Here is a 56,368-nt window from a genome sequence, read left to right as displayed (position 1 = left end):
GCGGCGTTGCAGGGCGTTCCAGCGTTTGAACGAGCGGAACCGGGCGCGTGCGCTGCGCACGGCGGCCACGCCCACGGGCAGCACGGACAGCAGGAGGAGCGGGAGGAGGGCGGGGTGGAGGACTCCGAGCACACCTGCGGTCCCGAGGAGTCCGAGGGCCGCGGCGGCGAGGGAGACGACCTGTCCGACGATCATGCGGGCGTAGAAGAGCCCGCGGTCGTTGGCGCGGTGGACCTCGTCGTGCCAGTCGGCGTCCTCGACGGCTTCGAGGCGCACGTGCGCGGTGAGGTGGAGGAACTCGCATTCCAGCGCGGTGCGGATCTTGGGGGTGACGCGGGCCTGGGCCACGGCCACGGCGGCTTCCAGCAGGGCCCGGGCGGCGAGGAAGCCGGCCACGAGGAGGATCTCGGGGACGGCGGCGCGGACCCGGTCGGGGGTCGGGCCCTCGGCGAACAGGTGCTGGAGGACCCGGACGGAGGCCATCAGGCCGAAGGCCGTCATGGCCGCGGAGGCCAGCTGGCAGACGACGGCGGCGAGGGTGGCCCGGCGGTCCGCCTGCCAGGCGAGCCGGCCGATGAGGGCGGTGATGCGGGGGAGGCGGACGAGCACCTGGCGCACGGTGGCGCTCGCGGCGGCGCCGTCGTGGACGGACCAGTACGCCTCTTCCAGCCCGTCGGTGACGTCGCCGCCCTCCGGCTCGGCGGGCACCGCGGCGGGGGGCGGGGGCAGGGACGGCGCGGCGGATCGCTGGCCGGGGACGGCGGGGGCGGGGGCCGCCGCTTCGGTGGGCTCGCTCATGCGGTCCACCTCGTGTCCGGTCGTACGGCGCGGTGCGCGCGGATGCCGGACGGCTGCGGCTGCTGCTGTGCGGGGCGGGCGGCGGGGGAGGTCCGCCGCCGATGTTCGAATCCGAGGCGACAGGGGGCGGGTGCGGGTTCGGGATGCACGGTGTCCTCCATCTGGGCGGCCGGTTGGCACTGGTGCTCCAAGAACGCCCCGGTTGCACGCCCGTAACGGCCCCGGAAGGGCGAATCCCTCGAACGCGAATACGGCCCCGGCGGGCGGGCCAGCAGCCGCCTGCCCGCCCGCCTTCGAACCCACACGTTCGAGTGGTCGGCGCCGCCCGGCACCCGATCAGGGGCTTGCGCGGCCCCTATCGCACTGCGGGGAGCGCGGAGGCCGGCGGTACGCGGGTGGGGGGCGGCGTCGGAACCGGCCCTCGGGTCGGCACGGACGTGGACGGGCTCGCCGTCGGACCGGGCGTGGCGGTCGGGGCCGAGGTGCACGTGGGGCTCGGCGACGGGGCCGGCGGGGAGGCCGGTACGGACGTCGGAGTCGGCGTCGGCACGGGGGTGGGGACCGCCGTGGAGGCCGGCGTCGGGGCGTACGTCGCAACGGCCGTGGACGTCGGAGCAGGGCTCGGGGCGGACGTCGGAACGGGTGTGGGCGCCGCGGTGAGGTCCGGCGCCGCAACCGCGGTCGGAGTCGGCTCGTACGACGGGACCGGCGTGCGCGTCGGAGCAGAGGTCGGGGCCCACGTCGGGACCGGCCCGAGGCTCGGAGGCGGGGTCGGGGCCGGTGACGCGCAGGTGGTGCTCGGGCTCGGTATCGGATCCGGCGTCGTGGGATCGGCGGCCCGGGCCATGCCGGTCGCGAGCGCGCCCCCGGCGACGACGCCGGACGCCGCGACCGCGACCGCGGTCATACGGACTCGGACTCGGAGATTGCGCATGCGATGGTTCCCCCCTGGTCAACACGCCGGCGCGGTCGCCGACCATGATCCAAAGCCAACACGCCCCGCCGCCGCCCCGCAACGGTGAATCCTGACCGGCCCTCACGGCCGGGAGGCCGCGGTACGGGTCCGGTTGGGTACACCAGAGCCGGTGCGGCCCGCTCAGGTGCGGGCCGGGGAGTGGGCGAGGGTGCGCTCGGTGGGGGTGAGGGGCGGGCCGGTCAGGGGTGGGCGGAGGGGGCCGCGCAGGGCGCCCAGGAGGACGCGCGGCCTGACCAGGGTGGTGAGGGGGGCCTGGAGGGAGGTGACGTCGAAGAAGTCCCTGGTCATGGTGGGGCTGCCGCAGCAGGTCTTCAGCAGGCGGTAGGTGTAGCCGGACACCAGCTTGTCCTTGAGCGTCGGGGTGCGGTGGGCGCTGCCCTGGACCCCCGGGTAGAAGACGTCGTGGCCGAGTGCCAGGTCCCAGGCCGCCGCGACCGGTCTGGCGACGGCCTTCTGGACCCGCCGCGCGAGCCGGGGAGCGTCGATTCCGTGGGCGGAGACGAGGTCGCGGAGCACGAGCGCGGCCTGGGCGGCCACGGACATGGCGTGCCCGTAGATGGGGTTGAACGCCGCCAGGGCGTCGCCGAGCACGACGTAGCGCTCCGGCCAGTTCCTGACGTTCTCGAAGTAGCGGCGGACGTTTCGGGTGCTGCGGCTGACCGTGACGCCGGTCAGCGGCTCCAGCCCGGAGATCATCCCGCCGATGAGGGGGTGGCGCAGCCCGCGGGCGAAGGGCTCGAAGTCCGCGCTGCTCGCGGTGGGTTCGCCTCCTCTGGTTCCGGCCGTGGTGACGATCCACTGGCCGTCCTCGATGGGGAGGATGCTGGCGCTCTGCCCGGGGCGTGCCGTGCGGGGGTCGGACTGCACGACGACGAGGGGGAAGCCGGTCGTTCCCTCGGGTGCGCGGAAGATCCGGCTGGCGTACGTGAGGCCGAGGTCCAGGGAACGCTCGGGTGCGGGTCTGACGCCCAGGTCCTCCAGGTGCCGCGGGGCCCTGGATCCCCGTCCGCTCGCGTCGACGACGAAGTCGGCTTCCAGGACCGCCTCCCGCCCGTCCGCCCCGCGGATGCGGACACCGGTGACGCGGTCGGCGGTGCCGGTGAGGGCGTCGGCCCGGGTGCGGTGGAGGACGGTCACCGCGGGGTCGGCCAGCAGGAGTTCGCGTACGGCGTGGTCCAGCACGCCGCGGCTGCAGGCGATGAGGAAGGCGGTCTCGGCGCTCCAGCGGCGGAGCCAGCCCTCGGGGGTGAAGGCGACCATGCCGGTGGGGATGGGGATGCGGTTCGCGCCGGCGGACATCCACCGGTCGGTGACGCCGGGCAGGAGGGCTTCGGTGGCGTGCACTCCGGTGCTCCAGAACATGTGGGCGTGGCTCGCCTGGGGAAGGCCCCTGCGCGGGCCCGGCCCGGTCGGCAGTTCGTCGTTCTCGAGGATGAGGATTTCGTCCACCGCCTCACGCAACGCGGCGGCTGCCAGGGTTCCGGCCAGGCTGCCGCCGATAACGATGGCCCGGCGCCGTACCGGGCGCGCGGGTGTGCGGGTGAGGTGGGGCATCTGGCTGCTCTCTCGTGTGCCGCCGCCGGCGGGCGGGGACGGGGGACGTGGGGTCGGCACGGGCCGGGGGCCGTGCGGGTGCGGGGAGGGCCGGTCAGTCAGGCATCCGCGCGGCCCAGTGGCGCCGGCGGAGTGTCGCGGTGCGGTCCGACCAGGTCGGAACCGTTCCGCGAGGGGGACGGCCGCCCGCATTCCCGGGTGGAGGTCTCGTCGAGTACGGCGAGGACGCGCAGCACGTCCGAGAGCCGGACCAGTTCTTCGTCGTCGATCGAGAGCATGTCCTCGGCGCCGCTTCCCGCCCGGCCGGGCGGGGTGCCGCGCAGGGCGTCGAACGCCGCGACCAGCATGGCGACATGGCGTTCCGCGTCCGTTCGGGGCCCGCCGGAGGGGGTGTGCGGCTGTTCCCCGGCCGGTGCCGGGTGGCCCAGGCGCGGCGCGAGAAGCCGGAGTCCGTCGCGGATGTCGCAGGTCCGGCGGAGCTGGCGTTTGCCTAGCGAGGACCACCAGGGGATGCGCACCGGTTCGTAGGGGGTCACCGCGCGCATGACCAGCCACAGCGGGCGCAGCCGCCGGTACTGGGACCACCGTCGCCACAGGCCCGCCGCCGCCTGGCTCGCCGAGGGCAGGGCGAGGCCGACGCACTGGAGGAGCGAGGCCAGGGAGGACACCGTCGGGGCGAGGGTGGTGCTGATGCCGTCCCAGTCGTGGCCGGCCCATCGCGCGCCGATGGCCAGCAGCTTGCAGGCGACGTACACGAGGCTCAGGGACGAGCCGGTCACGATGAGGAGCAGTCCGCTGCGCAGGAGGCCCGGGATCTCACGGGACCAGCGCCAGCACAGACGGGCCAGGACCAGGTTCGCCAGCCCGTACGAGAGCACGCAGAGGACGACCATTTCCCGGAGGTAGGGGGTGGTGGCGTAGTAGGTGTCGAAGTCCAGGCGGCGTTCCACGGGTGCCTCGCCGTAGGCGAACAGGGTGAACTGGGTGGCGATCACCGCTCCGTAGATGCCGACGCACCAGCGGGTGGCGGCCCGGCGCCGTTCCTCCGGGCCGCCGCGCCAGATGATGGTGAGGTTGATCAGTGCGGCGCTGGCGGCGGTGACGATGCCGTAGACGAGCGGGACCGAGAAGTTGGGGATGCCCGTGAGCGCGTTCACCTGGGAGATCGTCGGCGGCGCCGCGAAGAAGAAGACGGCGGCGCCCAGCGGCAGGAGCAGGGACACCGAGCGGACGAGGGGATCGCGCCAGTGCCTGACGAGTCTGGGGACCCTCAGTGCGAAGGCCGCGGAGAGGACGCCGACGAGGAGGTAGAAGTACAGGGTGGTCATGCGTGCACCCCCTCCGGGGCGGGGCTGCGCGGTTCCCTGGGGAGAAGACGCTCCAGCGCGAGCGAGAGCCGTACGAGGTCGCTCCTTCCGGCGGGTTGCGGCCGGAGCTCCTTGAAGGAGGCGACGACGCGGCCCTCGGGGTCGGCGCGCCGCGCGTCGACCGCGGCGATGACCATGAGCGCGTCCGCTTCGGCGGCGGCGTCCTCGTCGGTGGCGCCGCCGGCCAGCGCGTCGGCGAGTGCGCGGGCCCTCAGGTCGAAGTCGAAGTAGGGGTTGAGGGTGAGCAGTCCGTCGTGGATGCCCGCTTCGCGGTGCAGTCGGCGTACGCCCACGGTGGCGAGCAAGGGCATCCGCACCACTGCCGCGGCCGACGTCAGCCCGTGGAGCAGGCGTGAGAGGGTGCCCAGCCTCCGGTACCGGGTCCAGTCCCTCCAGGGTTCCTCGAAGCGCTGCACGATGAGGGGGACGCCGAATCCGAGGAGGATGGAGCAGAAGGAGGCCGCGGCGAAGGGCGGTGCCGCCTTCGTGCTCAGGACGTCCCAGTCCGCTCCGGCCCATCGGGCGCCCAGGGCCGCGAACTTGCACAGGTCGAAGCCGAGGGCGAGGGTGCAGCCGGCGATCATGAGGCCCAGGCCCGCGCGGAGCTCCCGGGACACGGCGCTCAGCCAGCGCCGGCCCAGGGAGGCCATGAGCACCGCCGCGGCGGAGTGGCCCACCAGGTAGAGCACGATCATCTCGCGCATGTACGGCGTGTTGGCGTAGTAGGTGTCCAGGTCCTGGAGCCGTTCGACGGGCGCCTCGCCGAGGGCGAAGAGCACGTACATCGCGGCGGCCAGGCCCGCGTACGTCGCCGCGCACCAGCGTGTGGCCCGGCGGATGCGGGCCGGCGGGCCCCCGCGCCAGTTGATGATCAGGATGATGCCGGATCCGCAGCAGGCCATCAGGATCGAGTAGAGGAGGGGCGCGGCGAAGTTCGGCACGCCCGTCGTCTCGTTGACCTTAACGATCATGGAGGGCGCCCCGAAGTACAGGACGCCCGTGGCCGTCAGCAGGTACGCCGCCACGGACCGCAGGAGGGGGTCGCGGGCGTTCCTGCGCAGGCTGGGGAGCCTTACGAGCACGGCCAGGGTGCCCAGTACGGCGGGGATGAGGAAGGCGGGATCGGACACGGGTCAGCCCCGTGCGCCGGGCCGGCCCAGCGCGGCCGCGATCCGGCCGGACGGGGTGCCGCGGTCGTGAGCGGGAGCGCCGGGAGCCGTCAGCAGGTGCCGGACGGCGTGGGCCAGTTCCAGGCCGTACCGCTCCGCGGCCCGCTCCTGTTCCTCGTGCTGCCTGGTGGCCTCGGGATCCTCCTCCGGGAGGTCGGGACCGTGGCGTCCGGCGACGGCGAGGGCCGACTCCACGACCTGTCGTAAGTCGGCGTCGTGGCCCAGCAGCCGGGCCGCCGCGGAGTCCTCGGACGTGTGGTCGTGGCAGTGGCCCAGTTCCAGGTGGCGCAGCTCGTGCCCGGTGATGACGATCTGGTGCTCGGCCACGGTCTTCTGTTCCACGATGACGAGGTCCCGGTCCCCGATGTTCAGGGCGAGACCGCTGACCGTGCCCGGCGGGAAGGGCATGGTCTGAAACTCGATCTTCCGCTTTCGGCGCTCCCCCATGGCGTCGCACAGCGCGCGGCAGACCACCTCTGCCGGGACCGGGGACTTCAGATGGCCGATCCCGTCGACGAGGGCACCGATGGACTGCCGCATCTCCCGCTGCCTGAACACGTGTTTCTCCCCTGACCCTGTTCCGCGGGGGGCGGGAGTTCGCGCCCCGGCGGATTCCGTGCGACCTGCCGGCACCGCCCCCGCACAGCGGCCGGTCGCCTCACCTGCCCGTCGCGCCACGACCGGTGCGGGGCAGTGCCCCCCGAGTCCCCTGGCGCGTACGGAACAGCACGTCTCAGTACGCATCGCCGGCCGGCTCCTGCCGTCCCGCCGAATCTCCTTCGGCCGCGCGCTCCTCCATGTAGTTGTCGAGCCATTCGAGCAGCTTGGTGCGCCCCTGGTCGGGCAGCAGGGCGGCGCGCAGGGCGATGCCGTCGACGCCGTGGCGCTCGTACAGACTCGGGCGGCGGCCGGCGTCGGCCGGGGCCGCCGCGAGCGCGCCGCGCTCGCTGTGTTCCTGGTACTCCTGGAGCAGCGACTTCTCCACGACGGCGAGCGCGCAGCTCAGGGCCTCGGTGTCCTCGGACTGGAGGAAGCCCGCCGGGCGCCCGAAGAAGCGTTCCAGGCGTGCGCAGTGGTCCATGGTCGGCCGGCGGTCGCCGCCGAGCAGCGCCTGCACCTGCTGCCGGGAGATGCCGCTCTGCCGGGCGATCTCGCCGTGCGAGAACTTCCGGCCGTTCTCCTTGCGGTACGTCTCGTGGAGGAGGTCGAGGCGCTGCCGGAACCTCTTGTGGATGTCCGGCTCACCGGCTGGGCGGCCCTGGAGGAGTGCCCGTACGACGTCGAGGGGAACCCCGCAGGCGCGGTGCAGTTCCTCCGGGACCAGTACCTCGTCCCGGCTCCGGCCGAGCTTGGCCCCCAGGTCGGCGATACGTCCCACGGCTTCGGCCAACTGCGGGACGGTCGCCGCCGATACGGAGAAGGCTGTCACCGGCTGGTCTCCCGAAGTCGCGCAGGACGGACCATCCCGGGGTGCCGGGGTGGCAGGGCCGTTGGAGTGGCAGCCGCAACGCCGATGCTGCCACAGCAGTGGCAGGTGTTCCATAGAACTCCGGCCAATCTGCCACAGCCGTGGCAGGAAGCCGGTCTCTCACCCGAGGCGGGAGGAAGGATCCTGGCTGGGCGCGGCGGCGGCCTTGCGTTCGGCGTCGGTCAGCGGGGGTGCCTGGAGGTGCGGCTTCCGCGGGCCGAAGAGCATCGGGACCAGCACGTCGGGGGAGAACAGCCGGGTCGCGGGCTTCTCCAGGCTCATGACGTCCAACAGGGCGCCGAGCGCCCGGGGGCTGCGGGCGGCCGTCTCGACGGCGCGGTCGACGAACCGGGTGAGGAGCCGCTCGACGGCCCTGGGCGGTGTGGCGCCGGCATCGGGGTAGCAGGCGTCCTGGCCCACGGCCAGGTCCCATGCGGCGGAGACGGGCCGCGCCGCCGCGCGCTGCACGCGGCGGGCCGCGCCGGGGGCGGTGGGACCGGCGTCGGCCAGTACGGCCCTGAGGGCGAGGGCGGACTGGGCGGCCACGGTGAGGCCGTGCCCGTAGACGGGGTTGTAGCCGGCGACGGCGTCGCCCAGGACGACGAACCCGTCGGGCCAGTCCTTCATCTTCTCGTAGTAGCGGCGCTGGTTGGCGGTGCTGCGCGTGGTCACGACGTCGCCGAGGGGTTCGGCGTCCTTGATGAGCTCGCCGATGACGGGGTCGCCCAGGCCCAGGGCGAAGGAGGCGAAGGCGTCGGGGTCCTTGGTGGGTTCGCCGCCGCGCGAGCCGGAGAGGGTGACGATCCACCGGCCGTCCTCGACGGGGAGGATGATCCCGCCCTGGCCGGGGGCCTTGGCCGGGCTGGCCTGCACGTTGACCAGCGGGAAGCCCTCGCCGGTCGTCCCGGGGGCCCGGAAGGTGCGGGTGGCGTAGGCGACTCCCGCGTCGACCTGCCGCTCGGTGACGGCGGGCAGGCCGAGGGCCTGGAGCCAGGCCGGGGCGCGTGATCCGCGCCCGGAGGCGTCGACGACCAGGTCGGCGGTCAGGGTCCGCGTCCCGGTGCCGATCCGGGCGGTGACGCCCGTGACGCGGGTCGCTGTGCCTTCGAGGCGCTCGACGACGGAGTCCTCGTGGACGGTGATGCGGCCGGTGCCGGGGGCGCGCTGGACGTGGTCGCGCAGGACGTGCTCGCGCAGGACGTGGTCGCGCAGGACGTGGTCGAGGAGGTTGCGGGAGCACACGAGGATGCGGTGGGGGGTGGTGCCACTGCCGTCGCCGCTGCCCGTGCCACGGCCACCGAAGCGACGGAACCAGACCTCGTTCGGGGCCCGGGAGACCATGTCACCCATGATGGGGACCAGTCGGCCGCCCTCGGCGACGACGCCGTCGACGAAGCCGGGAAGGAGTTCCTCGAAGGCCCGCACGCCGCCGCTCCAGACGAGGTGCGCGTGGCGGGCCTGCGGCACCCCCTTGCGGTCCTCGGGGCCGGAGGGCAGCGTGTCGCGCTCTATGAGCGTGACGTCGGCGAACTCGGCGAGGACGGAGGCGGCGAAGAGGCCGGCGGCACTGCCGCCGATCACGAGGGCGGTGGGCCGACCTGAGTTGGCTGTGTGTGACATGTGACGCTTTCTGTCGTGGCCGCCTGCCGGCGGATCCTCGCGGCGGTCCGGGTGCGGCGGAACGCGCGCGAGGGCTCGTGGGTGGGGTGGTGCCGTCCCGGCGCAGGCTGCCGCCCGGCGGGGACTCCTCAGGTGCGTCAGCAGGACCGAGCGCTCCCCCAGCGCCCGGGTACGCGTGCGAACGGTGCTGCGATCACCGAGTTACGTGTAGTCACCATACTTGCCGCAGGCACCTTTTGGGCCGGCGTCGATCCGGTTCCATGCGGTCCCCGCTCGGTCCCGTTCAATCCAGTTCGGTCACGTTCGGTCCCGTTCTTCGGGCGGGCAAGGGCGTTCGGCTGACGCTCCCCGGGTCGGGCCGTCACCATGGCCCCATGACCGTCCCCAGCCCCGCCCAGCGGCTCGCCGACCACGTCCAGCACCTCCTCGGTGAAGGGCCGTTCCCGCCGCCCGGCGGATGGACGCACATGGGTGCCGTCATCTGCGACGTCAGCTTCCAGCCCCGCTGCAACTACGAGGCCACGCTGCGGCCGCGCCTCCTGCGGCTCCAGGAGAGCTGGCCGGACGCGAGCACGGTCAGCGGGTTCCGCCGCCGTCTGGCCACGGAGGACCTCGCCGTCGCCATGAGCTTCCACCACGCCCGCAAGGTCGCGACGGCCCGCACCCTCACCGACCTCCTGGCCGGCCACGGCGTCGACACCCGCCACGACCTCCGCGCCTGGCTCGACCACCCGTCCAACCGTGCCGCCCTGCGCACGGTGAAGGGGGTCGGGCCGAAGAGCGTCGACTACATCGGCAACCTCGTCGGCCGCTCGCAGGTGGCCGTCGACGTCCATCTGCGCGCCTTCGCCGCGGACGCCGGCGTCACCGGCCTCCCCTACGAGCGGCTGCGCGCGGCGTACGAGGAAGCCGCCGCGCTCCTCGGGCACGACGCGGCCGGACTGGAGCACGCCGTGTGGCGGCGGGGGCTGTGCCGGGGACCGGGACGGCGTGACCGGCGCCGTGTGAGGATCGGCCATGGACACCCGCCCGGACGCCCCCGATCCGCACGCCCCCACCCTCACGGAACGCCGCCCGCCCTGGGTCGTCTTCACCCGCCGCGACGACCCCTGGGTCACGGCCGGGACGGCCGCGCTCCGGGAACGGGGCGGGCGCGTCTTCCGGCTGGACGGCCGGGAGATGCGGGAACCGGCCTCGCTGTTCGCCGCCTTCGCGCGGGCCCTGTCGTTCCCCGGCTACTTCGGCCGGAACTGGCCCGCCCTGGTGGACTGCCTGCACGACTGGCACGGCCACGGGGGCGACAGCAGGGACGCCGCCGTCCTGATCGACCACGCCGACGCCCTGCTCGACGCCGACTTCACGGGCCTCTTCGTGTCCGTGCTCTGCGAGGCGGCCTGGAAGGCCAACCTCCAGCTGGACGCCGACGGCATCCCGCACGAGGACCAGCCGCCGTTCACGCTCCACTTCGTCTTCCTCCTCGAACGCGTCCCGCCCGCCGCCTTCGCCCCGGCCGCCCGGCGGGGCGCGGACGTCGGCGTGGCCATGGAGGACGGCCGGCTCACGGCAACCCTCACCGGCGACGACTGGCCGGAGCAGTCGGCCCCTGCGAAAGCTGACCCGTCCCGCTGACCCGTCCGCTGACCCGTCCCGCGTACGCCGCTGTCAGTGGCGGCTGACAGCATCCCCGAGCACCCCACCTCAAGGAGCTCCATGGGTACCTGGGACGTCGGCCTCTTCGACAACGACACCGCCGCCGACTTCGGCGGCACCCTCGACGATGCCGCCGAGGCCGAGCGGCCCGGCCTCGTACGGGACGCGCTCGTCCGCGTCCTCGACGCCGAGGACCCCCTCGACCAACACCTGGCCGTCGAAGCGGTGGCGGCAGCGGCGCTCGTCGCCGCACAGGGCCCCGGAGGGCGGCCCGTCACCAGCCCGTACGGGCCGGACCTGCCCGTCCCCGAGCTTCCGGCCGGCCTGCGGGACCTCGCCGTACGCGCCCTGGACCGCGTCGCGGCCGAGCCGTCCGAGCTGCGCGAACTCTGGGCCGAGACCGTCGAGTACCCGCGCTGGCTCCGCGGCCTGGACCGCCTGCGCAGGGTCCTGGCCTTCCCCGCCCCGCAGCCGGTGGCCCGTTCCTGGGCCCGGATCGACGCCTGGACGCGCCGGCACGCCCCCGCCTCGTACGCCCTGCTCGCGCCGCCGGCCGACCCCGTCGAAGTCGAGGCGGCACAGGACGCGATGGGGGTCCGCTTCCCCGCCGACCTGCTGGAATCACTGGCCTGCCACGACGGGATCACCCAGTGGGCGAACCTGCTGCCCGGCCAACCGCCCATGTCCGTCGCGGGGATGCTCGCCCACTGGCGGATGTGCGTCGAGATCGCCGGTGACGACCCCGACCTGACGCAGCCCCACGGCGACGGTGAGGACGACGAACCCTGGTGGCACCCGCAGTGGATCCCCTGGGCGCAGAGCGACGGCGACTCCCAGGTCATCGACATGCGCGAGGGGCCCGGCCGGGGCCGCCTGGGCACTGCGTCACACGACGAAACCGGCCACTTCGGCGACGGCTGGCCCTCCCTGGCCGTGTACCTGACCGCGGTGGCCGACGCGCTCGACCAGGGCACAGAAGCGGATGAAATGACTCCGTACCTCACCCCGCAGGGGGAGCTGTGGTGGGACTCCCCGGGCGAGACCGAGCTGAACGGCGAGCCGCTCACCCCCGCCCCCGCGGCGGGCGGCGCTTCCGGCCGGGGCTAGGGCGTCTCGGGTTCCGGGCGGGGTGACGGGTTCCAGAGGCGGTCGGCCTCGCCGCGGGCGATGTGCTCCTCGTAGATCCGCACCTTGTGCCGCATCACGTCCAGGGCCTCCCCCAACTCCCGGATCCGCGCCTCCACCTGGCGCTCGTGCCGGCGCAGCAGTTCCAGCCGCTCGTGTTCGTTGCCCGGGCCCTGGCGGGCCAGTTCGACGTACTGCCGGATCACCGGCAGCGGCATGCCGGAGGAGCGCAGCTTGGTGCAGACCGCCAGCCACTGCACGTCCGCCTCGTGGTAGACGCGGCGGCCGTTGGACAGGCGGCGCACCGGGTTGGCGAACAGCCCCTCCCGCTCGTAGAAGCGGAGCGCGTGCACGCTCAGCCCGCTGCGCCGCGCCACCTCGCCGATGCTCAAGTCCACGAGTGACCCCCGTCACAGAGTTGTTGATCTAGACCCGACTCTAGCTTCTAGCCTCGGACCATCAGCCAGTCAGTCAGCCAGATGATCGGATTGTGGGAGAACATGGGCGTTTGGTTTGTCACCGGGGCATCGCGCGGACTCGGCGCGGAGATCACCCGTGAGGCGCTGCGCCGGGGGCACGGCGTGATCGCCACGGCGAGGAACGCGTCGGCGCTGCTCGAGGCGTTCCCGGAGAAGCCGGACGGCCTGCTGGCGGTGGACGCCGACGTGACCGAGCCGGAGCAGCTGGAGGCCGCGGTGGCGGCCGGTCTGGCGGAGTTCGGCCGGATCGACGTCGTCGTCAACAACGCCGGCTACGGACTCGTGGGCGCGATCGAGGAGACCTCCGACCGGGCCGCCCGGGACCTCTTCGACGTCAACGTCTTCGGCGTCCTCAACACCCTGCGGGCGACCCTGCCGACGCTGCGCGCCCAGCGGTCGGGACACGTCCTGAACATCGGCTCCGTGGGCGGCTTCGCCACCGCCCCGGCGGTCGGGCTGTACGGCGCGTCGAAGTTCGCCCTGGAGGGCATCACCGAGGCGCTGCACGGGGAGCTCGCCCCGCTGGGCGTCCGCGTCACGATCATCGAGCCGGGCGGCTTCCGCACCGACTTCCTCAGCGGCTCCAGCATCCGCGTCGAACCGGCGGCCATCGCCGACTACGCCGCCGGCGCGGGGCCGGTGCGCGAGGCGATGGCCGCGAACGACGGGCTCCAGCCGGGCGACCCCGTCAAGGCGGCCAAGGCCGTCGTCGACGTCACCGAGGCCGCCGAGCCGCCGCTGCGCCTCCAGCTGGGCGCGGACGCGGTGGAGCGCGTCGAGGCGAAGCTGGACCTGGTACGGCGTGAGCTCGACCAGTGGCGCCGGACCTCCCTCTCCACTGCCATCTGAGCCCCCCTCCCCCGGATCGCCGCGCGGGAATAGGGAGCGCCGGGCGGCGGGTTGCCCGAACTGCAAGATCGACATGCGGTTCGGGAGGGGTGGGGCGGGCATGGCAGTCCACGGCACGGTGGTCGCCGGTTTCGAAGGGGTACGGGCGGAGTTCGGCGCCTTCCTCGCGGGTGAGGAGCACGCGCCCGGCGCGCAGCTGGTGGTGTACCGGGGCGGCGAGCGGGTGGTCGACCTGTGGTCGCAGGGGGTGGGCGCCGAGTCCCTGCTCGGCGTGTTCTCGTCGACCAAGGGTGCGGCGTACCTGGTGACGGCGCTGCTGGTGCAGGACGGCCTGCTGGACCTGGACCGGACCGTCGCCTCGTACTGGCCGGACTTCGCCGCGGAAGGCAAGGGCGGGGTCACGCTGCGCGAGTTGCTGGCCCACCGGGCCGGGGTGATCGGCGTGGACGCCGGGTTCTCGATGGAGGAGCTGGCCGACGACCGGGCCATCGCGGCCCGGCTGGCGGGGCAGCGCCCGTTCTGGCAGCCGGGGCGGTTCTTCGGCTACCACGCCCTCGTGATCGGCGCCCTGGTCGGCGAGGTGGTGTTCCGGGCCACCGGGCGCACGCTCCAGGACTGGTACGAGGAGCGGGTCCGGGCCCCGTACGGGCTGGACCTGTGGCTGGGGCTGCCGGAGTCGGAGGAACCGCGCGTCCTGAGCACGCTGCCGATGCTGCCGACACCGGAGCAGGCGGCCGAGATCGAGGCGGGCGCCGCGAGCCCGTACGGGCTGGGCGGGATCGCCTTCAACAAGCACGCCCCGGGCAACGTCGACCTGTACGCCTTCCCCAACTCGCGCGCCGTGCGGGCCGGGGGCCAGGCGTCGGCGGGCGGGCTCGGCTCGGCGCGCGGCCTGGCGGGCATGTACGCGGCCGCCGCCTTCGGGCTGGAGGGGCAGGGGCCCCTGCTGAAGCCGGACACGGCCGCCGAGTTCGCCCGGATCCACTCCGAGGGCAAGGACCTCGTCAGCGGCGTGGCCAAGGCGTTCGGCCTCGGCTTCCAGAGCTACGGCCCCCACTTCCCCGTGCTCGGCGCGGGCGCCTTCGGCCACAGCGGCGCCGCGGGCTCCCTCGCCCTGGCCGACCCCCGCCAGGGCTTCGCGTACGCCTACACCCGCCGCCGCTACGCCTTCCCGGGCGGCGCGGCCCCGGAGAACGACCGCCTGCTGCGCTCGGTGGTCCGCGCCCTCGCCGCCTGAGGGGCCGGGGTGCGGGTGCGTACGCCCGGCCTGCCCGCTGGGCGGTACACCCCGCGGTCGGCCGTAGCCGGCGGGGCCGCCGTCGCCCGTCGTGAGGAGCCGCGCCGCGCTTGTCGAGGTGTTCGGGACGATCAGCTTCCCGGGGCTGTTCGACGATGCCTTGGTTCGGCTCGGCTACGCCGAACACGCCGGCTCCACACTGCGTGTCCTACGAGGGCAAGGGCGACAACGCATGCTGCGACCCGAGTCACGTTCCAGGTGACAGCGAAAACCGTCCCCTGCGAGGCCGCCTCCACGCGCAATCGCTGGGTCGCCTCGAAGAATGCGATGAACGGAACGAGCAGACGGAACAAGACGCTGGCGAATCCGGGCGTTCGCGCTACGTTCCCCATCAGCCCCAGGGGTGCACCGAACACGAAGGCCGCCAACCCCCAGACCACGATCTGCCCTTGGCCGGAATTTCCGGATCCGATCTCCATTCCAGCCGGAACAGAGGTGGCGGCTTCCATCCCAACCGGGATAGTGGGGTTCATCTCCTTGAATACGTAGTACACGACCACGCCGATGGCCAACCCCAGGGACGCCAGCAACATCGACTCGATTTTGGATCGGCGAAAAGAGCCCACCAAGAACGCGTAGCATGCCCACGGCCAGCCACTGGAGAAAACAATACCGAAGGCGGCGCAAACAGGGTTGTCTGTTTTCCCCGCCAGGGGGCCCGCCAGGCCGACCAGCAGACCCGCCCCGAGAGACACGAGCACCGGAACAATGCGGGCCCATACAAAGGGTGCGATTTTCCTTCCCCCGTTCAGTGAGTGAGTACGAGGTGGAGGCGCGGCCGCTCCGAGGCTGGCACGGGCGACCGTGCAGCCTCGGAGCGGCTTGCCAACCTACCGCACCTTCCGCTGAGTTACTTCTTGGTGCGGGCGATCAGAAGCTAGTCGACGCTGTAGTAGCTGGAGCAGGTGTAGGCGAGACCCGCAGTCAGGTTCGCGTTGGACGTACCACCGGCCGGAGCCCAAACCCGACGTGTGTCGCCCGCGAGCTTCACCGTGGAGGAGTGCCCCTTTGACCCGTGAAGGTAGTTCGAGTAGCAGTACTTGTTGATCACGCCGGGGCTGACTTCCCTCGCCGACCAGCCATAACACCAGGTACCACCGCTGGACGGGCTGAGGCACGCCTGCGACTGCGGACCGAAGGATGCGGCCGCCGTATCCACCTTGAACGTCACCACACCCCATTCAGAGGGGTCGCCCAGACTCGCAGGCGGCTGAGTGCCGTCACCACGGTGGTGGACGGTGACGATGGCTCCGGAGGCACTGGCGGCCACGGACGCATCTGCGGCGGCCGGCGCGGCGAGGCTTACAGCCGCGATGGCCGCACTCGCGATGGAGAGAGCGATGGTTCTACCGGAAATCTTCACAAGATCCCCTCCCTTGATTCCCCCTGTTGGGAACGAGGGGAGATGCTTCACTGACCCACACCCACCAGCAACGGAAAATTGGATCCACTGACCCGAAAGCATTCTGTCCAATTTATGCATAAATAAGTGGATATCCAGCGATTCTATTCGCTAGTTCTGCGACGATTAGTCACTGAAGATCCCAGGTTCCATACTTCGATCGCCCATCGGCTCCAGGGCTGATCGATGGCCGACGTGTAAGCGTTTGCACCGCGCCCGGATGAGGCCTGGAAGATCCTCCGTGACCGCAAGCTCAAGGGCGGCGGTGTCCACCGCGCCAGGCTCGGCATTGCACGAATACGCAGCCTCGTCCGCGCCGGATAGGCAGGTCGGCCGCGCGCGGGTTCGCCACGCCCAGGCGACGAGAAGGGCATCAGGGGTCTGCCCTTAGTCTCGTCTCTCGGAAGTCGGATGGGGTGGGTGGGGGATGGAGCAGGCGGTCTTCGAGTCCGTGGAGTACACGGACGGATGCCAGGCTTGTGGTGGCCGGGCCCAGTGGTGGGGGGTCCAGGTCCTGATGAACGGGCGGCTGCGCTGGGACACGGAATGCAGTTGCCCGGCCTGCGGGTCCGGGATGGCCGTGTGCGGGGGTGAGCTGCCCGCCGGGCTGCGGAGCCGGATGCTCGCCGAGCAGGGGCCGGCCCGGCTGCGGGTGGGGCCGTCGGCGCGGAACGCGGTGGTCATGCGGGTGCTGCGGGCCGAACTCGGCGTCGGGCTGGGGGAGGTCAGGGCCGTTCTGAGCGGGGTCCTGGCGGGGACCCACTCGGGCACGCTGCCCGAGATGGAGCTGCTGGCCCGCAGGCTGCGGGCGTCGGGCATCGATGCCGTCGCCGAGCGGGTGCGGCCGTCCTAGGGGGCCGGCCGGTCCGCGTCGCCGCGCAGTCTCGTCCAGGCGGCCAGGCCGAGCATCAGCCCCCACAGGACGAACAGCCCGTACCAGAACAGGCCCCAGGCGACCTGGGGGTGGGCGTCCTTGGCGGCGAAGGCGGGGGCGGAGACGACCCGGCCCGCGGCGAGCAGGTACTGCATCGCGAAGTAGGTGAAGCCCCACAGGGTCATGCCGGCCGAGGCGGTGAGGGACAGGGCGCAGAGCGTACGGCGCGGAAGCCGGCGGCCCCAGGGCGTGACCAGGGCGAGCGCGACGACGGCTCCCGCCACGGCGACGGCACCCATCCCCCAGTACCCGACGGCGGCCTCCCATGTGCCGTGCGGCGCGGAGGCGAAGTCCCCGGGGAACGTCGCGCCGACTCCGGCGCCCCACCAGAAGTGCGGAGCCGCGTACGCCAGGGCCGCACCCGCGGCCACGTAGCCCGCCCAGGGCCGCCGTACCGCCGTCGTGGTCGTCTCGGCCGTCGTGGTCGTCTCGGCCGTTGTGGTCGTCGTGGTCGTCGTGGTCGTCTTCATGGCTTTCCCCCGAGGTCTGGTTCTGGATTCTCGTCCGGCACGCCACCGCGTCCCGTCTGGGAAGACTCTGCCTGCCGGGCCCCCTGGAGCACGTCGGCCGCCGGGACCGTGACGTCTCCCCCGCACGGGGGAGACGTCACGGTCCGATCAAATGATGATCACAAGAGGCGACCGAATGGTGACGTGTTGTCAGCGGCGTCTGCTTTCATGGGTCAGTTGCGCGGGGAGGCGCGACGCGACCACCGAGGGGGATACGGCTGTGCCCTGGATCAACGCGTACGTGAAGTCGGACGGCACCAAGGTCAGCAGTCATTTCCGGTTGCCGCCGGGTGCCCGGCGGGAGACCGCCGTGCTGGGCCTGATCGTGGCCGGCGTCTTCATATTCGGCAACGGGCCCACAACGGCCGGGGCCGGAGCCGGGGCCGGGACGGACGCAGGACAGGGCTTACCCCAGAACCAGAACCAGAACCAGCCGGTCCCGGCCTCGACCTCGGTCTATCCGATCCGGTGGCCCGCGTGGGAGAACCAGCCGGCCCCCCGGCCGGAGCCGACGGTCTCGTACCCGATCGTCTTCCCCAGCCCGGTGAGCGGCCGGTGACCCGGCGTCGGCCCGTGAGGCGACGCGGGGCCCGCGGGCGCGGCAGGCGCGGTGGGTCGGAGGAGCTGTGGGTGCTCGGGCTGGCGGCGGCGGTGGCCTTCGCCCTGGTCGCGGCGCTGCTGTCGTGGCTGGCCGCGCATCCCTGGATCCTGGTCCTGCTCTCGGCCGCCGGGGCCGGTGCCGGCTGGGTGTGGTGGGTGCGGCGGCGGGAAGCGGCGCGGTGGGAGCGGGTCCGGGCCCAGGGGCTGCGGTACGCCGTCGAGCAGCTCGACGGACTCCACTACAACGACTTCGAGTTCGCCGTACGGGACCTCATGCACCGCGACGGCTGCTCCGACGCGCAGAAGGTGGGCGGCCGGGGCGACAACGGCGCGGACGTGAAGGCCACCGACCCCTACGGCCGCCGCTGGGTGATCCAGTGCAAGCACCGCAGGGCCGGCTGGTCCGGGTCCGCGGTCGGCACCCCCGACCTCCAGGTCCTGAACGGCACCGGCCGACAGGTCCACGGCGGGGACGTCCTGGTGATGCTCACCAACGGGCGGTTCTCGGGCCCCGCCCGGGAGTTCGCCAAGTCCCAGCGGCTCCACCTCGTCGACCGCCACCTGCTCGCCCAGTGGGCCGGCGGGTCCCGCCCCCTGTGGGAACTCCTGCGTGCCGTCCCGCCGCCGCCCCGCAAGCCCACGCCCCTCTCGTAGCGGCGACGAGGAGTAGGCGTCGGCTAGGCCGTGTCTTCCGGATCTTGCCGGTTAAGCCCGCGTCGTCCGGTGCCGTGCCTCGGCGCGTTGGCGGGGCGCCCTTGTACTGGACGTACTCGGGTGCACCGCCAACGCGGCGAGGTGCGGTGCCGGGCGGCGCGGGTCAGGCAAGATCCGGAAGACACGGCCTAGCGCTTCAGTCGGCTGCGGACGGCCAGGACGGCGAGGCCGAGGAGGGCCGGCTCGGTGAGGCGGGACGCCATCTCGGTGTAGGTGCCGGCGGTGGTCAGGTTCTGGCCGGAGGAGCGGAAGACCACCGAGTTGACGACCACCCGCAGGGACTTCTCGAACCGGTCGGTCGTCAGCCGCTCGCGGTAGGGGCCGTCCGGGTTGGCCGGGCCGGGGAGGTCGGTGGTCATCGTGATGCTGCGGCCGGCGACCGTGCCGGTGGTCCTCGGCTTCGGGTCGTTCCGCGGCAGGCCCCACAGCATCATCGCCAGCACGGTGACGGTCATGGCCGCCAGGAGCCAGCCCAGGGCGCGCGAAGCCCGCTGCCCGTAGCCGGACAGCGCCCAGTACGCGGTGAGCAGGCTTCGCTCGGCCCGGGGGATGTCGTCGGCGTGGCGGCGCATCTCCATCTCGCCGTAGTAGAAGTCGGCGGCACCCGGTTCGTGCTTGCCGTCCTCGAAGGCCTTGCGCAGCTGCCGGTACACCGGGGCCAGTACCGCCGGCTCCAGCACCTCCTCCCCCGCCGGCGCGGGCGTCCAGCCGTCGGCCGCCCGGCCGCGGGTGGCCCGCCAGTGGTGCTCCTCGGCCAGCGTCCGGCGCGGGGTCCAGCGCACGGGCCGTATCCCGCGTCGGCGCAGGCCGGCGGGGGCGGCGGCGAAGGCGTACGTCCCTTCGAGCCGGAGCTGGTCGAGGTGGACGGTTCCGGCGAGCAGGCACGCGGTGAGGTCCACGCCGGTCAGCACCAGGTGCGCGGCGTCCACTCCCCGTAACGACATGATCCGCACGCCGTCGTCCGGGCGGCCGGGCCCGCCCGAGAGGCCCGCTTCGTCCGGTTCCCCGCCGTCCACGGCGAACGGCCGGGGCCGGGCGCTGATGCTCAGCGGGCTCTCGACGACCGCGTCGCAGAGGTCCACGGCCGCGTACCGCAGCCGGAGCGCCGCCGTGGAGGCCCACCGCGTGCGCCGGCACCGTACGGCCGCCGCGGCGGCCTCCAGCGTCATGGCGGACCCGAACACCGCCTCGGACAGGTCCAGCGTCCCCGCGCAGACCAGCGGGCCGAGCCGGGCGGAGCCCTCGAACGCCGCCCCCGCGAACGACATCCGGCCCCCGGCCGTCAGCCTGCGGAGCGTGGTGCCGCCGCTGATCCGGGCCCGGTCGAAGTGGCAGTCGCCGCCGACGCGGGCCCGGTCGAGGGAGAGGAAGCCGTCGACCTCGATGCCTTTGAACCCCGCGTCCCGCCCGGTCTTCAGCCCGTCGAAGACGGCGCGGCCGCCCACGCGCATGCGCTCGAACGAGGCCCTGCCGCCGACCTCCGCTCCCTCGAACACGGCACGCCTGCGGACCCTCATCCGTTCGAAGGCGGCGTCGCCGCCGATCCTCACCTGCCGGAAGAGGGCGCGGCTGCCGATCTCGGCCCGGTCGAAGGAGACGTCGCCGGTGATCTCGGCCCCGTCGAACAGGGCGTCGCCGTCGATCCGCGCCAGGTCGAAGCGCACGGCGCCGGGGAACACCGCCTCCTCGAACCGGGCCTGGCCGATGCGCGGGCCGGGCGTGGAGGGCTCCGTGAGCGCGGTGAGGAGTTCGCCGAGCAGCCCTTCGGTGAGGTGGGTGCCGCGGTGGTCGAGGTCGGCTCCGGGCCGCAGTCCCGCGAGGTGGGCGACGCGTTCGGCGTCGGGAAGGTGGGCCAGGCAGACGGGGTACGGCTCGACCCGCCGGCCCCGGCATCCGGCGCCGCCCGGCAGGGCGTCGGCGCAGAGCGGCCATGACGGTACGTCCGGTGCGGCGGTACGGCGGTACGGGGCAGCGGTCATGCCCGTGAGACGTGGGGCGGCGAGCGGCCGGTTGCGGCGGGCGCGCATGAGGCGTCCGCCCGGGGGCGGGGGCCCCGGAGGCCGGAGAGCGGGGCCCTGGAGGCCGGGGACCGGAACCCCGGAGGCCGGAGGGCGGAACCCCGCAGGCCCGGGACCGGAACCCCGAAGGCCGGGACCCCGAAGGCCGGGACCCCGGGGCCGGGGACCGGCGGCGGCCGGGGCATGCCCTCCGGCCGGAGGGCGGAACCCCGAAGGCTGGGGACCGGAACCCCGAAGGCCGGGATCCCGGGGCCGGGGACCGGGACCCCGAGCGCCGGGACCCCGGGGCCGGGGACCGGCGGCGGCCGGGGGCATGCCTCCGGGCCACCCGTGAGCGGGATGACGCGGCTGCGGTACCGGGGGCGGGCGGGACGGGGGATAATCGGGGGCATGGTCGCGTCGTACTCCCCCACCTCCGGTCCGTCGGCGGCCGAGGTGCTGCGCACCCGGTACGCGGGCCGGCTGCCCGCCGCCCTCGACGAGCTGGCGGGCCCCGAGCACGGCGTGGTCGAGCTGCCCCTGCACGTCGCCTGGTCCGGGCTGCGTTCCTATGACCTGGACCGGCCGCGCCTGCGGATGGGGCTGTACCGCACGGTCCTGGCCGAGGGGCAGCACGAGGACCTGGTCAAGCTCCTCAACCGCGACCTGCTCGCCGCCCAGTGGCCGGTGCTGCGCACGCTGGTCAGCCGGCACGTCCGGCAGGTCTGGGAGGAAACCTTCCCCGAGCTGGCCCCGGCACAGGCCCCGGCCCCCGCATCGGCTTCCGCAGCCGGCCCCGCGGCCGCGTGAAGCTCAGCGGACTGCACCGGCGGCTCCTGGACGCCGTGATCGACATCGGCTCCCCGTACCCGCTCGTCCTCGCCGGCGGGTACGCGGTCCAGGCCCACGGCCTGGTCGAGCGCGTCAGCCAGGACCTCGACGTGGCCACCGAGAACCCCGCCCCCATGGCCGACATCGCCGCCGGCCTGGAGCACGGCCTGGCCGCACGCGGCTGGCGCGTGGAGACCATCGCGGTGGACCCGCTCTCGGCCCGGCTCGTGGTCACCGATCCCGCCACCGGCGAGCGCTGCGAGGTCGACGTCCTCAAGGAGCACTTCTGGACCCCGCCGGCCCGGACCGAGTACGGGCCCGTCCTCGCCCTCGACTCGGTCATCGGCACGAAGGTGCGGGCCCTGGCCGACCGCGGCACCGCGCGCGACCTCATCGACGTCCACGCCGCCTCCCGGCACCGCACCCGGGGCGAACTCGAGCGGCTCGGCGAACGGCACGGCCGTGACGAGTTCCGCCTCTGCGACCTCCGCGACCGGCTCGCGGGCGCGGAATGGACCGACGACGAGGAGTTCACCGCCTACGGCCTCACCGAGCCCGAGACGGCCGCGCTCCGCGCGTGGGCGCTGGACTGGGCCACCGACCTCGACCGGCGCCTCCACGACGGCGAGGGCTGAACCCGCGTCGTCCCGCGCCAGTGCCGGGCCCGCGCCGCGAAAATGCCGGGGAGACGGACCGGCGGTGGTGCGAGACTCGGCTCCATGAAGCCCAATGACCCCAAGGACGACCTGCACCGCTACCTCAAGGCGGCCCGCGAAGCGGTCGTCTGGAAGCTGGACGGACTGTCCGAGTACGACGTCCGCCGCCCCCTGACGCCGACCGGCACCAACCTCCTCGGCCTCGTCAAGCACCTCGCCAGTGTGGAGCTCGGCTACTTCGGCCCGACCTTCGGTCGTCCGCACGGCGAGTCCCTGCCCTGGTACGAGGAGGGCTCCGAGCCCAACGCGGACATGTGGGCGACCACCGACGAGTCGCGCGAGGACGTCCTCGGCCTCTACCGCCGCGCCTGGGCGCACGCGGACGCGACGATCGAGGAGCTGCCGCTGGAGGCGATGGGCCGCGTCGCGTGGTGGGGCGAGAACGGCGACGTGACGCTCCAGCGGGTCATGCTGCACATGACGGCCGAGACGAACCGGCACGCCGGCCACGCCGACATCGTCCGCGAGCTGATCGACGGCACGGTCGGCATGCGGAAGGACAACGGCAACATGGACGGCGGTGACGAGCTCTGGTACCAGGAGTACCGCGACCGCCTGGAGGCGTCCGCCCAGGAGGCCGAGGCCCGGCACGGCTCGCGCTGAAACCGTCCGCACAGGCCGCACAGGCCGGACCGTCCGGACCCTGCCGTTCCTCTTCAGTCCCTGCCCGTTCCCGCAGGTCAGAGCGCTGACGTCAGGGACTCAGGGACTGAAGGGACCGAATTTTCGAATTGCGTACGTACGGGCGCGCGGGCCCGCGTCAGGCGACGGTGCGCGTGGCCGCGCCCGCGGCTCCGCGCTGCGACCGCTCCGTCTTCATGCCGACGTGCCGCGGCTCGACCGTACGTGGGTCCACCGCCTCGCCGGGGGCGCCGGCCCGGTACAGGCCGTCCGGTTCCGCGTCGCGGTCGTGCGGGAGGAGGTAGAAGACGCGTCGCTTCTGGAGCCCGCTGTCGGGGTCGGCCTCCGCGCTGTCGCACAGTTCGGCGAAGCCGACCATGCGGCCGTCGCGGTAGTAGCGGGGCTTGCCGCGCCTGCGCGGGGTCTTGTCGAGGGCCTGGCGTACGTAGTCGAGCTGTGCGGGGTCTTCCAGCCACACCACCTTGTCCTCGTGGGTGAGATCGCTTGCTTGAAGTAGCGAGCTCATGGCCTTGGTCCCTTCTCTGTCTGACGACGTACGTGTTGCGCGGTCCGGAGTGACCACGCTACCGGTCGCCGGGCCCGGGCTATCGCGGTGCGCGGGGCGGCGTCCTGCGGCGTGCTCATCGGTTGCGTGTCCATGGTAGGTGGCCGGATGCGGTCGCGGACAGTAGATCCGGGCGGTTCACCCCCGGGCTGCCCCGTTCGCCGGGCGCGCGCGTCCGCCTCGTACCAGCTCATCCGGACTCGTCCGCGAGCAGGGCGAGGCCGGGGTAGAACTTCTGGCCGTTCGAGCGGAGCATCTCCCCGGGCGAGGAGATGCCGACCTCGGCGCGGATGCGGGTCGCGAAGGCGCGGGTGGTGGCGGGGCGCAGGCCCTCGCCCTCCTGGCACCAGGTGCTGTACGCGCGGTACAGGGCGCCCTGTTCGACCTTGAAGTCCCGCGGCTCCTCGCTCCCGTCGCCGCTGGTGCAGCATTCGGCGAGGAAGCGCCCGATGTGGTCCTCGGTGGTGGCGTAGGCCTGGGTGGCGGTGCGCACGACGGTGGGGCCGGTGAGGGAGGGCTTGGTCCGGAGGTAGGCCATGGCGCCCTGGATCATCCAGTGGAGGATGCCGGGACCCTCGTGGTTGACGAGTTCCTCCGCCAGGTTGTCGATCTTGCGGTGGTCCGGGACGACCTTGTCGAACGGGATGAGGCGGATGCGGCGCCAGAACGCGTGTCCGCCGGTGCCGACTTCGGGACGGTGGTTGCCGAGCAGCCAGAGCTTGTGGGTGGGCTCGAAGCTGAAGTAGTCCTGGCGCATGCGGCGGGCCTTGAGCCGGTCGCCGCCCGTGAGGAGCTTGACGCGGGCCTCGTCGAACTTGTCGTGGGGCTTGAGCTCGCTGCACACGAACAGGCGACGGCCGTGGAGTTCGGTGAGCTCGGTCGAGTGCTCGTTGAACTTGCCGCGCTCCATCAGGAAGCCGGGCGGGGCGACGTCCGCGTAGTCGCCGAGGATCTTGATGACGATGTCCATGAGCGCGGACTTGCCGTTGGCGCCGATGCCGTAGAGGAACGGCAGGACCTGGCCGCCGACGTCGCCGGTGATGGAGTAGCCGAGCAGGAGATGGACGAAGGTGATCATCTCCTTGCCCTTGTCGTCGTCGCCGAAGGTCTCCGTCAGGAAGCGGGCGAAGCGGGGCGTGGGGCTGGCCTCGGGCGCGAGGTAGGTCGCGCGCGAGTGCAGGTCCCTGAGCGGGTCGGGCTTGCGGAGTTCACCGGTGCGCAGGTCGACGACGCCGGCCGGGGTGCACAGGGCGTACTTGTCGCCGTCGAGGGTGTCGGGGTCCAGGGCCAGTTCCGGGGAGGCCTTGGCCTGGGACAGCATGGCCTTGACCCCGGAGGTCGACATGGCGCGCTTGCGGTGCTGGGCCAGCTCGCGGTCGGTGAAGAGGCCGCGCGGGTCGTGCAGTGGCATCTCCTCGGCCATGTCGCCGGCGGCCCAGATCGCCGCCTTCTCGCCGCCGGTGCGCTTCCAGCGGTACTCGTCCCACACGTACCAGCCGAGGCCCTCGACGTGGCGGAAGCGGTGGTTGTGGAGGTGGGCGAAGAGCTTGGCGTTGCCCCGGTCGGTGAGGTTGACGAGCAGGCCGGCCTGGACGAAGTCGTCGGGCCGGGGCGGGGTGGTGGCGGGCGTGGAGACCTGCTGGGCGGGCAGCTGGGCCGTCTCGGCTCCCCCGGTCGCGGTCGCGGGGCTCACGGCCGTGCCGGCAGCGGTCCCCCCGGCAGCCGCTCCGGCACCCGTCCCGGCTCCCGTCTCGGCCGCGAAGACCGCGAGCTGCTCGGCGGCGGCGTGCGCGTCGAAGCCCGTGCTTCCTGCGCTGCTCATGAACGTCCCTTGGGGTGGATGGGGCGGTGGCTGCCGGCGCGGAGCGCGGAGTCGATGACGAGTCGGTTGCGGCCCGCCCGGCCCGGGCGGGCCGCGTCCGCGGCTTCGGCGAGGAGGCCGACGCATTCGGGCAGCGTGATGTGGCCCCCGGCCGCGAGGCCGCCGGCGGTGAAGGCCGCCCGGTTGAGCTTCTCGCTGAAGGCGGTGCCCGAGGGCGCGTGGGCGCAGTCCCGGACTTCGGCGAGGAGGGGGCCGAGGATGCGGTGGGCGTCGCCGGATCCAGGGCCGGATCCGGTCATGGTGGGCCGGGCCCCTGCGGCCCGCTGCGGCCTCGTCAGCGGCTGCGGCGCGGGGACGGCGGGGTGGTGCCCGGTGCGGGCGAGTTCGGCGCTCAGCCACAGCGGCAGGGGCGCGGGGGTGCGGGAGCCGGGCAGGGCTTCGTAGGCGCCGTGGGCGGTCCGCGTACCGGGCGCGACGATGTAGCCGCCGGTGGCCCGGACGTCGACCTGCCAGGCGAGGGCCGTACGGCTGCCCGTGCCGGTGGAGGAGCGGACGGCCGGGCTGCCCAGGGGGGCGCGGTACCAGATGTGCAGGCCGCCGCTGGGGGTGCGTACGCGCAGGGTGCCGGTGTCCTGGGCGGGGTCGGGCCGGCGGCGGACGGCGGCCAGGAGGGCGAGGGTGTCGTAGCCGGAGCCGAGGCCGGTGAGGTCGACGCGGTCGTCGATCGGGATGCCGGGCAGCAGGCGTCCCCGGTCCGGCAGCGGGGCCGGGTGCGTGTCGACGTCGATGACGACGAGGCCCGCCGGGCCGCAGGAGACGCCGACACCGAACCCCGGCTCCTGGCGCCACCAGTCCCTGATGACGGCCTCGTCCGTGGTCGCGGCGTGGAAGCCGTGGCACCAGCGCCCGCGCCCCGTGCAGGGGCAGTCGGCGGGGGCGTGCCGCTGTTCCCGGCAGGCGGTGCAGTTCCCGGCGGGCGTCTTGGTCCCCGGGGCGAGGGGATGGACGGGCATGCCCCTGGCCGCCAGCCAGAGCGCCACCTCAAGGCCGTGCGCGTGCGCGTGTCCCGTGCCCGTGCCGACGGCTGCCGCTGGTGGCGGCGTTGCGCTGTGGGCTGGCACGTGTGTCTTCCTTGGCGGTGCGGCTGGGCTTGGTTCGACTGTGTGGGCTGGTCCGGGCGTTGGCCCCGGTCCCGGCAGGGACTGAAGGGACCAAACTTTCACAATGCCGGAGCCTAGCGCAGCGACACGCCGAAGCGGCGCAGGCCGCTGCGACTGTTTTGATTTTTCAGTCCCTTGAGTCCCTCCGGGCAAGGTGCTGCGCCGTAGGGCGGTCGAAGGGCGGCCTGAGGGCGGTCCGGGGCCACCCGGCAGGCCTGCGCGGCGGATTGCCACGGATCGCCGGTTATGACCGAATCTTGGGTCAGGGACTGAAGCGGGAGCGGAGTCCTGGGCCCCCTCCCCCCTCATCCCCGCTCCCCCCGCAACAGGGTCGGAACACCCCGTCAGTCCCTGTTCCGTCCCTGTCGCTTCGGTCACTGACAAACCTGCAGGTCAGCCGGTTTCTCTCGTCGGCTGGAGGGACTGAACAGGGACCGAAGGGACTCAATTTTCTAGTTATGACGTGGATATGAACATGTACTGCTTACGCCCGCGCATACACGCACGCACGTAAAGGCTGGAAGAGTGAATTCTCAGTCCCTTCAGTCCCTGCCATCGTAAGCGGATAGCCTCTGACCTGCGGAAACGCAGAGGGACTGAGGGACCGAGGGACTCAGGGACCGAAGGCGGGGTCGCGGCTTCCTTCCCGAGACCCTGCCCTGGGGCCGTTGCCAGGGAGACTGCGCTTCGGTCCCTGGGCAACGGACGGCGGGCGAGGGACCGAACGGGAGAGGGACCGACGCTGGTCAGCCGGCGCCCGGCCGCAGGATCGGGACTGACCGCCGCCGACGGTCTCCGGGTCCTCGCGTCGCACGCTTCCGGTTCAGCCGCCCAGCCGGGGACGCGACGGATATAGTGGGGGGACGAGTTACTCAGGCGCGAGGGGCCCTCCACGATGTGGAGGGCCCCTCGTCTCGTCCTGGCTCCGGCGTCCCGGAGCGTCTGCTGTGGCGACTCAGGCGACCTGGAGCTTCGGGCGGCCCGCCGACGGGCTGGGCGGGGCCTGGTGGTACGTCGGCAGCTTCAGGTTGGGCAGGTCGCCGGCCTGGATGCGGACGAGGGCCGCACGGAAGGCCGCCTCCATGCTCTCGGGGCTCTCGTACTTGGCCGCCAGCGGGTGGAGCCGGTAGGAGTTGCCGTTGCGCTCCTCGCTGCGCGGCCGCAGCACGATGTTCAGCTCGCACAGCGGCGCCATGAGCCCGCTGACGGCCTGCGGCGTGACCCCGTACTCGGCCGCCATGTCCTTCTGCCGGACCGCCAGCGCTCCCCCGAAGTCGCTGCGGGAGACCAGGTACTGGAGGAACTTGACGGCGGACCCTGACAACGGCAGGGCCCAGATGCGCTCCGCGACGATCGGAGACATGACGTTAGCCATGGGAGAGCCTTCCTCGTGAGCGGTGGCGGTGGTCCCTGGTGGAGGACGGGCCTGGGAGCACTATCACCCGGTACGTTTCCTTCCGCGATAGTCGGCTGCCGCCCCGAAGTCGAGGTCCAGTTCCTCCTGATGGGCACCTTGAGGGCCCACAGCGTAGGGGAAGGCCTCGACGTCGTGCTCGTGCCGACCGGCGATCTCGGCGAGTACGTCGTGCTGCGCGGTGCTGTTGCCGTGGAACCACAGGCGTACGTTGAGCTGGATCCGGCCCCTGCCCGCCTTCTCCACCCAGTTGTAGCCGCACAGCGCCTGCACGGCACGGTTGACGGTGGAACGCGTGATCATCTTGCCGCCCTTCTGAGCGGCGATCTTGTTCAGCCCGTCGGTGATCTCCTGTTGGGTGTACGGGGTGACGCCGGTCCCCGGCACCTGGCCCCCGGCCACGAAGAGGAAGACGCAGAGCTGGGACTTGGTGATGCTGTTCGCGACGGCGAGCTGCGCGAGCAGCTGGGTGAACCAGTTGCTGGCCAGGCTGTAGCCGGAGCCCCCGGCCATGTCGTGGACGGCCTTCGGATCGGCCGCGTACTCGAAGTGCACGCCCTTGAGCCGTCGGCGGCCCCCGGGGTCTGCCGTCGCGGCGACCTCGGCGACCTTCTCCCCGAGCTGCTGGCCCAGGACGGCAAGGATGTCTCCGTACTCGGCTTCGTTCCCCGCGGAGGTGGGTGCGGGAACGGCCCGGGGCCCGCGCCGGCGACGGGCGGGCGGATCAGATGTCACGTGACCTCCTCGTTACTCAGGCGGTCCGAGAGTATCCAGAAAATCAACCTGTGCTTGTCTTTTGACGCGGCGACGCGCCGGAGGCGACCTGTGGGCGCCGTCCTGTTCGAACGCGGCGACGAAAGTACACGGGGGCTGTAGTTTCCGAGCCCGTGGCCACCAGAAGTACACGCCTGCTTGATTTCGGTTGCCGCGATGACGGCACGTACGTGCAGCGGCCACGCATGCCGGTGGGCAGTCCGGGCTCCTCGGTGGAGCGCGCTGACCTGCGGTTCCGCCCGCCTGCCGAGTGCTCGTCAAAAATCAACCACTGCTTGAGTTTTCCGCCGAATGTGCCCGCCAGGTACACACTCGGCGCCCCCGAACGTGTCCTGGGGGACACACACCCTCGGCCAAAACCGCAGGTCAGAGCCCCGCAAACGCCGCCGCCTCTTACTAAAAGAGCAACCCCGACGAACGCCGCCCCGGCCCGTTCCCTCCCCCGCGTGGGTCCCTCAGGCCGCACACCCCCGGCCAGCAGCCCCTCTCCTATCCCTCTCCTTCTCCTTCTCCTTCTCCCACTCCCCCGCCTCGGCCGACACACCCTCACCCCCTCCTGCCCGCAGTCGGCATGCCGGCGTCTGCCTCCCCCACCCCGGCCTCGTCCGGCATCAGCCACGGTCTGCCCCTGCCCTCGTGCCCAGTGAGGGCGCCCAGCGCCCGAGGGGTGCACCGGCGACCGTCAGGGAGCCGGGGCAGGGCGCGAGGGGGAGCGGGTCCAGGGCGCCGGAGCGCCTGGCGAGGGGGTCTGGGGGGCGAGCAGCCCCCCATGCTGCGGCCGGTCCAGCGCGGCCAGGCGCTGGCGGGGTCCAGGGGCTGGCCCCTGGGATCGACGACCCGCAGCCGACGGCCGACAAGAACTCCGGCCAGAACGCGTACGGCTTCCTCGGCAGCGACTGCATCTTTCGGCCTACTGGGTTTTCGGTCCTGTGGAGGACGCTTCCACGGCACCGCCGCGAGAGGGTTTGTTCGTGCGAACAACCATCGGATACACGATCGAAAGCATCGGCTACGTCATCGGGGCCCAGAGCCTCGTCGGCTTCGTTTCCCGGACCTTCTTCGGCACGGAGTGGGGCTGGCTGCACAAGGTCGTCGACCTTCCCTCCACCGCCTACCTCGGCGTCATCGCCGTGGGGCTGGCACTCGTCGCCGGCGGGGTCACGACGCGGAAGACAGCCGGACGCCAGGAGGCGGCCTGACGCCGGAAAGCTCCCTCGGGCGCTCACGGGCACACCAATGCAGCGACACGGCCCGTTTTCCGGCGCAACGGACAAAAATCGACCGACAGAACGGCCCCTCTGAGCGCCGATCCCAACTCCCCCGGTGTCCCGCGACCTTCCGGGCCATCAGAGGCCGCCAGCTGGCCGCACAGGGCTTTTTGGCGAAGACCGACGCCCCTCCGGAGCTCCTCGGCGGGGCGTCGGTGGGGTGTCGGCGGGGTCTGGGACCTTTCGAGGGTCCCCCCTCCCCCGCCCGAGCCCAAGCGACTTCGAGGAGCACACATGACGATCACCATCCGACCCGGAAGCACCGTCATGTTCACCGGTGACTCCATCACCGACTGCCAGCGGCTGGAGAGCGAGGACGGTCTCGGGTTCGGCTACCCGCTGCGCGTCGCGGGCGAGTGGGGATTCCGGCACCCCGACCGGCCCGTCACCTGGCTGAACACGGGGATCAGCGGCCACAAGGTGACGGACCTGGAGGCCCGTTGGCGGACGGACGTGCTCGACGCGCGCCCCGACCTGGTATCGATCCTCGTCGGCGTCAACGACATGGGCTGGCACACGATCGACCCCGAGGGACACGTCATCCCCGCCGAGGAGTTCGAAGCGGGTTACGACCGGCTCCTCGCCCCGCTCGCCGAGGCGGGCACCGGGCTGATCCTCATCGAGCCGTTCCTCCTGGCGATCCGCGGCGTCGTCGAGGCCGGTGCCGCGCGCATCGGGGAGGGGGAGCGGAAGCAGTGGCGCACCGACCTGGACCCGAAGATCCAGGCCGTGCGCAGGCTCGCCCGCCGGTACGGCGCGCATCTGATCGCCGCCGACGGCATGTTCGCCGAGCTCAGTACGACGACCGGGGCCGGGCCGGAGTACTGGGCCGCAGACGGTGTACACCCGATACCGGCCGGCCATGCCGCACTCGCGGCGGCGTGGCTGCGCCTGGTCGCCTGAGGGCCTGAACGGATCGGACGCTCCGGGCCCCCCGGAACGCGACCGCAGCGGCGGCCGCGTCGAGGACGGCTGGCCGCCCCGCACCCCCTCGGCAACGGGTCTCCGGGCCAAGGTAACCGGTGACCTTTGACAGCAATCCGCCCTATACCTGGGCAACATATTTCGGTGTGCCTCTTCGCCTTCCCGCCGGAAGGTTAGTAAGGTACCCGCATGACCGCCCCATACGATCCGGAAGTCAGGGAAAAGGTAGTTGCCAAGCTGCCGGCGTCCCTGAGGCAGGAACTCAAGGTCCGCGCAGCCCAGTTGGGCGTGGACATCCAGGACGCCGTCACCGAGGGCATCCACGCCTGGCGCGCCGACGCATCGGCCGCCACCCCCGTGGACACCTCCGGCGCCTCCTCCTTCTCCACCTACCTCCCCACCGGCCTGTACGGGGAGTTCAAGGACGACTGCCGTACGAGGGAGATCCCGTACAACCAGGGCGTCGCCCAGTCGATCCGCCTCTGGCTCGACACCCACCCCTCCCCCATGGGCCGCCGCCGGCCGGCCAACGAAGGCGCCCGCCGGGTCGTGGTCTGCAACCAGAAGGGCGGCGTCGGCAAGAGCGCCATCAGCAACGGTGTCTCCCAGGCCCTCGCCGAGACGGGCGCGCGGGTCTGCGTCATCGACTTCGACCCCCAGGGCCACCTCACCCGCCACCTCGGTGCCGAGATGCTCGGCATCAAGGAACCCAGCCTCGCCAAGCACATGCTCGGGGAGATCGAGGGCCGGGTCCGCGACCTCCTCGTACCCATCGAGCACGGCGTCTTCGCCGGCCGCCTCTTCCTCCTCCCGTCCTGCAAGGACGCCTTCCTCCTGGACGCCCGGCTGGCCACCACCCGCCACGTGCGCACCAAGGAGACGGCGCTGGAGAAGGCGCTCGAAGAGCTGGAGAAGGAGTTCGACTACATCGTCGTCGACTGCCCGCCCAGCCTCGGCTACACCATGGACACCGCCCTCTACTACGCCCGCACCCGCGAGGGCGAGGCACCGAAGACCTCCGGCATCGTCGTGCCCGTCCAGGCCGAGGACACTTCCGCCGACGCGTACGACATGCTCAGCGAGCAGCTCGAAGACCTCATCGACGACCTCGACATCGACATCGCGCAGCTCGGCTTCGTCGTCAACCTCTACGACAGCCGCAAGGGCTACGTCGTCACCTCCTCCCTCAACAGCTGGAAGGAGTTCGGGGACCCGCCCGTCATCACCGTCATCTCCGACCTGAAGGAGCAGCGCGAGGCCGTGCGCGTCAAGCTGCCCCTGCTGCACTACGCACCGGACTGCGAGCAGTCCGAGGCCATGCGTGAGATCGCCCGGAGGATCGCGGTATGAGCAAGAGCGACCTCCTCGGCACCGGGGCGGCCTTCAGCAACGCGCGCCGCGCCGGCGGCCGCAGCGAGCGGGGGCGGGCCAAGGCCCTCGCGCAGGGCGACGTACCGGCGTACGAGCTGATCCGCGTCCCCCTCGACCAGGTCTCCCCCACTCCCCTCAACCCGCGCCGCAACTTCGGCACGGACGAGGAGAAGACCCGCTTCGGCGAGGAGCTGCGGCAGGCGCAGCTGTCGGCCTGTGTGGTCGTCGGCCGCGAGGCCTACCTCGGCTTGTGGCCGGACCACGCGTCGCGGATCGGGCCGGCCGCGTACGTCCTCATCAACGGCGAGCGCCGTTTCCGCAGCGCCGTGCACGTGGGGCTGGAGTCGCTGGACTTCGTCGTGCGCGACGACCTGGCGGTGTCCCGCGCGGACTTCATCGACCACCTGCTGGCGGAGAACCTCGAACGCGAGGACTTCGACGTCATCGAGCGCGCCCGAGGTGTGCAGCAGCTCGTCGACATCTGCGCGGAGCAGGGCCGGGAGCACGGGGCGAAGTCGCGGGCGGCGGAACGGCTGGGGAAGTCCCCGTCGTGGATCACCAACCAGCTGGTACTGCTGGAACTCCCCGAGGAGATCCAGGCGATGCTGAGCTCCGGGGACATGCCGGAGCGGGACGGGCGCCTGCTGGCGCGGGCGGCGAAGGAACGGCCGGGCGTGGACGCGGCTTCCCTGCTGGACCTGCTCCAGGAGAACAAGGCGCAGGAGGCCCGGGCGAAGGCCGCCCAACGCGAGATCCTGCGCGAGGCCCGTGACGCGGCGCCGGCGGCGGCGCCGGTAGCGGCCCCCGTCCCGGCTCCCGTACCCGCCCCCGTGCCGGCTCCCGCCCCCGTGCCGGCTCCCGCCCCCGTGCCGACTCCCGCCCCCGTGCCGACTCCCGCCCCCGTCCCGGCTCCCGCCCCCGTCCCGGCTCCCGCCGCGGCGGTGGTTCCCGCCGAGCCGGGCCCGGCAGTCGTCGACGCCCTGGAGGACACTGCTCCGGAGCCCCGACTTTTGTCCGCGGACAAAAGTCAGGACCCGCAGCCGCAGCCGCAGCCGGAGACCCGCCCGGAGCCGGAGTCGGCAGCCGTGGTGGAAGCTCCGGCTCCGCTCGCGGTGACCCCCACTCCCCCGCCGGAGCCGGTCATCGCCCCCACCGAGCCGGAGCCGGACGGCGAGCCGGAAACCGAGCCGGAGATGGCGATCCCGGGACAGGCGAAGAGCAGCGCGACGGCTCCGCTCGCATGGGGTGACCCCCAGGCGGTCTTCGAGGCGATCCGCCAGAACATGCCCCCGAGGCAGCGGGCGGAGCTGACCATGCTCCTCATCGACAGCAACGGCAGGACGACCGGCAACCGCTGACCGCCCCGCCCCTCGTGCTGACGACGGCCCGACTTTTGTCCGCGGACAAAAGTCGGGCCGTCGTCATGAGGACACAGCGATGGCCGGAGACGGTCGCGGCCACGGAGCACCGGTCCGGGGGAGTACCGGTCCGGGCGACTTTTGTCCGCGGACAAAAGTCGGGGTCACTCGCCGGTGGCCAGTACCTCCCGGGCGCGCAGCACGAAGGCCTCGCAGGCATGTTCCGCGACCTCGCCTCGGGCGAGCATGTCGTCCCTGTCCGAGGCGAAGAAGATCTCCCGGGTCTTCACCTGGATCTCCGCGGCCTGCTCGGCGAGCCGCTGCGCCTGCCGCCCGGTCGCGACGAGGCGGAGCCGGAAGAGGCTGCTGCGGACCTCGACGTAGAGCCGGTACGACTCCGCCCGCGCGGCGAGGGCCGTCTCGGAGCCGGGGGGTGCCTGCTGGCTGGTCCAACGGTCGTACTGGGCCCGCCGGTACTCCTCGGCCAGGGCCGCGAAATCGGCGCAGGCGTCGAGGAGGCGCTGGTGGCTTCGCTCGCGCTCGGCACGCTTCGTCGCGCGGGCCGTGCTCTTCTCCTGGTAGCGGTGCGCGATGACGGCACCGAGCAGAGTCCCCAAGACGGCGATGGCAGCCGCGATGATCCCCGACACCTCACCAGCTCACCACCTGAGGCCCACATCGGACAGAGTGCGAATCGGCCAACCCCCTTGCCGGCGGGAGCCTTGTCCAGCCGGCCCGGGGCCGAGGATGCTGGGGCGATGCCAGGACAACGGAAGAGAAGGCGCCAGCGCCAGGAAGAGGCGAAGCGGGTTGCCGCGCGGTTCGCACCCGGTGCGGGCCGATGGGTCGTGCTCTTCGAGAGCGAGGACGCCTCGGAGTTCCAGGACCACGTCAGGCGACTCCGAGAATCGGATCCGGAGATCGACTGGAGCGCCGTGCGGGTGGACACCTGGTGCGGGCGTCTGAGCCACCCGACCACGTACCGGCTGAGCCGGTTCGTACCCGAACCTGGCCGTCCCTGCTTGGAACAGATGGCGGCGTCAGACGTGGCGGGCAGAAGCTTTGAGCCGGTCGGCGAGCGCGATGACGAGGTCTCGTAGTTCGTCCGGTCGCTCGATGACGAACGGACGGTCGAGCGAGGCGAGCACGGGTGGCAACCAGTCGAGCCGCTCTGCTCTCAGTTCGACGCGGAGCCAACGCTCGGCGTGCGGATCTGCGGCTTCCGCCTCCGCAGGGACGAGTTCCTCCACGCTCGCGACGCTGGTGGGCAGTCGGGTGCGGATCTGCTCGACCGTCCCGTGGATCCGCAGGGTCACCTCGTGCCGGTAGGCGGCCTTGGCGAGCCCTGACAGGACGCGCTGTGCCGGATCGAGGCCGGCGGGCGGCTCGAATGAGCCCGGCAGGGCCCGCGCGTCCGCGATGCGATCGAGCCGGAACGTCCGGTCCTGGCCGATGGCGGGGTCGGTGCCCGTGACGTACCACCGGCCCTCATGGGTGACGATCCCGTACGGGTGCAGCGTGCGTTCGCTTCGACGGCCGTCTCGGGCGGTGTACCTGATCGAGATCGGGCGGCGGTGGCGTACCGCATCGGCGATGGCGAGCAGGACCCCTGTCTCCGGGGTGGCCATCTCGCCGGGCGCAGCCGTGAAGGCGATGGATTCCAGGACGGCGTCGAGACGACGGGCCAGACGTTCGGGCAGCGCCCGGCGGATCTTGGCCGTCGCCGTCTCGCCCGCGGTGTCAGTCGCCGCCGGCAACCCCGTCCTGCGGCCGGCGACGAGACCGATCAGCACGGCGAGCGCCTCGTCGTCGTTGAGCATGAGCGGAGGCAGCCGGTAGCCGGGGGCGAGACGGTACCCGCCGTAGCGGCCGCGGACCGCCTCGACCGGGATGTCGAGGTCGACCAGGTGGTCGACGTACCGCCGCACGGTGCGTACGTCGACGCCGAGCCGGTCGGCTAGTTCGGTCGTCGTTCTGATGCCGCCCGACTGCAGGAGTTCCAGGAGGGTCAGCACGCGGCTGGTGGGTCTAGCCATGTCCGTGAGCCTAGCGTTGATACCGGACTGATTCTGTCCTCTTTCTGCTCTAGCGTCCGAGGGGCAACGGCTTCACCAGCTTGAGGAGAGCACCATGGACTTCGTCTCGATCCGGATCATCACCAGCGACGTCGCGCGCCTCGTCGACTTCTACGAGGGAGCCACCGGGGTGCGGGCGGACTGGTTCACCGAGGACTTCGCCGAACTGCGGACCCCGAGCGCGACCCTCGCGATCGGCAGCACCCGCACGGTGGCACTGTTCGCTCCAGGCTCTGCCCGTCCGGCCGACAACAACAGCGTGATCATCGAGTTCCTCGTCGCCGACGTGGACGGCGTGTACCGGAACCTGGGCGATTCCGTCGCCGACTTCGTGACCGAGCCCACCACGTTGCCCTGGGGGAACCGGTCGCTCCTGCTCCGTGACCCCGACGGCAACCTCGTCAACTTCTTCACCCCGGTCACGCCGGTGGCCATGGAGAAGTTCGCTCGCTGACGCCCGCCGGCTCCCCGACTTTTGTCCGCGGACAAAAGTCGGGGAGCCGGCGGGCGTCGAGCCGGTCGTAGGTGGCCCCGCCGTTCAAGGTCCGTGACAGGGGTCATAGGGTGGCGGGCCATGGACATCGCAGAGACACCGGGGCTCTGGGAGTTCCTCAGCTCCCTCGAACTCGGCGAGCGCATCGCGGGACGCGTCGCCTCCATCGAGTCCTTCGGGGTGTTCGTGGCCCTCGACGACGGGCCCGCCCACCCGGTCTACCCGGGCGTCGGGTTCATCTCGTACGCCGAGCTGGCCTGGCAACGCTTCGACGCGGCCACGGAGATCGTCCGGGTGGGGCAGCGCGTCGAGTGCGAGTTCCTCCAGTTCGACACCTGGAACGGGGAGGCCCGGCTGTCCCTGAAGGCCACGCAGCCGGACCCGTTCCAGATCTTCGCCGACGACACCAGCGTCGGGCAGACCCTGCCGGGCCGGGTCACCAAGCTGGCCCCCGTCGGCGCCTTCGTCGAGGTCGCCAAGGGCATCGAGGGACTGGTTCCCCTGCTGGAGCTCGCCTGGACACCGGTCGAGGCCCCGGAGGAGATCGTCCGGGTCGGGGACCGGTTCCGGGTCGTCGTCACCGAAGTGGACCGGCAACACCGCCGACTCGCCCTCTCCCGACGACGGGCCCTGCCGCGCCGGCACCTGGCGGGCTGACCGGGCGCCCACTCCCGACCGACTTTTGTCCGCGGACAAAAGTCGGGCCTCTTGTGGGTCCGGGTGGGGCTGTGCCCGGGTAGGCGATGGGGCGCGGGACTGACTTTTGTCCGCGGACAAAAGTCTGGAGCGGCGTCCCCGGCGGAGTGACGGTGACGGGGTGAGGAGCCGTCCGGACCGGGGGAGTGGTGATGACCGAACGCGACACCCTGCTGCACGAACTCGCCCGGGCCCCAGCCCGATGGCACAGGGCATCGCGGTTCCGCGCCAGCGCCGTCACCGAAGACGGGCCGGAGGCCGTCCGCCGTTCCGGCCTGTGCCCGACGCACACGCCGACGGTCCTGATCGCCGGCGGCTCGGAGGGCCGATAGCCGACGGCGGCGACGGAGAACGCCGCCCGGGCGCGGTCGACGTCGTCGCGCCTGACGGGGTTCGGTAGAGGCTCAGCTGCCGCCGAAAGACGATGCGGTCGCCTGCTGTTCGATGCGGGCGAGGCGCTCGGGCCATTCCGGTCCGAGGCCGCCCAGGGCCTCGCGGAGGCGCTGCTGTGCGGCGACGAAGGCCGTGCTTTCCGCCGCGGTCCACGGACGGTTTCGTTCCGCTTCGATGGCCCGACGGAGGGATGGCGGGACGGTCCAGGTGGCTTCGGAGCTCGTGTTGCTGTAGCGGGGACTGCTCTCTCCGTGCCGGTAGACGGTCGCCAGGTCCACCAGCCCGCCCGCGTCGATCCGGTCGGCCAGGTCGAGCACGCCACGGTACGACTCGTCCGCGTTGGCCTGCACGGTGAGCCGGCCCTGTCCACGGTCGGCCAGCTGCTCCGCGTACCGGGCGGCGATGCCCTGGTTGCTCATGGCCTGAGGAACGCCGATGAACAGCGCCTCCAGGCGTGCGCCGGCCCGCCGGTAGGCCAGCATCTTGCCCTCCACGGCCGAGGCGTCCTGGGAGGTCTCCTGGACGATCGCGTGCAGCTTGTGCGCGCGGACGTACGCCTCGGCCCGCGCCATCCACGCACGGCCGTCGGCCCGGGTGCAGGCGGCCATGAGGGTGTCGTCCCGGGCCATGAGGGCGGCGTAGGCGGGGTGGTAGGGCTTGTAGAGGTCGCTGTCGACGTCGACGAAGCCGCCGTGCCGGTTGAGGACGTGCGCCAGCGTCTCGGTGATGCGGCTTTTGCCGGCGCCGGGCTGGCCGACCACGAAGACCACGGTGGGGGTCTGGCGGGGTGCGGCACGTTCCAGCAGGTGGGGGACGATGCGCTCGTCGAAGATCCGCCGGTTCTCCTGGGGGGACAACCGGTGGCGTTCGACCTCACCGGAGTCGATCACGCGTGGCCGTCCAGGACCTCGCGGGCCAGCCGCGCGTAGTGCCTGCGTGCCGTGGCGATCTGGTGGGGGTCGCCCGGTCGCAGGCCCTCGCGCTCCCGGGCCAGCCGGAACTGGGCGGCATGCGCACGGCCGATCACGCCTTGATCGGGCTCGGCCTTGCCCTCCTCGGCGGCGATCAGCGCGCTGTACGCGCCGACGGCGCCGTTCACCGCCTCGACGGCGGCTTCGTAGGCCGCCGTCTCCTCGCCCGACCAGTCGTACGGCTCGAGTTGGTGGGTGACGGAGATGCCGTTCTCGGCGTCGGCGTCGGCGTCGGCGTCGGACATCGTTCGTTCTCCCTCTTCGTGGGTGCGTGGTGCGTGGGTGCGTTATGGGCGGGTCCAGCCGTTGGCGAAGTCGCACCAGAGGCCGACCCAGCGGAGCGGGCCGCCCGGGTCGTCGACTGGTTGGGCGTAGGCCGGGCCGCGGGCCCGGGCCCAGCGGTACCAGAGGCCGTCCGGACGCGTGAAGCGCCCGGCGTGGTCGGTGCCGAGGCGGGCGTCCAGGTGAAGGAGGGCACCGAGGGCTGCGCCCTGGTCGTAGTCGAGGCCGGTCTGCGGCAGGTAGCGGTCCAGGTACGCCGTGAGGATGCCGGCGTCCGCCGCGGTGCCGAAGCGCGCCAGGGCGAAACAGTAGCCACTGCCCGCGTAGCAGACCTCGCTGTCCAGGAGCAGGGTGCCGATGCGCTCGCGGAACGAGGTGCGCCGGCCCACGCCGATCAGCCAGGCGGCGGTGACCCGCGGCCGCCAGCCGCGCTCGAGGAGGGTCTCCAGGTCGGCGTCGGTGATGGCGGCCGCGTCCTCGATCAAGCCGCGGGCGAAGGGCTCCCGGTGGGGCCATTGCGGGCGCAGGCAGCGCCAGTTGCCGAGTTCGAGGTAGCGGGGGCAGCCGGAGTGCATCGCCAACATGTAGCGGTCGATCACGCGCCGACGGTACTCGGCGTCCTGGGGCGGATGGTTGGGCATGCTGAGCCTCGCCTCCCGGTCCGGGGCGGCTCCCTGCGTGGCGCCGTGGGTTCGATGCTCGCAGGGCGTTGGGCGGTCGGCACCTGGATTACGGGTGGTCTGCCAACGGCGGGGCCGGGAGTACGGGTTCAGCCCGTTGGACGTCGAGGCGTGGACGGTGCGGGTCGGGCGGAGACGATGGCACCGTTGAGCCGTGACATGGAGCGAAGCCGAGTATCTGGACTGCCTCGAAGCCGAACGCCGCGGCTACGCCTGGGTGATGGAGCACCACGGCGGACTGACCCCGAAGGAGGCGGAGGAGGCCGCACGGGAGTGGTACCGGTACGAACCGGCGGGGGATCCGTACCGGGGGCTGGTATTCCACGACGAGGCCTGGCACTGGGCGATGCTGGCGATCCACGGCGACCGGTACACCGTGGAGCACCCCGAGCTGGCCCATCCCTCAACCGCCTATCGGGCCCTTGAGTAGTCGGGTTACCAGGGCACGGTTCCGCCGTCGTCGAAGAATCCGCCGCTCGGTCCGTCGTCGGGCAGGGTGGCGAGGCGGATCGCGATCGCCGCGCCCTGGCGGGGGGTGCGGAAGCCCTGGAAGTCGTTGAGGTCGGTGGCGGTGAAGCCGGGGCAGCCGGCGTTGATCAGGATGCCGGTGTCGCCCAGCTCCCTGGCGTATTGGACGGTCAAGGCGTTGAGGAAGGTCTTGGACACCGAGTACGCGGCGGATACCGGTCCCGTATCGATGCCGGGCGTGGTCTGCAGGGTGAGCGAGCCGACGCTGCTGGACATGTTCACGATCCGCGGTGATGCCGAGGCGCGCAGCATGGGCAGCATCGCGTTGGTGACGCGGATGACCCCGATCACGTTGGTTTCCACGACGGCCCGTACGGTCGCGGGATCGACCGTGGTGGGCATCTGCGGCATGCCCCCGGTGATCGCGGCGTTGTTGACCAGGACGTCGAGCCCGCCGACGCGGTCGGCGATCAGCTCGGCCGCGGCGGCCGCACTCGCGTCGTCCGCCACGTCGAGCGGAACGCCGAACGCGTCCGTCCCCGCCGCGCAAAGCTTCTCCACCGCGGTGTCGCGGCGTTGACGGTCCCGGGCGCCCACGCCGATGCGCCAGCCGAGGGAGCCCAGGCCCGCCGCGATCTCGTATCCGATTCCCTTGTTCGCCCCGGTCACCAGTGCGATCTTCTGTTCACTCATACCGCCAAGCGTCGTGCGGACTCGGGTGGGACGTCCAAGACCGACTGGGTGCACGGTGATACCTCACGGATATCGGTCCAGGTGAGCGCCGGATACGATGACGCCGTGGAGACGCGGGAGCTGCGCTATTTCGTCGCCGTCGCAGAGGAGTTGCACTTCGGGCGGGCGGCGCAGCGGCTCGCCATGGCGCAACCACCGCTGTCGCGGGCGATCCGGCAGCTCGAACGGCGGCTCGGAGTGGACCTGCTGCACCGCACCGCTCGCGCGGTCGCCCTGACCGAGCCGGGGAGGGTGCTCCTGCGGGAGGCCCGGGCCGCGCTCGACGCGGTCGAAGCCGCCGAGCGCCGCACCCGCCGCGCAGCTGCCGGCACGCCCGGGGTGGTGCTGGCCACGAAGGCCGGAGGGGCCGGCGAACTGCTGTCGAAGCTGCTGGACGCCTACGCCGCCGAGCCCGGTGCGGTCGCCGTCGACGTGATGCTGTGCGGGCCCGGCGAGCAGGAGGGGCTGCTGCGCGACGGGCGTGCCGACGTCGCCCTGCTCCACCGGCCCTTCGACACGACGGCCGGACTCGACACCGAGGAGCTGCATACCGAACAGCAGGTCCTGGTCCTGCCCGCCGGGCACCCCTCGGCCAACCGACCCCGTATGTCGATGGCCGAGGTCACCTCCCTGACGGACCTACCCCTGCCACGCTGGCCCCGACGCGACGGGGGATATCCGGACGGACCCGGCCCGCAGGTCCGCGACCACACCCAGCTGCTCCAGCTGATCGCGCTCGGACGGGCCTGCGCGCTCGTCCCCGAGTCCCTCCGGAGCCACCTGCGCGACGGTCACGCGACGGTACCGGTCCCGGACGCACCGGCCGTCACGACCGTCATCGCCTGGCCCCCGCACAGCAGGTCGCAAGCCGTCGCCGACCTCGTCCGCACCGCGACACGCCTCTGGCCGACGGCACCGGCGTGAGGCCGGAGACCGGAGACCGGATACTGACGTTCAGTTGCCCGTCGTGGCCAGTTTCGCCGCGAAGCCGAGGAACAGGGCTCCCGCCCCGGTCGTGAGGCCCGCCGACAGCTTTCGGCGGCGGCGGAACTGAGAGGCGAGGTACGTACCGCTGAAGATCAGCACGGTGACGTACGCGATGCTGATGGCCTGGTAGACGACGGCCAGCAACGCGAAGGACAGCCCCGGGTACGCGTACCCGGGATCGACGAACTGGACGAAGAACGACAGGAAGAACAAGATCGCCTTCGGGTTGAGGACGGTGATCACCAGTGAGCGGCGGAAGAGTCTGCCGTTCGGGGGCGGGGTGGCGTCGGCCGTCCCCGTGGCTGTCGCTGTGGCTGCCTTCGCGGTGTCGTCGTCACGGCGTCGCCACATCGCCCACGCCGCCCGGATCATGCCCACCGCGATCCAGGTCAGGTAGCCGGCGCCCGCGTACTTCACCACGGCGAACACAAGCTCGTTGGCCTGGAGCAGCGAAGCCAGCCCGGCGGCCGTCGCCACCATCAGCAGGGTCTCGCCCAGGAACATCCCGGCCGCGGCGCGATACCCGGCCCTGACCCCCAGCCGCGCGGCGACCGACAGGGTGAACAGGGAACTCGGCCCCGGCAGCAGAATGATCAGCAGCGCCCCCAGGGCATAGGTCAGCAGGTTCTGCACTCCCAGCATTCCGGCACCTTTCCCGGCGGCTATCCGACGTTGTTTCCCGTGCGCACGTTGTGCGCGCTCACCATCTCGTCGACCTCGCTGATCCGCTCCAGCGCGTACTTCTCGCTGATGTGCGTGAAGTTGTCCGCCCAGAACGCGCCCAGCTCGTCGATGTCGAGGAGGTCCTGGTCGCCGAACCTGGCGGACATCTCCTCGCGGTCGTCCCGCGTCACGGTGATGCCCAGGGCGGTCAGGTACCGGTCGATCTCCCCGCTGTCCTTGAAGAAGTTCGGCCGCTCGTAGTCGACCAGAAGATCCCACGCCGGGCTGTTCGGCAACGGAATAAACCGGGAGAACTCCACCGAGGAGAGCTCGACCTCGCCCAGCATCTGCCGGATCCCGGCGATGGTGCGGTCCAGCGTCTCCGGCCGCTCTCCCGGAGCGCCGGCGATGTACGAGGCGTGGACCGAGATGCCGGCCTTGTTGAGCATGCGGATGGCTTCGAGGTTCGTCTCGCCGGTCGTCTTGTTCTTCCGCTGGGCTTCGAGCATCTCGGGGTCGGCGGCGTCCAGTCCGATGTTGGCGCGGGTGACGCCGAGCCGCCGCAGCTTGTCGACGTTGTTGCGCTTGGTCAGCCCCAGGGCGCGCGCGTAGACCATGACCTGCAGCTCGCCGTCGTCGATGCGGCGCTTCAGGTGCGGCGGGGTGGAGTCGATGAGGGCGTCAACGTAGCGGGGGCTGGCCGTGAAGCTGTCGTAGACCTCGAAGAAGAGGTTGATGCCGTGCTCGCGGTTGTACTGGTCGATCGTCTTCCAGAAGCCGCGGGGATCGCCGGTGTTGACGGTCAGGTCCGCGATGGAGCAGTAGGTGCAGCGCTTGTGGCCGTTCTCGCAGCCGCGCGCGTTGTTCACCGTCACCGGTCGCACCTGGTGGCCGTGGAGGTGGCCGAACTGGGCGCGGTAGTTCTCGGCGTAGACGTCGAGCACGTCGTCGATGAAGGTGAGGTCGGGAATCGTGTTGCGCAGGGAGAGCGCGTATTTCGGGGCCGGATTGACGCGGATCGCGCCGTCGTGCCGGTAGGCGAGCGAGGAGACCTCGGATAAGGGGCGGTCGCCCTCGAGTAACGCGCGGATCAGCTCCAGGAAGGGGATCTCGCCGCCGTCGTTGGCTATGACGTAGTCGATCTGCGGCCGGTTGCGGAGGATCATCTCCGGGAAGAAGATCGCGTGGTCGTCGCCGAGGACGACCCGGGCTCCGCACGCCTTGGCCGTGTCGGCGATCTTCAGGGCCTCGGAGTAGGTGGGTGTCAGCGCGCTGATGCCGACGACATCGGGCTCGAAGTCCCGGACGGCACGCTGGACGGTCTCCGTGTTGCTGATGCCGCCGTCGACGACCCGGATCTCGACGCGGTCGCCCAGGGCCTCTCGGGTCGCGGTGGCGAGCTGGACGATGCCGATGTGGGGGTAGCAGGCGTAGTTCGAGGCGTTCCGGTTGTCCGTGGGGTTGGGGGCGTTCGCGAGCAGGAGCTTCAACGTCATGCCATCACCTGTGCGGGGGAGCGAAGCGGAACGAACGGCCGGCGGAGGCACGTCCGTACGGATCATGAAGATTCGCACAGGTGATTTGCGTGTACCAGGCATCAATCGGTCACCGGGGAATTGAAACCGGACATCCTGCTTCCGGTCGGGTGTCCGGATTCCGGGCCGAGCCGCCCGGCGCTGCGGGTCAGTGGAGGGGGCGCGTTCGTCCACGTGGTGGGGTGGGGGGCCCAGGAAGAGGTGGGACGGGGCCGGGCCGTGGGGGCCTGGTTCCGGAGAGTGGCGGTGGGGGCGCCGTGGGATCGCTTCGTCCATGACGTGCGGACCCACTGTGCCGTTACCTCGGCACGGCCGGACGGGGTCAGCCGCCGTCGACGTACGCGCGGGCCGCCACCATCACGTCGCGCCGCCGGCCGTCGGCGATGCACTGGGCCGGGGCCTCGTCCTCCAGTTGCGGGTTCATGCCGATCATCCAGGCGCGGGCCGTGTGGAGGCTTTCGGCGTCGTGGATGAGCCGGAAGACCTGGAGGGCGGCGCGCAGGCGCTCCTCGGCCTCGGGGCGCGGTTCGGCGGCGCCCGAGGCCCACTTGCCGACCTGCTTGGGGTCGCTGATGCCGGCGATCCGCGCGGTCAGCCGCTGTCCGAGGTTCTCCTGCAGGAAGCGGGCGATCTCGCTGATGCCCATGCGTACGGAGTCCGCGTGGGCGCGTTCGGCGCTGGCGGCGCTCTTCGGTACGGCGACGGCGACTGCGACGGCGGAAGGGGACGTGGTGGTGTCAGAAGGCATGATGGGTCTCCCTCGTTGCCCTGACTGCGCGCCCGCTCGGCGGCGGGTCGCGGTGCTCGGGCGACGGGCGTAGGTGGGTGCGCGCGCGGGACCCGGCTGTCGCGTACTGCCGTGAGGGCAGACGCAGAGGATGCTCGGTCTCGGCGAGCTGCGAACGCTTCGTGCTGTGTTCCCGACCCGCCGGGAAGCGTCTACCAGGGCGGGCGGGGCGGGCCGGCCGGCTAGCGGTCGGCGTTCACCATCGATGTATTCCGGTCCACGGGGATCCGGCACACGGGTGACTGGGACACGGGAGGAGGCCCGGGAGCGCGACGCTCGTGCCGGGCGGTGGTGGTGCTGCCGTGCTGGGCGACGCGAGCCCGATGCGTAACGGGGCCTTGACGGCGCAGCCGGTGGCACTCATGCGATCCCCCACATGCTCCAAGTCGGTCGGTGTACTGGCTACGTTACCCATTATCACCTTCCAACTCCACCTCTTAGGCGAAGTCCGTTGGGGTGCGGACGAGGGGGCAAGTTGTCTGTTTGGGACGTGAGTTCGTCGCTGAGCTGGGGTGATGGGCACCGACCTGGGGATGGTCGGTGGCCCTGAGGGGGAGGGGAGCCGGGTTGATTTCGTCCTTTCGGACGATGTGGACGTGGCGGTTTTCAGGTGGGTTTCTGGGTTGGTTTGGGGGTGGGTTTTCGGGGTTCGGCTGCTGTCGGCCGCGTCAGAGCATCGTCAGGCCGTACTCGTCCGCCACCCGGAGCAGGGCGTCCGACTGGGGGGAGATGTAGGTGGACTCCTCCTGCGTCAGCTCCACGTCGTTGAACACCGCCCAGCACTGGCGCATGCCGAAGCGGGAGCGGTAGGCGATGCCGTGGATGAGGCGCTCCTGCCTCCCGGGGCCGGTGCGCTGGGTGATGGCCCAGGCCGAGATCTGCCGGGTGATGCGGCGGTTGAAACCCTGGATGTGCTCCGTGGTGAGCCGGTCCACGCCCTGTTCCGCCAGCTTGCCCCGGAGTTCGCGCGAGAGCGTCGCGAGCGTCCGCTCGTCGTCCACGTCGAGGAAGCGGGCCTCCCGGGGAGGGCGCAGGCGCACCAGGATGTGGCTGGTGGTCCACTCCCGGGTCATCTTGCCGGGGGTCATGAAGGCCGGCTCCGGCCAGTCGTCCGCGATGACCTCCCGCATGGCGGGGTGCACGCGGAAGGGGGCTAAGGCCTCGGCGAAGCAGCCGTCGTGCTCGGAGGCGCAGTAGAGGGTGCCGTAACTGACCAGGCTCCAGCGGTTTCCGCCCGTCTGTGCGTGGTCCTCCTGGCTGATCGTTTCGTACTTGACCGGCTCCTTGTACTTTCCCAGGCGCCAGATGCCGTTCGCCGGCGCGGGGACGAGGGCGACGTCCGGCTGTGCGGTGTCCGGGCTCATACGGCCGCTCCTTGCTCCGGCCGCCCCTCCACGGGTCGCCGGCCGGTGATGCTCATGGCGCTCCGGCGGCCGGCCCCGCGGGAGGCGGGGTGGTCCGGCCGCCGGGAGGGCCGGTCTCTTGACGGTGTGGTGCTCGTGAGGGGTGCTCAGGAGCGGGTGTGTTCATGTGATGGGCGGGTCATGTGCGGAACGCGTTCGCCGGGCGGCGCACTGGTCCGTGACACGTGCCGAACGATCATTTTGGTGCTCGGATACGACCGAAGCGACCGGGTTGCGGTGTCCGACGGGGGCGCACGAAGGAACACGGGGGGCGCATGCCGGGTCGATCAGACCCCACCCGCCCCACCCGCCCCGCGCCAGCGGGCCGGATCGACCTCAGCGACCACCGCTCCGGCGTCGCCCGTGAAGGAGAGGACCACGCGCCCCCCGCCCCCCGCCACCGGGTGCGCGGAGATGCCGCGTACGGGGCTCCCCACGGCCAGCAGCAGCCGGCACCGCCCCGTGGCGGCGTCCCAGACGCGGACGGTCCCGTCGGCCGAGCCGGAGGCGACGAAGCTGCCGGCGCCGCCATCCGCGTTCCACACGGCCAGGGCGAGGACGGCGGCGGTGTGCCCGGTCAGCGGTCCGCCCAGCGGGCGGCGCTCGCGCAGGTCCCACAGCCGGACCGTGCCCGTGTCGCCGCCGCTGGCCAGCAGCGGCGGAAGCCCGGCGCCGGGGGAGGGGTTGACGGCGACGGCGTGCAGCAGGCCCTGGTCGCAGCGCAGGGGCGCGCCGAGTCGGCCGTGTTCCGGGTCCCACAGGCGTACGGTGCCGTCGGAGCCGGCCGAGGCGAACCAGTCCTCTCCCGCGCCGCCTTCGCCGCCCGAGGCGGCCGCCACGGCCCGGATCCGCAGGTCGTGCCCGGTCCACTCGCCGAGCGGGCCCGGGGCGTCCAGGTCCCACAGCCGCACCGTCTCGTCGTCCCCGCCGCTCAGCAGCAGGTGCCGGCCGTCCGCGGTGGTGCAGGCGGCGAGGGCGCGGACGGGGAGGAAGTGCCCTTCGAGGACGTACGGGAGGGCCTGCCGCGTCTGCGCGTCCCAGAGCCGGATGCCGTGGTCGCCGTACCCGGCCGACACCAGGACGCGCCCCTCCCGCCGCCGGGCCCAGGCCAGCGCGGACGCCGGCCGGCCGGTGCCGATCCGCGCGACCGCGTCCCCCGTGCCGATGTCCCGTACCTCGATGTACGGGTGGTCGCCGCTGAGCGCGAACCACGACGGGCCGGCGGCCGGGTCCCCGGGCCCCTCCGGCGGGAGCAGCGCCCCGCCCGTGGGGGCCGGCCCGGCCGGCGTCCGGGCGGTGTCGAGCGCGCGCTCCAGGACCTCCGGGGTCCACAGGCGCAACGTGCCGTCGGCGGAGGCGGAGGCGAGCGACTCCGAGTCCGGCTCGGCGTAGGCATCCGCGTCCGGGAGCGCGAGCGGGGCGAGGGCCGTCACGGCGGCGGTGTGCCCGCTCAGCATCCCCGGCGGCTCCTTCGCGGCGGTGTCCCACCGGGATATGTCCCAGACGGCGATCCGGCTGCCGGTCCCGGCGGCGAGGAGATGCCGTTCCCCGCGGCCCCCGAGCTCTCCCCGGCCCCGCAGGGTGAGCGCGGCCAGGCCGGTCACCGGTCCGCCGCCGCCGGTGAGGGTGGCCAGCGGCCCGCCGGTGCCCCAGACGGTGACGCTCCCGTCCGCGTGGCCGGCCGCGACCGTCCCGGGCCGCGTGGTCGGCGCGAGCACCCGTACGTCGGCCGGGAACTCGAACCGGGCCACTTCCGTCCCGGCCTCCGGATCCCGGAACACCAGGTGCGCGTCGTCGGCGACCGCCAGCAGCGGCCGTCCGGGCGGGTCCTCCACCGCCGCCAGCGCGGTCGTCGTCGTACGCGGCGTGTCCCCGGGCAGGGCGAACAGGTCCAGGGCGCCCATCCGCTCGTTCCACCAGACCACCGCCCCGTTCCCGTCGACGCAGACCACCGCGAGTTCGTGTCCGCCGTCGCGGTACGCGCACACGTCGGCGATCCAGATCCCGCCGGACCCGTGGACCTGGTCGAGGCGGCGGCCCGTCGCCGGGTCCCACAGCCGCAGGGTGCCGTCCGTACTGCCGGACACCAGCAGCGGCGACTGGGCCGGGCGCGGCGCGAGCAGCAGGTGGCGTACGGAACCCTCGTGCGCGCCGATCGGCTCGCGGACCGCCGTGCCCTCGACGGCGTCGAGCAGTTCGATGCGGCCCTCGTCGTCGCCGGCGGCGAGCGCGGGGCGCCCGTCGGGTGCCGGCACCGCCGTCAGGGAGCGCACGGTGCCGCGGAGGGCGGCCAGCACGTTCACCGGCGGCGCCCACCGGGACCACAGCACCGCCAGCGGTGCCGCGTCCTGCGGCGTACGCGTACGCGGGCGCGGGAGCCCGGGGTGGCGCAGCGCCGTGTGCGCCAGGTGCAGGCTGGCCAGCCGTGAGGGGTGGTCCGCCCGGTGCAGGTACGGCTCGACGGCCGCCCACGCCTCCAGCCACAGCCGGCCCTCCCAGCCCCGGCCCGGCCCGAGCAGCCCGCGGACCGGGCTGCCGGTCAGCCACGGCAGCACCTCGGCCGGCACGTGCGCGTCGTCCAGGACGCCGCCGAGGCGGGCGTGGCGCGCGAGGTGGCGCCGTACGTACGGGTGCGGGGCGGAGGCGCCGGTGGTGTGCGGCGCGGCCAGCTCGGCGAGCGCCTCCGCGATCCGGGCGTGCAGGACGGCGTCGGCGGTCCGGCCGCCGGGTTCGGCGGCGGGCGGGCGGGTGGTCCGGCCGGGGGTCTCGTGGGCGGGCCCGCCAGGGGGCTCGGCGGTGGTCTGGTCGGCCGTTCCGTCGGCGGGCTGGCCGGTGGGCCGGTCGGCAGTCTGGCCGACCGTTCCGTCGGTGGGCACGGCGGCCGTCTCATCGGCCGTCTCATCGGCCGTCTCGTGGGCGGCCTGGTCGATGGTCTGGTCGGTCGTCCCGTTGGCGGGCTGGTCGGTGGCCTGCCCGGCGGTCTCGGCGGCAGTCTGGTCGACGTCCTGGTCGGCGTCCTGGTCGGCGTCCTGGTCGGCGTCCTGGTCGGCCGTCTCGGCGCCAGTCTGGTTGGCAGTCCGGCCGGTGGCCCGGTCGGCGGCCTGATCGGCGGCCTGATCGGTGACCTGATCGGCGGCCTGATCGGCGGTCTGATTGGCCGTCTCGTCAGCGGCCCGGCCGGCCGTCCTGTGGGCAGCTTGGGCGGCGGTCTCGGCGGTCTCGGCGGCAGTCTGGTCAGCGGCTGGGTCGGCCGTCTCGGCGGCAGTTCGGTCGGTGGTGTGGCCCGTGGTCTCGGCGGTGGTCCTATCGGCAGGGTCGTCCTGAGCGTCCGTCATCCCCATCCCCCCAACAGGCGTCCGGCCTCCCACGGGCCGGGCGCGCAGGACCGCGGCCAGCCGGTCGTGCGCCGGCCGGTACACCCGCTGGTCCTCTTCGACGTCACGGGTGAGATACCCAGCCAGACGCCCTTCCAGCAGCACCCGGATCTTGGCGTCGGCGTCCTCCACGGCACGGCCCGCGACGGCGGACGCCACGGCCGGCCACACCTCGCCCCAGGCGAGGCCCCGCCCCTGGGCGAAGGCCGTCGCGCGCAGCAGCGCCAGTGCCTCGTCAGCCCCCAGGCCGTCCTCCGCCGCCCGCAGCAGGTCGTCCTCCAGCAGCCCGGCCGTGCCCTCGCCCAGCCGCTCCAGCCAGTCGGCGTCCGCCAGCAGCCGCGGACCCCCGGCGCGCAGCTGGTGCGCCGCCACGCGCGCGTCGAGGAAGGACCGCCCGGCCGCCCCGGCCACCGTGCGCGACACCTCGGCCAGGTCCTGCCCCGCCCAGCCGCCCTCCCCGTCCAGGAGCGCCCGTACGTACCCGGCGACGTCCGCGCTCATGCCCTCGCCGTCGGTGCGCAGCACGGCCGCTTCGGGGAACGCCTCCCGCAGCCGCCCCAGCAGCTCCACGTCCTCGGCCACGCCCTCGCCCTCACCGCCGCCCCCGTCGCTGCTGCGTACGGCGACGACCAGCCGCACCCCGCGCCGCACGGGCAGCGCCGGTCCGGCGGGGGCCGGGTGCGAGAGGTGGCCGGCCAGCGGCACCAGCACCTGGTGCACCAGCGCCGCCGGGTCCGTCGCCTCGTCGAGGGCGTCGACGACGACCGTCACCATCGGGCCGGGCGCGTCGAGGAACCGCCGCAGCCCCTGCTGCCAGCGGCTCAGGTGGTCCCTGCCCGAGGGGTCCGGGGCGGCGCCCAGCCGTTGCGCGATGACCTTCAGCAGCCCCAGCGGCTCCCGGTTGTGCGCGGTGACCGCGATGGTCACCGCGCCCTCGTCCGGGACGGTGTGCGGCGGGCAGTGGCCGACGGCCGCCGCGTACAGGGCCGAGGCCCGGAACCGGGCGTCGCTCAGGGTCACCGCACGGCCGAGGATGGCGGACTTCCCGCTCGCGGTGATGCCGGTGACGACCAGGACGCCGGGTGCGCCCGTCAGGAAGGAGACCACCGCGGTGTTCAGCTCCCGGCGGCCGGAGAAGTACCAGCCGGGGTCGTCGGCGCCGGTGCGGCCGCTGGCCTTCTCCAGCCAGTAGCCCAGGTCCTCCAGGCTCGCCGCGACCTCCCGCCGGCTCTCCTCCACCGCCGCTTCCTCCGGCCGGTGGCCCGGGTTCGGCAGGGCCGCCGTGGGGGCGTGCTGCCTGCCGACCGTGAGCGCGCGGCAGTCCACGGAGGGCCTGCGGCCCTGTTCCCTGCCGATCGCCTGTGCCGCCTGGTACAGGGCGCGGCTGAACTCCTCCATCGTCAGGTGTGCGCGGGTGATCCCGCCGGCCGTGCGCAGCCACTCGTGGGCCCGCCGCAGGACGAGCGCGAACTCGCCGCCCATCACCCGTGACCTGGGGGCGGCGGTGGTCAGGACGTTCAGCGTGGCGTGCTCGGTGCGGGCGGCGTCCAGGCTTTCCACGAGTTCCAGCAGCTCCGCGCGGACGGCGGCGGACTCGCACATGTTCACGACGACCAGGACGTCCCGGGCGTGCGAGTCGAGCGCGGCGATCACGATCTCGGTCGTACGCAGCCCCGTGCCCAGGAGCCGGCCGGGATCGGTGCCGTTCAGCACCGCGAAGTGCCGGCCCGCGCCCCCGGTCAGGCCGTGGCCCGTCACGTACAGCACCACGGGGACGTCCGGCTCCCCCTCCCGGACGCCGGCCGTCTCCAGGAAGCGCTCCACGTCGTGACGGCTCGTCACCGGCCCGCCGGGAGCCACCCGTACGAAGCCGGGCCCGTGCGGCGGCGGGCGTTCCCACCACAGGGACACCGCCTCCAGCTGCGCGCCGACGGCCTGCCGCAGCGCCTCGGTCCCGTCCTCCATGGGCAGTACGTACACGGTCCCGGCGTACGGTCCCTCGTCCGCGGCCGCTCCCTCCGGCAGGACGGCTGTGACCGGCTCCCGCGGCAGGACGTCCGCGGCCGCCTCCTCCACGGCACCGGCCAGGCCGATCTCGCCACGCTCCCCGTCCACGATCCCTATTCTTCCCTCCCATGGACAACCGGCGGCACCTGCACCCGCACCAGCACCAGCACCCGCACCCGCACCAACCCGTTGGCCCGGACGGCGGCTTACCCGACCACGTCACGCAGGACGCGGTGGTCGTCGTCCCCGGCATCATGGGCAGCACCCTGCACGACACGACGACGGGCAAGGACGTCTGGGGCATCGGCGGGATCTCCTGGCTGCTCAGGGCCTGGACCACCCCCTCGGGCCTGAAGTCCCTGACCATGACCGAGGACGAGCTGGCGGGCAAGACCGGCCGCATCAAGGCGACCGGCCTCCTCCGGCACTCCGCCTGGACCCCGTACCTGGCCGGCAGCGAGCCGTACACCGATCTGGTCGACACGATCCGCACCAGCGTCGCCGACGACGCCGCGATCCTGGAGTTCGCGTACGACTGGCGGCTTCCGGTCGCCGTCAACGGCCGTCTGCTGGCCGACGCGGCGCGCCTCCACCTGACCCGGTGGCGCCGCCACCCCGCGCACGCCGAGGCGCGCCGGCACCGGGTCGACCAGCGGGAGGGGCGGCTGGTGTTCGTCGCCCACTCCATGGGCGGGCTAGTCACCCGCGCGGCCCTCGACCCCGCCTACGACGGCGACCTCCAGGGCGACACCCGGGGCGTGATCACGCTCGGCACCCCCTTCCAGGGCTCGGTGAAGGCCGCCGTCATCCTCGCGACCGGCCGCGGCACCCCCGTACGGCTCCCGCACCGCAAGCTGCGGGCCATGTGCGCGACCATGCCGGGCCTGCACGACCTGCTGCCGCAGTACCGGGGCGTGCGCGCGGGGGACGACGTACGCCACCTCACGCCGAGCGACGTCGCCGGGATCGGCGGCAGCGCGGAACTGGCCCGCGAGGCGGCCCGTTTCCACCACCGGCAGAAGGCCATCGCCCTGCCCGGGCACCGCTCGGTCGTCGGCGTCAACCAGCCCACCTGGCAGAACCTGACGATCAGCGGCGGCACGGTCGAGCCGCACCTCGACGGCGCCCGCCAGAACTCCGACGGCACCTTCATCAGGGACCGGCAGGACCGGATCCGGTACTTCCGGGTCCACGGGGACGGCACGGTCTACAAGGAGTCGGCGGTCCTCACCGACACCGTCACCCACCTGCCCCTGCAACACGGGGACGTGGCACGGGCGGTGACCGCCCTGGAGGCCGTCACCGAGATCGTCCGGGACGACGTCCACCCCGGCCCGCCGCTGGGGGAGGCGGGCTGCGGCCTGACGGCCCCGGACCTGGTGGAGGCGGGCCGCCCCTGGAAGATCCGCCTCACGGACGTGACCACCCTCGCGGGCCTGGACTGCCGCCTCACGGCCCTGGACCCCCCGTCCCGCCCGGTCCCCCTCACCCCGGCCTGGGAGGACGGCACCGCCACGGCCACGGCGACCGCCCCGGCCCCGGGCCTGTACCGCGTCGACGTCCGCACCCCGGACGGCTTCACCATCACCCAGCTGGTCATGGCGGCGGACCCGTCGGACCCGTTGGCGGAGGCGGAGGACTGACGGTGCCGGTCCTAGAAGCCGCCGGTGTCGAGCACCAGCTCGAACGGCTCCGGGAGCGCCAGGGGAGTGCCGAAGGGGTACGGCCCCGCGACCCGGGTGTAGCCGAGCCGGCCCGGCTCCGAGAACAGGGTGCAGGTGCCTTCCTGCCGGTCGACGAGGAGGTAGAGCGGCGCGCCGTACTCGGCGTACCGCTTGCGCTTGGTGACGCGGTCGGTTTCCCCGTTGGAGGGGGAGGTGATCTCGACGACCAGGAGGGTCTGGTCGGGGAGGACCGCCCTGGCGTCCCGCTCGAAGAACTCGGCGGGGACGACCGCCAGGTCCGGCACGTACCAGTTCGGACTGCCGGGGAGGTCTACGTTGCCCGAACCCGTCCGGCAGCCGAGCGCCCGCACCCGCGCACCGATCTGCTCCCGGATGTCCTCGGCGGCCCCTTCGTGGCCCCAGCTCGGCGACATGGGGGTGATGACTCCCTCGATGATCTCGGCCCGGTCTCCCGCCATGTGCTGGACGGCGTACTTCAGGGCGTGCTCGGGGTCGACGTCGTGATACGGCTCGACGGGCTGTGCGCTCATGTGCGTGGCTCCTTCCCTGCCGGTGAGGTTAGCGGCCGGACTCGGCGCCCGGACGGGAACCGCCCGCTGGGGTGGCGGTCCAGCCGCCGAGGACCAGGGCCAAGGGCGCCGAGGTGGCCGCCGTCGGCAGGCCCCTCGGAAGCTGCCGCGTTCGGGGCCCGCGACGCCCATGACGTGCTCCAGCGAGGACACCCGGCCCCTGACAGGGCGGGACTCGAAATTCCCCTGAACCAGAAGAAAGGGTGACGGGAACTGTCACCTTTGGCGTGCACCGTGAAGGCATGGACAACGCAACCCCCCCTGAGGCCCCCACCCCACTCACCGGCCGGATCGCCCTCGTCGCCGGGGCCACGCGCGGCGCCGGCCGTGCGCTCGCCGTCGAACTCGGCCGCGCCGGCGCCACCGTCTACGTCACCGGCCGCACCACCCGCGAACGCGTCAGCGAGGTCGGCCGGACCACGGAGACCATCGAGGAGACGGCCGAACTCGTCACCGCCGCCGGCGGCACCGGCATCGCCGTGCCCACCGACCACCTGGAGGAGGACCGGGTACGAGCGCTCGTCAGCCGGATCGACCGCGACCACGGCAGGCTCGACGTCCTCGTCAACGACCTCTGGGGCGGCGAGAACCTGACCGCCGGCTCCGTCTTCGGGAAGAAGAGCTGGGAGACGCCCCTCGCCGACGGGCTGCGCATCCTGGAACTCGGCGTCCGCTCCCACGTGATCACCGCGGCGCTCGCCCTCCCCCTCCTCATCCGCTCGGACGCGCCGCTGCACGTGGAGGTCACCGACGGGACCGCGCGCTCCAACCGCCGCTACCGCGAGAACCTCTACTACGACCTCGCGAAGAACGCACCGATCCGCATCGCCTTCGGGCTGGGCCAGGAGCTGGCGGAGTACGGCGGCACGGCCGTCGCCGTCACACCCGGCTTCCTGCGCTCCGAGCAGATGCTCGCCCACTTCGGCGTGACGGAGCGGAACTGGCGCGACGCCGTCGCCCGGGACCCGCACTTCGCCATCGCAGAGTCACCGCACTACCTCGCCCGGGGCGTCGCCGCGCTCGCCGCCGACCCGGACCGCGCGGCCCGCTGGAACGGCAGGTCCGCCTCCAGCGCGGACCTCGCCGCGGCCTACGGGGTGACCGACGTCGACGGCAGCCGGCCGGACGCCTGGGCCTACTTCGAGGACGTCTGGTACGGGGGGAAGGACGCCTCCCCGGACGACTACCGCTGATCCTCCTCCGCCCCGTACAGGGCGGCCAGGGCCTGCGCGTGCTCGCGGAAGCGGGCGCGCAGGCCCGGCGGGGCAAGCACCTCGGCCTCCGCGCCCAGCACGCTCAACTGCTCGAAGGCGACCTCCTCCGACTCCACCGGCAGTTCGAGCGTGACCCGCCCGGCGGCGTCCGGCGCGCCCGCGGACGCCAGCGCCTCGTCCGCGCCCGCCGGATCCACCACGCCCGGCAGGCGCCGCAGACCCCGCTCGGTCACCCGTACGGTGACGCTCGTACGCAGCAACGCGCGGGCGAAGGCGGCGGAGTGCTCCTCCCAGTACGCCGCCAGGTCGAACGACGGGTCGCGCACGAAGGGCTCCCCGGCGCCGGGGGCCGGAGCGGGCGACAACGCCGTGACGCGGTCGACCCGGTACGTCCGCCAGGCGCCGGCCCGGCCCGCCGCCGGTGCGGCCGCTACCCGGCCCACGACGTACCACACCCCCGCCTTCAGGACGAGCCCGTACGGTTCCACCAGCCGCGTCACCTCCCGGCCGGACCGGGCGTACACCAGCTCGACGGGGCGGTCGGCCCACACCGCACGGGCCAGCTCCGGCAGCAACTCCGGCGCCGACGGCTCGCGGAACCAGGCCGGGGCGTCGAGGTGGAAGCGGTGGACCGACGACTCGGCCGCCGCCCGCAGCGAGGGCAGCAGCGTGGCCGACAGCTTCAGCCGTGCCGCGTCCGCCGCCCCCGACAGCCCGAGATCACGCAGGGCGGCCGGCATGCCCGAGAGGTAGAGCGTCTCCGCCTCGGCCGGACGCAGCGTCGTCAGCCGCGTCCGGTACCCCGGCGCCAGCCGGTAGCCGCCGGTGCGCCCGCGCTCGGACCGGACGGGAACCCCGGCCTCCTGCAAGGCCTGGACATCGCGGATCACCGTACGCTCGGACACCCCCAACTCCAGGGCCAGGGCGGCGGCGGTCAGCCCAGGGCTCGACTGGACGAGGAGCGCCATACGGATCAGTCGGGCGGCACGCATCCCCCCATGATCCCGGACCCGGGCGCGGGTCACGGTCCCCCCCCTCGCGGGTGCGACGGGGCGTCAGGCGCCCCGGTCGGCCGCGGGCTTCGCCCCCGCGCGGGCCAGGGCGATGGCGCCCGGGAGGCCGTCCGCCACCGGGCAGGGGGTCAGGTCCCAGGCCGAGAGGCGGGTGGTGAGGCGGGGCAGGAGCGGGCCGGCGGGGCCGATCAGGCCGCCCACCGTCACCAGCGGTTCGCCGCGCCGGGGGCGGAGTGCGGCGGCGCTCTCGGCCAGCAGGCCGGCGGCTTCGTCGAGGATCCCCTCCGCGACGGGGTCGCCGTCCGCGGCCGCGTCGAACACCACCGGGCAGAGCCGGGCCAGCCGGGCGGGTTCGGACGCGGCCCGCGCGCCGTCGATCAGGACGTAGCGCAGGGCGTACGGGTCCGCGGGCGCGGGCCCGGCGCCGAACGCGGCGGCCAGCCGGGGGAGCAGGGCGGTGGCGGGCCCGCGGCCGTCCAGGCCGCGCAGGGCCCGGCGCAGGCCCTCCCGGGCGATCCAGAAGCCGCTGCCGTCGTCACCGGTGAGCCAGCCGCAGCCGTCCGCGGCGGCGGCCAGCCTGTGGCCCCGGATCCGGACGGCGGCCGCGCCCGTTCCGGCGACCAGCACCAGGCCGTCCGGCGGGGTCCCGGGAGCCGCGGCGAAGGCCACCTCGGAGTCGGCCAGGACGTGCACGGAGGCGGCCCGTACGCCGTACCGCGCGAGCGCGGCGCCCAGGGCCCGCCGCGCCGCCCCCCACCCACCGCCGCCCGCACCCGCGCCGCCGGCCGCGCCGTCGGCAGCGCCCGCGCCCGGGCCCGGAGTTCCTGCATGGCCTGCAACGCCCGCAGTGCCTGCTGCGCCCCGAGCGCCCGCAGCGCCGGGAGCGTCCGTGCCGCCGCCCGCACGCGCGCCGCCGCCCGCGCCCGGGCCCGGAGTTCCTGCATGGCCTGCAACGCCCGCAGTGCCTGCTGCGCCCGCAGCGTCCCGAGCGCCCGTGCCGCCGCCAGCG

Annotated in this window: 51 protein-coding genes and 1 pseudogene (2 of these 52 cut by a window edge); 22 read left to right on the top strand and 30 right to left on the bottom strand. The window is 72.9% G+C overall.

The window, feature by feature from the left end; genetic code table 11:
- The 7 genes from D1J60_RS35155 to D1J60_RS35125 form a co-directional block, all read right to left on the bottom strand.
- A protein-coding gene (locus D1J60_RS35155) for an ATP-binding cassette domain-containing protein (RefSeq protein ID WP_125824565.1) crosses the window boundary here: on the bottom strand, positions 1-798 show its 5' portion. 1,200 nt of this gene lie to the left of the window's left edge; 798 of the gene's 1,998 nt are visible here — the first part of the coding sequence; it begins with the start codon at positions 796-798; its stop codon lies beyond the left edge, outside the window.
- Positions 799-1,894: 1,096 nt separating this feature from the next.
- Positions 1,895-3,328 carry an FAD-dependent oxidoreductase gene (locus D1J60_RS35150; protein ID WP_125824564.1) on the bottom strand — a complete coding sequence of 478 codons (1,434 nt, stop codon included), beginning with the start codon at positions 3,326-3,328 and terminating at the stop codon, positions 1,895-1,897.
- Between the two features lie 98 nt (positions 3,329-3,426).
- Positions 3,427-4,656: an MAB_1171c family putative transporter gene (locus D1J60_RS35145; RefSeq protein WP_125824563.1), complete on the bottom strand. Its 1,230-nt coding sequence runs from the start codon at positions 4,654-4,656 to the stop codon at positions 3,427-3,429.
- Entirely contained in the window at positions 4,653-5,825 is a 1,173-nt protein-coding gene (locus D1J60_RS35140; protein WP_125824562.1) for an MAB_1171c family putative transporter, read from the bottom strand. The genes D1J60_RS35145 and D1J60_RS35140 overlap by 4 nt, the downstream gene beginning before the upstream one ends.
- A gap of 3 nt (positions 5,826-5,828) precedes the next feature.
- Positions 5,829-6,422, bottom strand: coding sequence for a toxin-antitoxin system, toxin component (locus D1J60_RS35135; RefSeq protein WP_241253671.1), 594 nt, complete (start codon positions 6,420-6,422; stop codon positions 5,829-5,831).
- A gap of 175 nt (positions 6,423-6,597) precedes the next feature.
- A complete protein-coding gene (locus tag D1J60_RS35130; RefSeq protein ID WP_241253670.1) occupies positions 6,598-7,293 on the bottom strand; it encodes a helix-turn-helix transcriptional regulator in 696 nt (231 codons plus the stop codon).
- A gap of 159 nt (positions 7,294-7,452) precedes the next feature.
- The gene (locus D1J60_RS35125) at positions 7,453-8,952 is read right to left on the bottom strand and encodes an FAD-dependent monooxygenase (RefSeq protein WP_125824560.1); all 1,500 of its coding nucleotides are present in this window, start codon (positions 8,950-8,952) and stop codon (positions 7,453-7,455) included.
- Positions 8,953-9,969: 1,017 nt separating this feature from the next.
- On the opposite strand from D1J60_RS35125, the gene D1J60_RS35115 reads away from it, so the two are divergent.
- Together D1J60_RS35115 and D1J60_RS38915 are read left to right on the top strand one after the other, a co-directional pair.
- A complete protein-coding gene (locus D1J60_RS35115) occupies positions 9,970-10,581 on the top strand; it encodes a barstar family protein (RefSeq protein ID WP_125824559.1) in 612 nt (203 codons plus the stop codon).
- A gap of 81 nt (positions 10,582-10,662) precedes the next feature.
- The gene (locus tag D1J60_RS38915; protein ID WP_125824558.1) at positions 10,663-11,709 is read left to right on the top strand and encodes a DUF4259 domain-containing protein; all 1,047 of its coding nucleotides are present in this window, start codon (positions 10,663-10,665) and stop codon (positions 11,707-11,709) included.
- Here the strand turns inward: D1J60_RS38915 and D1J60_RS35105 are convergent.
- The gene (locus D1J60_RS35105; RefSeq protein WP_125824557.1) at positions 11,706-12,125 is read right to left on the bottom strand and encodes a MerR family transcriptional regulator; all 420 of its coding nucleotides are present in this window, start codon (positions 12,123-12,125) and stop codon (positions 11,706-11,708) included. The two genes, D1J60_RS38915 and D1J60_RS35105, sit on opposite strands and share 4 nt — an antisense overlap.
- Positions 12,126-12,227: 102 nt before the next feature.
- Between D1J60_RS35105 and D1J60_RS35100 the strand changes: the two genes are divergently transcribed.
- Together D1J60_RS35100 and D1J60_RS35095 are read left to right on the top strand one after the other, a co-directional pair.
- The gene (locus D1J60_RS35100; protein WP_125824556.1) at positions 12,228-13,055 is read left to right on the top strand and encodes an oxidoreductase; all 828 of its coding nucleotides are present in this window, start codon (positions 12,228-12,230) and stop codon (positions 13,053-13,055) included.
- Between the two features lie 100 nt (positions 13,056-13,155).
- A complete protein-coding gene (locus D1J60_RS35095; RefSeq protein WP_125824555.1) occupies positions 13,156-14,292 on the top strand; it encodes a serine hydrolase domain-containing protein in 1,137 nt (378 codons plus the stop codon).
- A 937-nt stretch (positions 14,293-15,229) separates the two neighbouring features.
- Here D1J60_RS35095 and D1J60_RS35085 read toward each other — a convergent pair.
- Positions 15,230-15,715, bottom strand: coding sequence for a lactococcin 972 family bacteriocin (locus D1J60_RS35085; RefSeq protein ID WP_164721109.1), 486 nt, complete (start codon positions 15,713-15,715; stop codon positions 15,230-15,232).
- A gap of 261 nt (positions 15,716-15,976) precedes the next feature.
- On the opposite strand from D1J60_RS35085, the pseudogene D1J60_RS38435 reads away from it, so the two are divergent.
- Both D1J60_RS38435 and D1J60_RS35080 read left to right on the top strand, forming a co-directional pair.
- Positions 15,977-16,078, top strand: a pseudogene (locus D1J60_RS38435) (IS5/IS1182 family transposase); the annotation flags it as partial.
- A 103-nt stretch (positions 16,079-16,181) separates the two neighbouring features.
- The gene (locus D1J60_RS35080; RefSeq protein ID WP_125824553.1) at positions 16,182-16,607 is read left to right on the top strand and encodes a hypothetical protein; all 426 of its coding nucleotides are present in this window, start codon (positions 16,182-16,184) and stop codon (positions 16,605-16,607) included.
- Here the strand turns inward: D1J60_RS35080 and D1J60_RS35075 are convergent.
- Entirely contained in the window at positions 16,604-17,158 is a 555-nt protein-coding gene (locus tag D1J60_RS35075; protein ID WP_241253669.1) for a DUF3995 domain-containing protein, read from the bottom strand. The genes D1J60_RS35080 and D1J60_RS35075 overlap by 4 nt on opposite strands.
- Before the next feature lie 259 nt (positions 17,159-17,417).
- Here D1J60_RS35075 and D1J60_RS38430 point away from each other — a divergent pair, with 259 nt between their 5' ends.
- Positions 17,418-17,756 (top strand): hypothetical protein, encoded by a 339-nt coding sequence (locus D1J60_RS38430; protein ID WP_241253668.1) that lies wholly within the window; start codon positions 17,418-17,420, stop codon positions 17,754-17,756.
- A 65-nt stretch (positions 17,757-17,821) separates the two neighbouring features.
- Positions 17,822-18,451 carry a restriction endonuclease gene (locus D1J60_RS38425; protein ID WP_241253705.1) on the top strand — a complete coding sequence of 210 codons (630 nt, stop codon included), beginning with the start codon at positions 17,822-17,824 and terminating at the stop codon, positions 18,449-18,451.
- A 188-nt stretch (positions 18,452-18,639) separates the two neighbouring features.
- Here the strand turns inward: D1J60_RS38425 and D1J60_RS35065 are convergent, their stop codons facing one another.
- Positions 18,640-20,490: a pentapeptide repeat-containing protein gene (locus D1J60_RS35065; protein WP_241253667.1), complete on the bottom strand. Its 1,851-nt coding sequence runs from the start codon at positions 20,488-20,490 to the stop codon at positions 18,640-18,642.
- 429 nt (positions 20,491-20,919) lie between these two features.
- Between D1J60_RS35065 and D1J60_RS35060 the strand changes: the two genes are divergently transcribed.
- From D1J60_RS35060 to D1J60_RS35050, 3 genes are all read left to right on the top strand, one after another.
- Positions 20,920-21,318 carry a hypothetical protein gene (locus D1J60_RS35060; protein WP_125824551.1) on the top strand — a complete coding sequence of 133 codons (399 nt, stop codon included), beginning with the start codon at positions 20,920-20,922 and terminating at the stop codon, positions 21,316-21,318.
- Positions 21,315-21,974 carry a nucleotidyl transferase AbiEii/AbiGii toxin family protein gene (locus D1J60_RS35055; RefSeq protein ID WP_125824550.1) on the top strand — a complete coding sequence of 220 codons (660 nt, stop codon included), beginning with the start codon at positions 21,315-21,317 and terminating at the stop codon, positions 21,972-21,974. Before D1J60_RS35060 ends, D1J60_RS35055 begins: the two co-directional genes overlap by 4 nt.
- An 84-nt stretch (positions 21,975-22,058) precedes the next feature.
- Positions 22,059-22,658, top strand: coding sequence for a DinB family protein (locus tag D1J60_RS35050; protein ID WP_125824549.1), 600 nt, complete (start codon positions 22,059-22,061; stop codon positions 22,656-22,658).
- Positions 22,659-22,815: 157 nt separating this feature from the next.
- Here D1J60_RS35050 and D1J60_RS35045 read toward each other — a convergent pair whose 3' ends face one another.
- The 5 genes from D1J60_RS35045 to D1J60_RS35025 form a co-directional block, all read right to left on the bottom strand.
- Positions 22,816-23,202 (bottom strand): DUF6009 family protein, encoded by a 387-nt coding sequence (locus D1J60_RS35045; protein WP_042804613.1) that lies wholly within the window; start codon positions 23,200-23,202, stop codon positions 22,816-22,818.
- A 229-nt stretch (positions 23,203-23,431) separates the two neighbouring features.
- Positions 23,432-25,063, bottom strand: a complete 1,632-nt coding sequence (locus D1J60_RS35040; protein ID WP_125824548.1) for a phage/plasmid primase, P4 family — start codon at positions 25,061-25,063, stop codon at positions 23,432-23,434.
- On the bottom strand, positions 25,060-26,103 hold the full coding sequence (locus D1J60_RS35035; protein WP_125824738.1) for a bifunctional DNA primase/polymerase: 1,044 nt from the start codon (positions 26,101-26,103) through the stop codon (positions 25,060-25,062). The genes D1J60_RS35040 and D1J60_RS35035 overlap by 4 nt, the downstream gene beginning before the upstream one ends.
- Before the next feature lie 1,075 nt (positions 26,104-27,178).
- Positions 27,179-27,598, bottom strand: a complete 420-nt coding sequence (locus D1J60_RS35030) for a hypothetical protein (protein WP_125605456.1) — start codon at positions 27,596-27,598, stop codon at positions 27,179-27,181.
- A 63-nt stretch (positions 27,599-27,661) separates the two neighbouring features.
- A complete protein-coding gene (locus D1J60_RS35025) occupies positions 27,662-28,372 on the bottom strand; it encodes a hypothetical protein (RefSeq protein ID WP_125605454.1) in 711 nt (236 codons plus the stop codon).
- A 1,010-nt stretch (positions 28,373-29,382) separates the two neighbouring features.
- Between D1J60_RS35025 and D1J60_RS35020 the strand changes: the two genes are divergently transcribed.
- From D1J60_RS35020 to D1J60_RS35005, 4 genes are all read left to right on the top strand, one after another.
- Positions 29,383-29,610 carry a hypothetical protein gene (locus D1J60_RS35020; protein ID WP_125824547.1) on the top strand — a complete coding sequence of 76 codons (228 nt, stop codon included), beginning with the start codon at positions 29,383-29,385 and terminating at the stop codon, positions 29,608-29,610.
- Positions 29,611-29,913: 303 nt separating this feature from the next.
- On the top strand, positions 29,914-30,582 hold the full coding sequence (locus D1J60_RS35015) for a GDSL-type esterase/lipase family protein (protein ID WP_125824546.1): 669 nt from the start codon (positions 29,914-29,916) through the stop codon (positions 30,580-30,582).
- A gap of 210 nt (positions 30,583-30,792) precedes the next feature.
- Positions 30,793-31,953 carry a ParA family protein gene (locus tag D1J60_RS35010; RefSeq protein WP_125601403.1) on the top strand — a complete coding sequence of 387 codons (1,161 nt, stop codon included), beginning with the start codon at positions 30,793-30,795 and terminating at the stop codon, positions 31,951-31,953.
- A complete protein-coding gene (locus D1J60_RS35005; RefSeq protein ID WP_125824545.1) occupies positions 31,950-33,332 on the top strand; it encodes a ParB/RepB/Spo0J family partition protein in 1,383 nt (460 codons plus the stop codon). The genes D1J60_RS35010 and D1J60_RS35005 overlap by 4 nt, the downstream gene beginning before the upstream one ends.
- Before the next feature lie 164 nt (positions 33,333-33,496).
- Here D1J60_RS35005 and D1J60_RS35000 read toward each other — a convergent pair whose 3' ends face one another.
- Positions 33,497-33,949 (bottom strand): hypothetical protein, encoded by a 453-nt coding sequence (locus D1J60_RS35000; RefSeq protein WP_125824544.1) that lies wholly within the window; start codon positions 33,947-33,949, stop codon positions 33,497-33,499.
- Between the two features lie 423 nt (positions 33,950-34,372).
- Complete coding sequence (locus tag D1J60_RS34990) at positions 34,373-35,368, bottom strand: YafY family protein (protein ID WP_125824543.1); 996 nt, start codon at positions 35,366-35,368, stop codon at positions 34,373-34,375.
- Positions 35,369-35,462: 94 nt separating this feature from the next.
- Between D1J60_RS34990 and D1J60_RS34985 the strand changes: the two genes are divergently transcribed.
- The 3 genes from D1J60_RS34985 to D1J60_RS34975 all read left to right on the top strand — a co-directional run bounded on the left by D1J60_RS34985 (position 35,463) and on the right by D1J60_RS34975 (position 36,928).
- Entirely contained in the window at positions 35,463-35,861 is a 399-nt protein-coding gene (locus D1J60_RS34985; RefSeq protein ID WP_125824542.1) for a VOC family protein, read from the top strand.
- A gap of 120 nt (positions 35,862-35,981) precedes the next feature.
- Positions 35,982-36,557 carry a S1 RNA-binding domain-containing protein gene (locus D1J60_RS34980; RefSeq protein WP_125824541.1) on the top strand — a complete coding sequence of 192 codons (576 nt, stop codon included), beginning with the start codon at positions 35,982-35,984 and terminating at the stop codon, positions 36,555-36,557.
- 191 nt (positions 36,558-36,748) lie between these two features.
- Positions 36,749-36,928, top strand: coding sequence for a hypothetical protein (locus D1J60_RS34975; RefSeq protein WP_125824540.1), 180 nt, complete (start codon positions 36,749-36,751; stop codon positions 36,926-36,928).
- Between the two features lie 72 nt (positions 36,929-37,000).
- Here D1J60_RS34975 and D1J60_RS34970 read toward each other — a convergent pair whose 3' ends face one another.
- The 3 genes from D1J60_RS34970 to D1J60_RS34960 are packed head-to-tail and all read right to left on the bottom strand — an operon-like array spanning position 37,001 to position 38,883.
- Entirely contained in the window at positions 37,001-37,879 is an 879-nt protein-coding gene (locus D1J60_RS34970) for a zeta toxin family protein (RefSeq protein WP_125824539.1), read from the bottom strand.
- Complete coding sequence (locus tag D1J60_RS34965; protein ID WP_125824538.1) at positions 37,876-38,205, bottom strand: hypothetical protein; 330 nt, start codon at positions 38,203-38,205, stop codon at positions 37,876-37,878. The genes D1J60_RS34970 and D1J60_RS34965 overlap by 4 nt, the downstream gene beginning before the upstream one ends.
- Before the next feature lie 42 nt (positions 38,206-38,247).
- On the bottom strand, positions 38,248-38,883 hold the full coding sequence (locus tag D1J60_RS34960; RefSeq protein WP_125824537.1) for a DUF6000 family protein: 636 nt from the start codon (positions 38,881-38,883) through the stop codon (positions 38,248-38,250).
- Between the two features lie 193 nt (positions 38,884-39,076).
- Here D1J60_RS34960 and D1J60_RS34955 point away from each other — a divergent pair, with 193 nt between their 5' ends.
- Positions 39,077-39,352 carry a hypothetical protein gene (locus D1J60_RS34955; RefSeq protein ID WP_125824536.1) on the top strand — a complete coding sequence of 92 codons (276 nt, stop codon included), beginning with the start codon at positions 39,077-39,079 and terminating at the stop codon, positions 39,350-39,352.
- A 5-nt stretch (positions 39,353-39,357) separates the two neighbouring features.
- On the opposite strand, the gene D1J60_RS34950 is transcribed toward D1J60_RS34955, so the two are convergent.
- The gene (locus D1J60_RS34950; RefSeq protein ID WP_125824535.1) at positions 39,358-40,083 is read right to left on the bottom strand and encodes an SDR family NAD(P)-dependent oxidoreductase; all 726 of its coding nucleotides are present in this window, start codon (positions 40,081-40,083) and stop codon (positions 39,358-39,360) included.
- A 105-nt stretch (positions 40,084-40,188) separates the two neighbouring features.
- Between D1J60_RS34950 and D1J60_RS34945 the strand changes: the two genes are divergently transcribed.
- Positions 40,189-41,046, top strand: coding sequence for a LysR family transcriptional regulator (locus D1J60_RS34945; RefSeq protein WP_125824534.1), 858 nt, complete (start codon positions 40,189-40,191; stop codon positions 41,044-41,046).
- A gap of 30 nt (positions 41,047-41,076) precedes the next feature.
- On the opposite strand, the gene leuE is transcribed toward D1J60_RS34945, so the two are convergent.
- The 5 genes from leuE to D1J60_RS38780 form a co-directional block, all read right to left on the bottom strand.
- The gene (leuE, locus tag D1J60_RS34940) at positions 41,077-41,751 is read right to left on the bottom strand and encodes a leucine efflux protein LeuE (protein WP_125601364.1); all 675 of its coding nucleotides are present in this window, start codon (positions 41,749-41,751) and stop codon (positions 41,077-41,079) included.
- A gap of 20 nt (positions 41,752-41,771) precedes the next feature.
- Positions 41,772-43,268 carry a radical SAM protein gene (locus tag D1J60_RS34935; RefSeq protein WP_125824533.1) on the bottom strand — a complete coding sequence of 499 codons (1,497 nt, stop codon included), beginning with the start codon at positions 43,266-43,268 and terminating at the stop codon, positions 41,772-41,774.
- 361 nt (positions 43,269-43,629) lie between these two features.
- The gene (locus tag D1J60_RS34925) at positions 43,630-44,055 is read right to left on the bottom strand and encodes an XRE family transcriptional regulator (protein WP_206436693.1); all 426 of its coding nucleotides are present in this window, start codon (positions 44,053-44,055) and stop codon (positions 43,630-43,632) included.
- Between the two features lie 707 nt (positions 44,056-44,762).
- Complete coding sequence (locus tag D1J60_RS34920) at positions 44,763-45,458, bottom strand: RES family NAD+ phosphorylase (protein ID WP_125824531.1); 696 nt, start codon at positions 45,456-45,458, stop codon at positions 44,763-44,765.
- A gap of 326 nt (positions 45,459-45,784) precedes the next feature.
- Positions 45,785-50,986 carry a hypothetical protein gene (locus tag D1J60_RS38780; protein ID WP_125824530.1) on the bottom strand — a complete coding sequence of 1,734 codons (5,202 nt, stop codon included), beginning with the start codon at positions 50,984-50,986 and terminating at the stop codon, positions 45,785-45,787.
- Positions 50,987-51,006: 20 nt separating this feature from the next.
- On the opposite strand from D1J60_RS38780, the gene D1J60_RS34910 reads away from it, so the two are divergent.
- Positions 51,007-52,521: a hypothetical protein gene (locus D1J60_RS34910; RefSeq protein ID WP_241253666.1), complete on the top strand. Its 1,515-nt coding sequence runs from the start codon at positions 51,007-51,009 to the stop codon at positions 52,519-52,521.
- An 11-nt stretch (positions 52,522-52,532) separates the two neighbouring features.
- Here D1J60_RS34910 and D1J60_RS34905 read toward each other — a convergent pair whose 3' ends face one another.
- On the bottom strand, positions 52,533-53,093 hold the full coding sequence (locus tag D1J60_RS34905) for a Uma2 family endonuclease (protein WP_125824529.1): 561 nt from the start codon (positions 53,091-53,093) through the stop codon (positions 52,533-52,535).
- 281 nt (positions 53,094-53,374) lie between these two features.
- On the opposite strand from D1J60_RS34905, the gene D1J60_RS34900 reads away from it, so the two are divergent.
- Positions 53,375-54,325: an SDR family oxidoreductase gene (locus D1J60_RS34900; RefSeq protein ID WP_125824528.1), complete on the top strand. Its 951-nt coding sequence runs from the start codon at positions 53,375-53,377 to the stop codon at positions 54,323-54,325.
- On the opposite strand, the gene D1J60_RS34895 is transcribed toward D1J60_RS34900, so the two are convergent.
- Complete coding sequence (locus D1J60_RS34895) at positions 54,316-55,338, bottom strand: WYL domain-containing protein (RefSeq protein ID WP_125824527.1); 1,023 nt, start codon at positions 55,336-55,338, stop codon at positions 54,316-54,318. The two genes, D1J60_RS34900 and D1J60_RS34895, sit on opposite strands and share 10 nt — an antisense overlap.
- Positions 55,339-55,401: 63 nt before the next feature.
- Positions 55,402-56,368, bottom strand: the 3' portion of a protein-coding gene (locus tag D1J60_RS34890) for a BadF/BadG/BcrA/BcrD ATPase family protein (protein ID WP_125824526.1). Its footprint extends 305 nt past the window's final position; the window shows 967 of its 1,272 coding nt (coding positions 306-1,272); its start codon lies off the right edge, out of view; its stop codon occupies positions 55,402-55,404.

The sequence above is a fragment of the Streptomyces sp. W1SF4 genome, from assembly GCF_003950035.1.
GTDB classification, from domain to species: Bacteria; Actinomycetota; Actinomycetes; order Streptomycetales; family Streptomycetaceae; genus Streptomyces; species Streptomyces racemochromogenes.
Note: the sequence above shows the minus strand (reverse complement) of the source record. Positions and strands in the feature narration are given on the sequence as shown.

Bases quoted from the DNA above. Each gene is read 5' to 3' on its own strand.
- D1J60_RS34975 (WP_125824540.1), top strand. From the start codon at position 36,749: ATGACCGAACGCGACACCCTGCTGCACGAACTCGCCCGGGCCCCAGCC.
- D1J60_RS35030 (WP_125605456.1), bottom strand. From the start codon at position 27,598: ATGGCTAACGTCATGTCTCCGATCGTCGCGGAGCGCATCTGGGCCCTG.
- D1J60_RS34990 (WP_125824543.1), bottom strand. From the start codon at position 35,368: ATGGCTAGACCCACCAGCCGCGTGCTGACCCTCCTGGAACTCCTGCAG.
- D1J60_RS34905 (WP_125824529.1), bottom strand. From the start codon at position 53,093: ATGAGCGCACAGCCCGTCGAGCCGTATCACGACGTCGACCCCGAGCAC.
- D1J60_RS35040 (WP_125824548.1), bottom strand. From the start codon at position 25,063: ATGAGCAGCGCAGGAAGCACGGGCTTCGACGCGCACGCCGCCGCCGAG.
- D1J60_RS34965 (WP_125824538.1), bottom strand. From the start codon at position 38,205: ATGTCCGACGCCGACGCCGACGCCGACGCCGAGAACGGCATCTCCGTC.
- D1J60_RS35015 (WP_125824546.1), top strand. From the start codon at position 29,914: ATGACGATCACCATCCGACCCGGAAGCACCGTCATGTTCACCGGTGAC.
- D1J60_RS34925 (WP_206436693.1), bottom strand. From the start codon at position 44,055: ATGCCTTCTGACACCACCACGTCCCCTTCCGCCGTCGCAGTCGCCGTC.
- D1J60_RS35095 (WP_125824555.1), top strand. From the start codon at position 13,156: ATGGCAGTCCACGGCACGGTGGTCGCCGGTTTCGAAGGGGTACGGGCG.
- D1J60_RS35080 (WP_125824553.1), top strand. From the start codon at position 16,182: ATGGAGCAGGCGGTCTTCGAGTCCGTGGAGTACACGGACGGATGCCAG.
- D1J60_RS35115 (WP_125824559.1), top strand. From the start codon at position 9,970: ATGGACACCCGCCCGGACGCCCCCGATCCGCACGCCCCCACCCTCACG.
- leuE (WP_125601364.1), bottom strand. From the start codon at position 41,751: ATGCTGGGAGTGCAGAACCTGCTGACCTATGCCCTGGGGGCGCTGCTG.
- D1J60_RS34980 (WP_125824541.1), top strand. From the start codon at position 35,982: ATGGACATCGCAGAGACACCGGGGCTCTGGGAGTTCCTCAGCTCCCTC.
- D1J60_RS35150 (WP_125824564.1), bottom strand. From the start codon at position 3,328: ATGCCCCACCTCACCCGCACACCCGCGCGCCCGGTACGGCGCCGGGCC.
- D1J60_RS35060 (WP_125824551.1), top strand. From the start codon at position 20,920: ATGGTCGCGTCGTACTCCCCCACCTCCGGTCCGTCGGCGGCCGAGGTG.
- D1J60_RS35005 (WP_125824545.1), top strand. From the start codon at position 31,950: ATGAGCAAGAGCGACCTCCTCGGCACCGGGGCGGCCTTCAGCAACGCG.
- D1J60_RS34900 (WP_125824528.1), top strand. From the start codon at position 53,375: ATGGACAACGCAACCCCCCCTGAGGCCCCCACCCCACTCACCGGCCGG.
- D1J60_RS34960 (WP_125824537.1), bottom strand. From the start codon at position 38,883: ATGCCCAACCATCCGCCCCAGGACGCCGAGTACCGTCGGCGCGTGATC.
- D1J60_RS34920 (WP_125824531.1), bottom strand. From the start codon at position 45,458: ATGAGCCCGGACACCGCACAGCCGGACGTCGCCCTCGTCCCCGCGCCG.
- D1J60_RS35100 (WP_125824556.1), top strand. From the start codon at position 12,228: ATGGGCGTTTGGTTTGTCACCGGGGCATCGCGCGGACTCGGCGCGGAG.
- D1J60_RS35050 (WP_125824549.1), top strand. From the start codon at position 22,059: ATGAAGCCCAATGACCCCAAGGACGACCTGCACCGCTACCTCAAGGCG.
- D1J60_RS34950 (WP_125824535.1), bottom strand. From the start codon at position 40,083: ATGAGTGAACAGAAGATCGCACTGGTGACCGGGGCGAACAAGGGAATC.
- D1J60_RS35045 (WP_042804613.1), bottom strand. From the start codon at position 23,202: ATGAGCTCGCTACTTCAAGCAAGCGATCTCACCCACGAGGACAAGGTG.
- D1J60_RS35125 (WP_125824560.1), bottom strand. From the start codon at position 8,952: ATGTCACACACAGCCAACTCAGGTCGGCCCACCGCCCTCGTGATCGGC.
- D1J60_RS34935 (WP_125824533.1), bottom strand. From the start codon at position 43,268: ATGACGTTGAAGCTCCTGCTCGCGAACGCCCCCAACCCCACGGACAAC.
- D1J60_RS34985 (WP_125824542.1), top strand. From the start codon at position 35,463: ATGGACTTCGTCTCGATCCGGATCATCACCAGCGACGTCGCGCGCCTC.
- D1J60_RS34895 (WP_125824527.1), bottom strand. From the start codon at position 55,338: ATGCGTGCCGCCCGACTGATCCGTATGGCGCTCCTCGTCCAGTCGAGC.
- D1J60_RS35010 (WP_125601403.1), top strand. From the start codon at position 30,793: ATGACCGCCCCATACGATCCGGAAGTCAGGGAAAAGGTAGTTGCCAAG.
- D1J60_RS35065 (WP_241253667.1), bottom strand. From the start codon at position 20,490: ATGACCGCTGCCCCGTACCGCCGTACCGCCGCACCGGACGTACCGTCA.
- D1J60_RS34910 (WP_241253666.1), top strand. From the start codon at position 51,007: ATGGACAACCGGCGGCACCTGCACCCGCACCAGCACCAGCACCCGCAC.
- D1J60_RS38915 (WP_125824558.1), top strand. From the start codon at position 10,663: ATGGGTACCTGGGACGTCGGCCTCTTCGACAACGACACCGCCGCCGAC.
- D1J60_RS35075 (WP_241253669.1), bottom strand. From the start codon at position 17,158: ATGAAGACGACCACGACGACCACGACGACCACAACGGCCGAGACGACC.
- D1J60_RS35145 (WP_125824563.1), bottom strand. From the start codon at position 4,656: ATGACCACCCTGTACTTCTACCTCCTCGTCGGCGTCCTCTCCGCGGCC.